This window comes from Phaeobacter sp. CAU 1743 (assembly GCF_039839315.1).
Taxonomy (GTDB): domain Bacteria; phylum Pseudomonadota; class Alphaproteobacteria; order Rhodobacterales; family Rhodobacteraceae; genus Phycobacter; species Phycobacter gallaeciensis_A.
In genome coordinates, this window is record NZ_JBDOQR010000002.1 from 85,360 (window position 1) to 141,469 (window position 56,110).

The window sequence follows — 56,110 nt, forward strand, 5'->3', positions numbered from 1 at the left end:
GGCGCCGCGCAAGGCGCGGCGCCGGGCCCAAGGCCGCAAAGGCTGTCGTGGCACGGCCACGGCAGCCTTCGGGCGCGGGAGGTTCTGTCTTTAAGGGGTCAGATAAAGCTGCGGATGGTCTTTAGCGCGCCGTCCAAGGCTTCACCTTTTTCGTCCTGCAGCGCCGCTTCGCGAAGGCGGGCGACCCATTCGGGACCGTCGTCGCGGGTTTCGACCAGTCGCGCGCCGTCCAGAACCCGGTCGAATTTCGACAGGCCCCGTGTGTGGGTGTCGGAATAGCCCTTGATCAGGCGCCGACAGCGCAGCACTTCCACCGCCATGTCATAACTGCTGGGCAGATAGCCGATCGCGCGGTTCAACCAGTCGTCCAGATGCGCCTGTTCCAGCGCGTGGCGGCGGCTCTTGCGGCGCCAGCCGCGCAGCCCGCCCATCACATAAAGCAGGGCAAAGCCACGGAAGCGGTCGGTGCGGATGCGGCGGCCCTTGTTGAACAGCCGGTCGAGACGTTTCATCCAGACCGGGCTGGCCTCGATCCGGGCGCCAAGCCCCGCAGGCAGCAGCCCGGCGATTTCTTCGGCGCGCGGATGCAGATAGTCGGTCAGGGTCATCAGCTTGTCAGCGCTGCCAACCTGATCCTCGATCCGGTCGAACCGGCTGGCGCGGGTTTTCAGATCCGCCACCCGGATCACATCGTCATAGGCCATGGCATTGGCGATGTATTTCGCGGCCTCGCGCGATAGCACATACCCCCGGTCCGCGCTGTCGCGGCCCAGGATGCCTTCGAGCCGCTCCAGATATTCGGCGCCATAGGCGATGTCCTGAAAATCCACCACCTTGCGCAGGCCCGGTAGCGCCAGTTCCTGCACCGCAGGCGGCAGGGCATCGATCCGGTCCAGCAGCGCGCCATAAGCCCGCAGCTTTCCAGAGGATCCCGCCGGTTTCGGCGCTTCGGCGGGGGTGGAGGCGGCTGCAGCCGGGGCCTCTTTCCCACCCTGGGCCAGATCATATCCGGCGGCAAAGGCACGCAGGCTGGCCTCGACGCCCTTACCTCCCGCGCGGATCGCCTCTTCAAAGGCAGCACGTTTGAACGGCAGGGCGCCGGATCCGGCCAGAGCGCCGAACAGCGACGCGGAGATCACCGAGCCGACACCGACAGCGGCCTGTTCCATATCGGCCATGACCAGCTGCCGCGCCGCGGTTTCGGCGGCGGCGCGCACTTCGGCGGCATCGGCCATGCCGTCGCCCGGCACCATTTTCTCAGAGACTGCCAGCGCCCGGTGGGTCGAGGCGATCAGCGTGGTGCGGTCCGGGGTGACAAAGCCGCGCATGATGGCGCGCCCAGCTTCCATCATTTCGGCGGCGATCATCACGTCGATGTCGCCCTGCGCCGGTGCGAGGGAGAAGACAGGCGTTGCCACCGATGCAGGCGCCATTTCGATGTAATAGATGGTGGCGCCGGTACGCTGCGCCACGCCCGCGACGCTGGTCGCCTGCGCGGAATAGCCTTCGGCGCGGGCCAGGGATTCGATCCAGTTGGTCAGGACGCCGCCGCCCTGTCCGCCCACGGCAAGGATCGCGACCTTGATGACGCCGTCCAGATGGGTGGCGCCTCCGCCAGATGCGATTGGCAGTTCGATGGACATCACGCGGCTCCTTCGCTCAGGTCGGTGGAAAAGGTCAGGCGTCGCGCTGCGCGGCGGTTCTGCAGCCAGGAAATCATCCGGTTGCGCAACCCTGCGGTCCAGCGTTCAAAACCGGTCGGGTTGTGCACCACGCGGGCCTCGTAGAAGGACGGGCAGAGGATCGCAGCATCAGCGACCTCGCCGCAGTTGCCGCAGCCGACGCAGGTCTGGTCGATATGGGCGACAGGATCGTCGCGTAGCGGGTCGTCCAGTTTCTTCAGCGACAGCGAGGGGCAGCCGGACAGACGGATACAGGCGTGATCGCCGGTGCAGATATCTTCATCCACGCCAAAGCGGGGCACCTCGACGCGGGTACCGTCCTTGATCGCGGCATTGCGCTGGGGTTTCTCCCGCCGCTGCCGGTTCAGCATGCATTCCGAGGAGGCCACGATCACCTTGGGCCCGTCGTAATCGGTGGTCAGCGCCTCGCGGATGGTGGCGCGCATCTGGGTGACGTCATAGGTCCGGTCGATCTGCCGGATCCATTTGACGCCAGCACCCTCCAGCGCCTTGGTGATCGGGTTGTTGGTCGCCTTGCTGGGGTTCTTGGCGCGGCTGGATGGGATGTCCTGCCCACCGGTCGCTGCGGAATAGTAGTTGTCGACGATGATCGCGACGCTGTCCGATTTATTGAACACCATGTTGCCGATCGAAGAGCTGAGGCCGTTGTGCCAGAAGCCCCCGTCGCCCAGGATCGAGATCGCGCGTTTCTCGCCGCCGCCGTCAAAGGCCGCGTTGGAGGCCGGACCAAGGCCATAGCCCATGGTCTGCCCGCCGATTTCGAAGGGCGGCAAGGCGGCGAACAGGTGACAGCCGATATCGGCCGAGATTTGATGCTTGCCCAGCTCCTGCTCCACCAGCTTCATTGAGGCAAAGATGGGCCGTTCCGGACAGCCGGTGCAGAACCCCGGCGGGCGGATCGGCACGGTCTGGCTGAGGTCGGGAATTTCTGGCGCCGGTTCGTTTGGGGCCAGAATCTGCCCGGGCAACAGATGCGCGGCATAGGTGCGCAGGAAATCGTCGATGCCGTCCTTCATCACCTGGCCGGTATATTCGCCTGCCTTGGGAAAGGTGCCCTTGCCTTCAAGCTTGGTGCTGCTGCCTGCCTTGTAAAGCATGGCGCCAAGCTGCTGTTCGATGAACTCGGGCTGGCCTTCCTCGATCATCAGGACGGCGTCCTTGTCCTCGCAGAAATCGAGAAGGTCGCTTTGCACCAGCGGGTAGGTCACGTTCATCACGTAAAGCGGCACGTCGGTGTTGCCCGACAGATCCGCAAGGCCAAGGCGTTGCAGGGCGCGGATGACGCTGTTGTACATGCCGCCCAGGCAGATCAACCCGACCTTGCCTTCCTTCGGGCCAAAGCGTTCGTTCAGACCATTGTCGAGGATGTATTTCTCGGCGGCGGGCCAGCGATTGTCGATCTTGTCGTGTTCATGCTGATAGGACATCGGCGGCAGCACCACGCGGGAGAAATCCCGCTGCGGGTTGGCCAGCGCATCGCGCACGGTCAGATCGGGGCGCTGGTTGTCGCGGCATTCAAAGGTGCCAGTCACGTGGCAGGATCGGATCCGCACCATCAGCATCACCGGCGTGTTCGACGCCTCCGACAGGCCAAAGCCATCGCCCACAGATTTCACGATGGAAGGCAGGTTGGGGCGCGGGTCCAAGAGCCAGAACTGCGATTTCATCGCAAAGGCATAAGACCGCTCCTGCATGATCGAGGAGCCTTCGCCGTAATCCTCACCCACCACCACAAGGGCGCCGCCGGTAACGCCCGAGGAGGCGAGGTTGGCCAGCGCATCCGAGGCCACGTTGACCCCGACTGACCCCTTGAAGGTGACCGCGCCGCGGATGGGATAATGGACCGAGGCTGCCAGCATCGCCGCCGCTGCCGCTTCGGAGGCGTTTGCCTCGTAGCGCACGCCAAGTTCGCCGAGCAGGTCCTCGGCATCGGCCAGCACGTCCATCAGGTGCGAGATCGGCGCGCCCTGATAACCGCCGACATAGCCGACTCCGTTTTCCAGCAGGGCCTTTGTGATGGCCAGAATGCCTTCGCCGGTAAAGCTGGTCCCGGCACCTTTGCGCAGGTGCTCTACTTCTGCCTTGAACGACCTTTCGGCCATTGGCGCCTCCTTGGATATCGTTCTGGGGGACCGTCGTGGAAGACGGTCAGGTTAAATCTGGTGTACGCGCACGTTGCGCAGGATGGTTTGCAGGGTGGTCACGAACTGACGCTGCTCTTCGGCGCTGATGCCGGTGAACATCTGGGCATAGGCCTCGGCGATATGCGGCCAGAGCTTTTCCTGCGTCTCTCGGCCCTTGGGGGCCATGAAGATCCGGGTGGCGCGGCTGTCGTCGGGGTCGGGACGGCGGATGATCAGCTCGTCCTGTTCCAGCTTGTCCAGCGACCGGCTCAGCGTGGATTGTTCGACCACCGCATAGACGGCGAGTTCACGGATCAGCAGCCCGTCGAGCACCGACAGTACGGCGAGGGCGCGCATCTTGGCCGTGTTGAGGCCGAGCGCCGCCATCTCTTCGCGCAGGGACGCGTTGTAGCGGCCCATGATGCGGTTCATCAGGTAAGGGGGGAAGTTTTCCAGCCCGATTTCACCCAGACGGGGCAGCGGCGTGTCTGCTTCCTGTTGGTCTGCCGTGGCCGTGGTGGTGTCGTCCGTGCTCATGCGCCCATCCTTTTTGCAAGGTTGTAGCCGGACCCTCCGCCCAGACCGGGTCCGGGGTGGGTCGCGGCCCCAATCAGATGCAGGTCCTTCACTGCGGTGGCGTTATTGACCGATTGCGGGAAGGGGCGCCAGACAAAGAACTGGTCCAGCGTGCAGGATCCGCCATAGGGATCGCCGCCCACCAGGTTCATGTTCAGATCCTGAAGATCGGCAGGGGAATAAGCGCGGCGGGCCAGTTTGATCTTGTCGAAATCCTTGATGTGGCGGGACAGGATCGCCTCGATCCGGTCGGCAAAGGCTTCGCGGGTCGGTTCATCCCACTCGGGTCCGCTGTCGATCTCTTTTGCTGCGTCGCCTTTGATAACGCGGGGGGCGTCGGGGATCTGCAGCCACAGGATTGCCTTGCCATCGGGGCATCGGCTGGGATCCATGCGGTGGGGCTGGCCCACGCAGATCGTGGGCGTTTCCGGCAGCATGCCGCGTTCGGCCTCGTTGGCGGATTTCGAAACGCTGTCGACCCCGTCCGAAAGGTGGATCAGGGCGACGTCTTCCAACCCCTCGCTCAGCCATTCAGGGACGGCATCCAGCGCATAGTGCAGCTGGAAATTGCCACGCCCATGGCGGTAGTTCTTCGCGGCCTCCGGCGCCGTTTCCTGCGGCAGCAGGCGGCCATAGAGTTGCGACGGCGTGACCGAAGCGATGACCGAGGCGCCGCGGATGACCTCTCCGTCGGCGGTTTCGATGCCGGTGGCGCGGCCGTTTTCGGTAAGGATACGCGTCACATCGGTGCCGGTACGGATCTCGCCGCCATTGGCGGTGATCAGCCGTTCAAAGGCTTCGGCGGCAGCCCCGGCGCCACCTTTGACCACCGGCGCCCCGGCGGCCTCCAGGGCAAAGGCGATGACGCGGCCCATCTGGCCGGAATAAGTGCTTTCGGGGGTGAGGCCGCAATGCAGGACCCAGGGTGCCCAAAGCGCCTGAAGGTCTTCGGATCCGTACGAGGCCTCCAGCCAGCCGCGCGCCGGTTGCAGCGCTGCGCCGACCCAGGATTTGAGACCGTTGAGGCCCCGTTTCCACGCCTGTTTTGCCAGCAGTTTGGCGGTGCCAGCAGACCAGAGCGGTCCGCCCAGCAGCGCAAAGAGGAAGTCGGCGTCGGCTTCGATGCCGCCCACGTCGCGGCCATGTTGCGCCCCGTCGCCGGGGCTGAGCGCGTCAAAGGCAGCGATATTGGCGGCGCGGTCCATGGTCAGTACGGTGGCGCGGCCATCGGGGCGCAGGACCGCCGTGGGGCGGTCCGTGTGACAGAACTCAAGCCCATGTTTCGCCAGATCGCCCGCCAGTTCTGCATAGGCGGGCGAGGTGAGGAACAGGACGAAGGTCGCCGCCATCACATCATGGGAATACCCCGGTAGCGTGATCTCATCGGTGCGCAGGCAGCCTCCGATGCGGTCCGAGCGTTCGAGCATCAGAACCGGTTTGCCCTTGCGGGACAACAGCGCGGCGGCGACCAGTGAATTGATCCCGGTGCCGATGATGATGTGAGGGGCGGCGGCCATCTGCTCTTATCCTTTGGGGACCAGCGCCAGCGCGCGGATCGGGCTGCCGGTGCCGCGCTGGATCTTCAGCGGGGCGGCAATCAGGATAGCGCCCTTTGCGGGCAGCTTGTCCAGATTGGCCAGCGAGGCCAAGCCAAAGCGGTTGTTGGCGTGCAGCAGGTTATGCGCCGGGAAAGGCGGGGTCATGCCGCCGGCCATGCCTGCGTCGGTGCCGATGCACTGGCTGCCCCAGCCGACGATGCCCTTGTCGACCAGATACTGGATCACCTCGGCGGTCGGTCCGGGAGTATGCGGGCCGGTTTCGTCAGCGTTAAGGAACTTGGCCTCGTCGTCGGCGTATTGATCCCAGTCGCTGCGCAGGACGACCCATTCACCGGCCTTGATCTCGCCGTGCTCGGCCTCCCAGGCCTTCACGTGGTCGATGGTCAGCAGGAAGTCGGAATCTTCGCCGCACTCCTTGGAGAAGTCGAGCACGTTCACCGGCGCGATCAGGCGCTGCACGTCCAGCGTGTCGGTGTAGCCTTCTTCGAAATCCTTGCCGGTAATCCAGTGATGCGGCGCATCAAAGTGGGTGCCGGTGTGTTCGCCCAGCTTCATCCAGTTCCAGGCAAAGAAGGGGCCGTCTTCGTCGTATTCGCTGATCTTGTGGATTTCGACCTTGGGTGTGTTTTTCGCGAAATCTTCCGGCAGCTGCAGGATCGGAGTGTTCGGCCCCAGAACCCCGGTGCAGTCCACCACTTCGATTTCCCCGGTCAAAAGCTTGGCGCCAAGCCCGTCCAATGCGGTTGTTGCGGTCATTATCGCCTCCCGTGTTGTGCGCGGTCTGAAGGTGCCGCTTTTTGCGATGACAAATCCATGCTAGACATAATTACATGCATTTGCAAATATCAATATGTAAAGGATAAAGGAATCTGCCCATGTCAGCGGCGCCGGACGCAGTCATTATCGGAAGCGGTCACAACTCTTTGGCCTGTGCTGCGCATCTGGCGGCAAAGGGCTGGAGCGTGGCCGTATACGAGCGCGCCGAAACGCCCGGCGGGGCAGTAAAAACCGGAGAATATACGCTTCCGGGCTTTCGCCATGACTGGGCCGCGATGAATATGTCGCTCTTTGCAGGTTCCGCCTTTCATCAGAAATATGCCGAGGAATTGGCCGGGCACGGGCTTGGTTTTGTTCCTGCGGCGGATTGTTTTGCCTCGGTTTTTCCGGATCAGACTTGGTTGGGTATCGGTAATGATGCGGCGGCCAATGTGGCGCGAATCGCAGCTGAAAATGCCACGGATGCAAAAGCCTGGGAGGCGTTGAGCGCCGCGTTTCCAGAGCGTGCTGAAACTTTGTTCGCTTTGCTGGGCAGTCCGATCAATAAACGTGCATTTGCATCTTTAGGCTGGAAGTCCTGGCGCAAGATGGGCGCTGCCGGGCTGATGGATCTGGGGCAATTTCTGGCCTCTTCGCCGCGCAGCTGGCTGGAAGAGACATTCGAATCGTCAAAGGTCCGTGCCCTTCTGGCGGCCTGGGGCATGCATCTGGATTTTGCCCCGGACATCGCGGGCGGTGCGCTGTTTCCTTACTTAGAAGGACAGGTGAACCAGGCGTTTGGCATGGTACTGGGGCAGGGCGGCGCCGATGGCATCATCAAGGCCATGATCGCCATGATCGAGGCGCGCGGCGGATCGGTAACCTGCGGCGCCGAAGTGTCGCGGATGCTGCACGCGGGCGGACGGGCCACGGGAATCGAGCTGTCGGACGGGACACAGGTGCAGGCAAAACGGGCAGTGATCGCCAATGTCGCCCCTGCCGCGATGCTGCGGCTGACCGGCGGCACAGCCGACAAGCGGTATGATCGCGGAATGGAAAAATTCTCTCACGCGCCGGGGACCATGATGATCCATCTGGCGATGGAGGATCTGCCGGACTGGGCGGCCGGGGACGATCTGAAACGCTTTGCCTATGTGCATATGGCACCCGAGCTTGACCAGATGGCGCGCACCTATGCGCAGGCCAAGGCGGGGCTGTTGCCGGATGAGCCAGTGATCGTCTGCGGCCAGCCCACCGCCATCGACCCCAGCCGCGCCCCCGAGGGCAAACACGTGCTGTGGCTGCAGGTGCGCATGGTGCCCGGTCAGATCAAGGGCGATGCCGCCGGACAGATCACCGGCACCGACTGGACAGAGGCAGCGCAGCCAATGGCAGAGCGCGCGCTCGATATCCTTGAAACCTATGCGCCCGGTACAAGGGCAAAGATCCTTGGCCAGCATATCGTGACGCCCACCATGCTGGAGGCCGATAACCCAAACCTTGTGGGCGGGGATCAGGTCTGTGGCAGTCACCAGCTCAACCAGCATTTCATGTTCCGGCCCCTGCGCGGGTTTGCGGATGGCTCCACCCCGATCCGTGATCTGTATCACACCGGGGCGGCTGTCTGGCCCGGAGCGGGAACCGGAGCCGGGGCGGGATACCTCCTCGGGCAAAAACTGGCCGGCACCTAATCACAACAACATGTCGGCCTTCCAACCAACAGGGAAAAGCAAAATGAAATTGACAAGACGCACTTTACTTCAGAGCACCGCCGCCAGCGTGGCGCTTGCCGGGGCCAGCCTGCCCAGCTTTGCCGCCGGGATCGAAGAGCTGGTGATTGCCTATAACGTGAACCTGCCCAGCTGGGATCCGACCGTTGGTCCCTCGGCGGTGAACCCCACCATCCAGGGCATCTACCAATCGGTGTTCGATCTGTTCATCCCGCAGAACCCGGATCTGTCCTTCGGTTCCGGGATCATCAGCGACTATGGCTGGAACGATGACAAGACAAAGGTCTGGATGGATGTGCGCGAAGGCGTCACCTGGCACAATGGCGATCCCCTGACCCCCGAAGACGTGGTTTGGTCGCTGGAACGCGCGGGCAACCCCGAGACCGGCAACCCGATCCAGTTCATCTGGGGCAAGATCGGTAATTTCTCCATCGAGGGGAACCGCGTCACCGCTGACGTGCTGGCCTATGAGCCGACGATCTTCAAATGGATGAGCTTCCTCACTGGCTATATCCTGCCCAAGAAATACTACGAGGAAGTCGGCGCCGATGGCTTTGAGGCCGCGCCTGTGGGCACCGGTCCCTATATGGTCGAAAAGTTCGAGCGCAACGCATTCGTGCGCCTGAAGGCGAACGAGAATTACTGGGGCGGCGCGCCCGAGTTCAAATCCGTCACCATCAAGTTCGTGACCGATGCCGCCAGCCGCGTGGCCGAGGTGGAATCGGGCAACGCCCATGTGACGCTGGAAATGCCCTATGAGGAATTCGACCGCCTGAAGGAAAAATCGGGCATCATGGGCACTGCCGCACCGGTGTCGGATATCGGCATGATCTTCATCAACGATATCGAAGTGATGACCGATCCCAACGTGCGCATGGCCATGGCCCATGCGATCGACAAACAGCTGATCATCGACCGGCTGCTGTCCGGCTATGGCGTGGCGATCGACACGCTGCAGACGCCCGATTACGTGGGCTATGACGAGACGATCAAGGTCGCCTATGATCCGGAAAAGGCCAAGGAACTGCTGGCGGCCTCTGGCTATGGTCCCGACAATCCGGTGAAATTCACCATCCAGACCACCCGCGGGTTCAAGCCGAAGGATTACGAGATCATTCAGGCCATCGTCGGTCTGTGGCGCCGGGTCGGTATCGAGGCCGAGATCGAAGTCTACGAGATCGCCAAACACTATGAGCTGCGCGCGGCGGATACCCTGGCGCCTGCGGCCTTCTACAACTGGGGCAACTCGATTGGTGATCCCACCACTTCGACCGGCTTTGCCATGTTCGGACCCTCGCCGCATTCGGTCTGGGACGGTGAAGATCTGATGCAGAAGATTCTGCCGCTCTGGGGTGAAGCGGACGAGGACAAGCGGATCGCGGGCTGGAAGGACGTGGACCGTTTCATCGCCGACAACGCGCTGGCGATCCCGCTGCTGCAATATGTTCAGCCGATCCTGCACAGCGATCAGGTGAAGGTGGTACCGCATGCATCCGGCGCGCTGTTGCCGCACCTGATGACACGGGCCTGATCCCTCTCTCCCTTGGTTGCGGGGCATCGGTCTGATTGTGCCGGTGCCCCGCGGCCCTTTTTCACGACCTCACAGAACGAAGGTAGACAATGCAGATCCTGCGCAGAATGATCGCGCGGCTGGCGGCCACTATGGTGACGCTGGTTGGTGTGGCGATCATCGTCTTTGTGGTTATCCGCGTGGTGCCGGGCAATCCGATTGCCATGATGCTGCCGCCGGGGGCCACCGATGCGGATATCCAGCGGCTTCAAGAGCTTTACGGATTCGATAAATCGATCCCCGAACAATTCCTGATCTGGGCCTCTGGCGTGCTTCAGGGCGATTTCGGAACCTCGATTTCCCTGCGCCAGCCGGTGTCCGAACTGGTGCTGGGCCGTCTGCCCGCCACGCTGGAACTGTCGGTGATGGCCCTGATCATCGCGGTGATCCTGGGCGGCACCATGGCGCTGACCGCAACGCTTTACCGGGGCACGCGCGTCGAAGGTGCGATCGATGTGGCCGGGGGCATGGCCCTGTCGGTACCCGATTTCCTGTGGGGGCTGGTGCTGATCCTGCTGTTTGGCGTGTTCTGGCCGCTGTTTCATATCTCGGGCCGGGTGTCGCCCTCGCTCGGGTTCGAGTTTCAGTCGAATTTCTATCTCTGGGAAAGTTTCATCCGCCTGCGGTTCGATGTCTGGGCCGATATCGTCGCCCATATGTTCATGCCCGCGCTGGCGCTGGCGATCCCGCTGGCGGCGATCATCTCGCAGCTGCTGAAACAGTCGCTGAAGGAAACCATGCATCTGGACTACGTGACCCTGGCGCGCACCAAGGGCTACGCGGAAACCAGCATCATCACCCGCGAGGCGTTGCCCAATGCGATCCTGCCGACGCTGACCCTGGTTGGCGTGCAGTTCACCTTCCTGATTGGCGGCACGGTCATTGTGGAGCGGCTGTTTTCTTACGAAGGGCTGGGCAACATGGCCATTGATGCGGTGATCAACCGTGATCTGCCACTGATCCAGGGGATCGTGATCCTGTTCGCGCTGATTTTCACCGTGGTCAATCTGGTCGTCGACATGACCTATGCCGCCCTGAACCCGAGGCTCCGCCATGCGTGATACCCGAGCACACACCCGCAAACCGGGCCTGCGCCTGTGGCTGTCCGGGGGCTGGATAAGCCTTTTGGTGATGGCCGCCCTGTTGGCGCCCTGGATCAGCCCGCACGATCCGCTGGCGCAGGATCTGTTCGCCGGACGGATGCCGCCCTTCTGGGAGACGGGCGCCGATCCCAATTATTGGCTGGGCACCGATTCCCTGGGCCGCGATGTCCTCAGCCGCATTTTGCATGGCGCCCGGCTGGCGCTGAGCGTGGCGCTGATTGCCGGGGTACTGACCTGTCTGATCGGGGCCACACTGGGACTGATCGCTGGCTACTATGGCGGCTGGGCCGATCTGGTGATTTCACGCCTTGTGGACATCTGGATGGCCTTCCCGCCGGTTCTGTTCGCGATCCTGCTGATCGCGGTTCTGGGCACTGGCATGACTTCGATCATCATCGCCATCGTGGTGATTGACTGGACCCGTTTTGCCCGGGTGATCCGGGCCGAAGCGATGAGCCAGGGCAAGATGGATTATGTCGCCTCGGCGCAGGTGGTAGGGCGCACACGGTTCGGCACCGCGCTGACGGAAATCCTGCCCAACGTGCTGCCGACTATCGTGGCGTTGCTGACGCTGGAGATGGGTATTGCGATCATCGTCGAGGCGATCCTCAGTTTTGTGAACCTGTCGATCTCCACCGATGCGCCGACCTGGGGCGGGATGATCGCCGAGGGGCGCACCTCGGTCCATCAGGCCTGGTGGGTGCTGGTCTTCCCGCTGGTCGCCCTATTTTTCACCGTTCTCAGCTTCTCGCAGCTTGGCGAGGGTCTGAAGGACCATTTCGATCCGGTGCTGCGATGAGCTTTCTGTCCATTCAAGACCTGACCGTGCGCCTCAGGGGCAATGTGCCGATCTTGCGGCGTGTGTCGCTCGATGTGGCGGCGGGTGAATCCCGCGCCCTTGTTGGCGAAAGCGGCGCAGGTAAATCCATGATCGGCAAGTCGGTGCTGGGCACCCTGCCGCAGGCGCTGGGCATCACCGGCGGGCAGATCATTCTGGAAGGCGAGGATCTGGGCCAGCTGTCGCCGCGGGCGCGCCGCCAGAGGATTGGCGCCAAGGTCGCCCTGATCCCACAGGATCCGCTGACCGCGCTCAACCCTTCGCGACGGGTGGGGCCGCAGATCACCAACCGGCTGGTGGATATCCTTGGCTGGTCGCGCAAGGCCGCCGAGGCCCGCGCGCTGGAGCTGCTGGAAGAGGTCCATATCCCCGATCCCGCCCGCGTCATGCGCGCCTACCCGCACGAACTGTCGGGGGGGATGCGCCAGCGGATCCTCATCGCCTCCGCCTTTGCGGCAGAGCCGAAGCTGATCATCGCGGATGAGCCGACAACCGCGCTGGATGTCACTGTGCAGAAGCAGATCCTGCGGCTGATCTCGGACATGCAGCAACGCCATGGCACCGCGCTGTTGTTCGTGACCCATGATCTGGGCGTGGTCTCCAAGGTCTGCCAGACCATGACCGTGCTCTACTCCGGCAAGGTGGTCGAGGACACCAAGGTGCGCGACTTCTTCGCCAACCCGGGGCATCCCTATTCGGCGGCCTTGTTGGCGGCGACGCCGAAATACACCGATCCGGACGGCAGTCTGACCCCGGTCCCCGATGCGGTGATCCGCGCGGTCGAGGAAGAGGTTGCGGCCTTTGACCGACAAATGGAGGGCACGGCATGAGTGATGTGATCTATGATGTGAAGGATCTGCGGCTCAGCTTTCCTGATATGTCGCGCAAGCCACTGCTGGGTCCTGCGCCGCGGATCGAGATCCTCAAGGGGCTGACCTTCCAGATCCCCAAGGGCGAGGTTTTGGGCATCGTTGGCGGCTCTGGGTCCGGTAAATCCACATTGGGGCGGGCGCTGATCCGGTTGATTGAACCGGACAGTGGTCAGATTTCGTTTGAGGGGACAGACATCACCCATATGTCAGAGGAGGCCCTGCGCCCGCTGCGGCGGCGGTTTCAGATGATCTTTCAGGATCCCCTGTCCTCGCTTAACCCGCGCCGCCGGGTGGGGGGGATCATCGCCGGTCCCTTGCGCCTGCATGGGTTGGAGGGGATCGACGCCCGCGTGAATGAGGCGCTGGATATGGTCGGTCTGCCACGCAGCTTTGCCAGCCGCTATCCGCATGAATTGTCCGGTGGGCAGCGTCAGCGCGTCGGTATCGCCCGCGCCATCGCCCTGCGCCCCGATTTCATCCTCGCGGATGAGATCGTCTCGGGGCTGGATGTCTCCAGCCAGGCGCAGGTGCTGAACCTGCTCGAAGAGCTGGTGCGCGAGCTGGGCCTGACGCTGGCCTTCATCAGCCACGATCTGTCGGTGATCCGCCGCCTGTGCAGCCGCATTCTGGTGCTCTATCAGGGTGAGATCGTTGAAAACGCCGCCACGGCGGACCTGTTCGCTGCGCCGACTGCGCCCTACACGCAAGAGCTCCTGTCTGCGATCCCGCTGCCCGATCCCGATCAAGTTTGGGCGTAACGGGGAGATGATGCTTGCAAGCCTTGTTGGTCAGCTATGCGGACAAAGCTACCTTAACTGAGCCACTTGCAAATTGCCGCTTTTTGGCAATTACTATTCCCTGTAGCCCATAGGAAGATCTGATGAATAAGTACGGACTAGGAGTAGCTGTCGCAGCTGTCGGAGCACTGATAGTTGCGGTGCCAATCGGCCTGAAGTACTCACAGGCGACATTGTTGTTTGGTCTTATTGCCGCAGTTTCAGCACCAGTGGTTATTCATAAAATAGAAGATAAGAACTGGTCTCTAGGCATGCTCATGGGCTTGACACTTTTCGCCAGTTTTCCGTTCAAGAAGCTCTTTCAAATCGACGGTTTCATAAACGAAATACCAGTCACACTCGCCTATGTCGTCGTGCTTTGGGTAATTGGTTTTGGCTGGAAACGCAGTTGGCGATAAGCCCACATTCATGCGCCCACTAGGAGTTCGCGACTTGGGCTCGAAGCGGACCAACGCGATTTGCAAATCTCGTAAAAGAAAAGCCGCCCTCATTCGGACGGCTTTCTCAATTGATAGCGGTCCAGAAATCAGTCGGTGGACCAGCCGCCGACGGCCTTGATTTCCAGGAAATCCTCGATCCCGAAGATACCGCCTTCACGGCCGTTGCCGGACTGCTTCATGCCACCAAAGGGCGCACCGGGAGAACGGGACTGGCCGTTCATTTCCACCATGCCCGAGCGCAGCACGCGGGCCATACGGTTGGCTTTGGCGCCGTCCTGAGTCTGCACGTAGTTGGTCAGACCATAGGGAGTGTCGTTGGCGATCTCGACGGCTTCTTCCTCGGTCTCAAACGGGATGATCGACAGGACCGGTCCAAAGATTTCTTCACGGGCGATGGTCATCTGGTTGTTCACATCGGCAAAGACGGTCGGTTTGACGTAAAAGCCTTTGTTGAAGCCTTCGGGGCGCCCGGTGCCACCGGCGACAAGACGCGCGCCTTCGTCGATGCCCTTCTGGATCAGGTCCTGAATCTTGTTCCACTGGGTTTCATTGACCACGGGGCCGATGTGGCGACCTTCCTCGGACGCCGGGCCGACGGTGACCTTGGCGGCAACTTCGGCAGCGGTGGCCACGGCCTGATCGTAGATGCCTTTCTGAACCAGCATCCGCGAGGGCGCGTTGCAGCTTTGGCCAGTGTTGTTCATCATGTGCAGCACGCCACGCTTGACCGCTTTTTCGTCGGCATCGTCAAAGATCACGTTGGCGCCTTTGCCGCCCAGTTCCAGATGCACCTTCTTCAGGGTGTCGGCGGCCGCCTTGGAGATCGCGGTGCCTGCGCGGGTCGAGCCGGTGAAGGACACCATGTCCACATCCGGGTGCGCCGACAGCTGCGAGCCGACGCCGACGCCATCGCCGTTCACCAAGTTGAAGACACCGGCGGGGAAACCTGCCTCGTCCATCAGCTCGGCAAAGATCATCGCATCCAGCGGGCTTTCCTCGGAAGGCTTCAGAACCATGGTGCAGCCCGCGATGGCCGCGGCGCCCACCTTGAGGGTGATCTGGTTCATCGGCCAGTTCCAGGGCGTGATCAGGGCGGCAACACCGACGGCTTCGTAGATGATGCGGTCGTTCTGGAAGCGGTCGCTCAGGGGGCGTTCAAATTCAAACGCCTTGGCCGCGCGCACAAAATTCTTCAGGTGGAAGATGCCGGCGCCAACCTGCTGGGTGCGGGACATCTCGATCGGGGCGCCCATCTCGGTGGACATCGCCTGCGCCAGATCTTCGCCGCGGGCCTGGTAAACCTCGATCAGCTTTTCCACCAGCGCGATCCGCTCTTCTACCGGGGTCGCCATCCAGCCGGGCAGGGCGGCCTTGGCAGCGGCAACGGCGGCATTGGTATCGGCTTCGGATCCCAGGGAAATCACTGCACAGGGTTCTTCGGTGGAAGGATCGATGACATTGTGATCCTTGGCTGCCGCAGGAGCAACCCATTGGCCATTGATGTAAAAGTCGCGTTTCTCGATCATGTCCAGATCTCCCAAATCAGACGTTTCGCCAGTTTGTACCGGCGCTTTCGCGCGCCACTGTGTCACTGCCTTGACCCTTGGGCAAGACCACATTCACATAATTTGATCAAATTATGTGAGGCGGGTTTTCGCGGATAAACCCAGGGTTTTCCGTTTTGTCGCAGGTGATTGGCACTTTTGTGCTGGTCTTGACGCCGCAGGGGTTTAACCTGCGCTGCGATTGATTACCTTGCGTAGCAAGATACGTATTGAAAACTGAATGTGAACGCAGAGAGGAGACCGTCATGGGTTTGCGCATCAACGATGTGGTTCCGAATTTCACCGCCGAGACCGATCAGGGCACCATCACCTTCCACGACTGGATCGGGGACAGCTGGGCGATCCTGTTTTCCCACCCCAAGGATTTCACCCCGGTCTGCACCACTGAATTTGGTGCCGTGGCGCAGCTGTCCGAGGAATGGGCCAAGCGCAACACCAAGGTGATCGGCGTGTCCGTTGACGGTGTCGAGGACCACAAGAAGTGGAAGGGCGACATTGAAAGCTATGCCAAAACTCCGGCAGGCTTCCCGATCATCGCGGACGAAGGGCTCGCCGTGTCCAAGGCCTTTGACATGCTGCCCGCCGAAGCCTACCTGCCCGATGGCCGCACGCCGGCCGACAGCGCCACCGTGCGCTCGGTCTTCATCATCGGCCCGGACAAGCAGCTGAAACTGTCGATGACATATCCGATGTCGGTGGGTCGCAACTTTGCCGAGATCCTGCGCGCGCTGGACGGTCTGCAGATGACCACCGGCCACGGCGTTGCCACCCCTGCCGACTGGGTGCCGGGTCAGGATGTGATCATTCCGCCGACCGTGTCGAACGAAGACGCCAAGGCCAAGTTCGGTGAGTTCGAAACCATCTTCCCCTACCTGCGCAAGACCAAAGCGCCGGAATAAGTCGGAAGACCATTTTGAAGTTCAGCAAGGGGGCCGTTTGGCCCCTTTGTCATTTCGTTGGCTGTGCCTTTTCGGGGGTGGTGTGAAACACGATAATTAACCCCTCTTGCGGCGTGGGCAGGACAAAGTGCTTCGAGAACTGGTGAAACTGTTCTTCGGTTGCCGAGAACGGATGCTCCCCACTGGCATTTCGCGCACGCAGCCGGGCAAGGCAGACTTCTTCCGGGACATCCAGCACATGCAGTTGATGGTCTGCACTAGTCCTGTCGAGAATGCCGCGCATCCAGGCGCGTTGCTGGATCGTATTTGCGGCGAAATCCAGCACCACGGAAACCCCTGCGTTGAGCAGGTCGATGACATGAGGCGCCACGGTCTCGCGTAGCCGCCCGGTACAACGCAGGTAATCGGCCCCGGTTTCTATCTCGCCGAGGAAGAGAGTGTTCAGCCATTGGTCCTCGGCAATGCGTACGGCCTTGTCTTCGCGCGTCAGGTGATCGGCGAGAGTGGATTTGCCAGAGGCGATCTTGCCGCACAGCATGTGCAGCGTCGGAAGTGTTTGAGACATTTCAGAAACCCTTGAAAGCGCGCGCAGGTTCTATGTGGCGCGCATATGTTGTTCAGCGTTCGACCACCCGGCCCGACTGTCAGGCCGGGACGGTAATTCGCGCGCAGCGCGGCAGGGGGAATGTCTGAACAAGGGGTGTCATGCTGTGTCTCATCGCACAGTCCTGGGTTTAGGTCCAGTCTGCTGGACCCTCAGGCAGTTTGCGGGCGTGCTGCGACCTGAGCCCGGTAAAGCGTGCGCTTGAATTCACGCGCAAGCTTGCTGCCCTGTTTCTTTTTCTGGATGGTCGATCCGCCCAGTGACTCAGTCAGCTCGCTGACGCCATTGGGCAGGATGGTATGAATGGTCTGGCCGTGGATCCAGTGCATCTGCAGGAAGGTATCGACAGGCCGGTCGATGGTGGTGCTGGCGGCAAGAAGGTTCGCCGCCGCGTTGCGCCCCACCACCTGCGCGACGGTCTGAAGGCCGATGACGCGGGGCAGGAACAGCTTGCTGTCGCCCGCTTGGTCGATGATGGCGGCGGGGCTTTCGCGCCGTTTGGCGGGCAGGCGGATGAAGCTGTCCGCATCCGCGTGGGCCTCGACCAGCGACAGGGCCGTCTGCCATGCCTCCGGATCGACCGAGAGATCATCCTCGACGATCAAAGCATACTCCCAGCCCGCATCCACGATCCGCTGCCAGCAGCTACGGTGTGACAGGAAGCAGCCGACCTCTCCTGGTGACAGGGGAAAGGGGTAGCGCGGATCATGCACATCGCCGTGACGCGTCGGATGCACATGGTGACTCACCGCAGTCCGGCCATTCACCGCTTCGGCCACCTCGGCATTCGGCAGTGTATAAAGCAGATGTTCGACATTTGCGCCGCGTTTGCTGTTGCCGGACATGTGGATGATCAGGGTGTGCATGGTCAGATCCATATCGGGGAACGCGCTGAGGGGGAAGGCCGCAGTCCCTTGAACGGCGCTGACAGAAAAGGCCCCGCCGTTGCCAGCGGGGCCTTTCTTGTTCGAAGCGAGGCTGCGGATCAGTCCGCGGCTTCTTCTTTCTTCTCAGGCGCGGCGGGCTCGCCGGTTTCCTGATCGACGACTTTCATCGACAGACGGACCTTGCCGCGGTCGTCAAAGCCCAGCAGCTTGACCCAGACTTCCTGGCCTTCCTTCAGAACGTCCGAAGGATGGTTCAGGCGGCGGTTCTCGATCTGGCTGACGTGCACCAGGCCGTCGCGCTTGCCGAAGAAGTTCACGAAGGCGCCGAAATCGACGATCTTCACGACCTTGCCTTTGTAGATGGCGCCTTCTTCCGGCTCTGCCACGATCGCGTGGATCATGTCATAGGCCTTCTGGATGGCCTCGCCATTGGAAGAGGCGATCTTGATCACGCCGTCGTCGTTGATGTCGACCTTGGCACCAGAGGTTTCCACGATTTCGCGGATGACCTTGCCGCCCGAACCGATCACTTCGCGGATCTTGTCGGTCGGGATGTTCATGGTCTCGATGCGCGGCGCGTGGACGGAGAACGCGTTGGTTTCCGACAGGGCCTTGGACATCTCACCAAGGATGTGCATCCGGCCGTCCTTGGCCTGGGCCAGGGCTTTTTCCATGATCTCGGGCGTGATGCCTGCGACCTTGATGTCCATCTGCAGCGAGGTGATGCCGTTCTCGGTACCCGCAACCTTGAAGTCCATGTCGCCCAGGTGGTCTTCGTCACCCAGGATGTCGGACAGGATTGCGTAGGAGCCGTCGTCTTCGAGGATCAGGCCCATGGCCACACCGGCGACCGGTGCTTTCAGCGGAACGCCTGCGTCCATCATCGACAGCGAACCACCGCAGACCGACGCCATCGAGGAGGAACCGTTCGATTCGGTGATCTCGGAGACGATCCGGATGGTGTAGGGGAAGTCGGTTGCCGCGGGCAGAACCGCCTGCAGCGCACGCCATGCCAGCTTGCCGTGACCGATTTCGCGGCGGCCGGGGCCACCCACGCGGCCAACTTCACCAACCGAGTAGGGCGGGAAGTTATAGTGCAGCAGGAAGTTGGATTTGAAGTTGCCGTGCAGGGCGTCGATGAACTGTTCATCATCGCCGGTGCCCAGCGTGGTCACGACCAGACCCTGGGTTTCACCACGGGTGAACAGGGCAGAACCGTGGGTCCGCGGCAGCAGGCCGGTTTCCGAAACGATTTCGCGGATCTCGTCGGTCTTGCGACCGTCGATACGCTTGCCGGTTTTGACAACGTCACCGCGCAGAATGCCGGCTTCCAGTTTCTTCAGAGCAGAGCCGAGGTTGGAATCTTCCAGCTGCTCTTCGCTCAGCGCTTCCTTGATGGCTTCGCGTGCGGCGGCAACAGCGGCGGTGCGCTCCTGCTTGTCCGAGATCGCAAAGGCGGCGCGCATCTGCTCTTCGCCAGCGGCTTTGACCGCTTCATACAGCTCGGAGTAATCCGGTGCGGCAAAGTCGAACGGCTCTTTGGCGGCTTCTTCGGCCAGCGAGATGATCAGGTCCAGAACCGGCTGGATCTGCTCGTGGGCAAAGTTCACGGCGCCCAGCATTTCTGCTTCGGACAGCTCGTAAGCTTCGGATTCCACCATCATCACGGCGTTCTTGGTGCCGGCAACAACCAGGTCGAGACGCTGATCGGGGTTCAGGCGCAGGTCCTGCATGTCGTCGACGGTCGGGTTCAGAACGTATTCGCCGTCCTCGAAACCAACGCGGCAGCCGGCGATCGGGCCCATGAAGGGGGCGCCGGAAATGGTAAGCGCAGCCGAGGCAGCGATCATTGCGACGATGTCAGGGTCATTGACCAGATCGTGGGACAGCACGGTGCACATCACCAGAACTTCGTTCTTGAAGCCGGGGACGAACAGCGGGCGGATCGGACGGTCGATCAGACGGGCGGTCAGGGTTTCCTTCTCGGTGGGGCGGGCCTCACGCTTGAAGAAGCCGCCGGGCACTTTACCCGCGGCGTAGTATTTTTCCTGGTAGTGCACGGTCAGGGGAAAGAAGTCCTGGCCGGGCTTTTGCTGGCGGGCAAAGGTGACGTTTGCCATAACCGAGGTTTCGCCGAGGGTGGCAATCACAGAGCCATCTGCCTGGCGGGCAACCTTGCCGGTTTCCAGTGTGAGCGTTTCCTCGCCCCACTGCATTGATTTCTTCGTAACGTTGAACATGTCAGCATCCTAAGTGGGAGCACTCCCAGGCGTATCCCGGGTCTCCCGTTGTCATGGCGGCCCCATTGCCGCCGGCCCCCTCCATCTTTCTTTCGAGCGCCGGGGCCATGGCGCAACGTCTCAGATGCCCGGCCCATACATCACTTTGGCCCGGAATGAAAGAAAAACAGCTCGTGGAGACCTACAGGAAGGAGGTTCACGCCTCTGCGGCGCGTTTCAGCATTGCGGCCTCAACAGCGGCAAGGCGTGCAATGGCCTGCCGGTCGGTTCCGCCATCCTGTTTCACCTTCATCCAGATGCTGCGGCAAGAGCGCGGCGACCACGGCAGGGCAGCCTCTTGCATCCAGGCCCGCAGGCTGGGCGGCAAGCGGTCATACTCCGTCATCGCATTTCCGGTACGTTTGCGGATGGGCAGGCCGGTGGCGCCCAGATTGCGGCGTCGCGGGTGTGGCATAGGTGTCCTTCGAAATGCTGCTTCGATATGTAATAACATATCAAGTTGAAGCGGCAAGCTGCCGGTACTTCGGGACCCGGATCGCGCCCTTTCCTTGCCGGTGGGGCCATCGGGCGGTTAGCTTCGCCTGATGAGCAAAGACACGGACGACATTGAAATCAGCGACGCGATGGTCGGCGATATCCTTGCGACCGAGGTGCCGCAATGGGCTGGCCTTCCGCGGAGTCGCATCGAATCGTCTGGGACGGACAATTGCATGCTCCGTATCGGGGAGCAGATGGTTTTGAGGGTTCCGCGCCGGTGGTCGGCAGCTCAGTATCTGGCCAAGGAGTTGGACTGGCTGCCGCGCCTACAAGGTCTGCCGCTTGCGGTTCCGGTGCTGCGGTACCGGGGCTGTCTGCAGGATGATCTGCCCTTTGGCATATTCGACTGGATCGAAGGGGATCTCGCAAACCCCGCAAGGATTGCGGACCCGGTTGCGGCGGCGCAAAGCCTTGCGGATTTTCTGACGGCGCTGCACCGGACCGACACGGAGGGCGCACCCGTTGCGGGGGAGGCCAACAACCGGCGTGGCGTCGCGCTGCAGGAACTGACCCACGTGGTACATCCGGCCATCGGCATCCTCAAAGATGAGATCGACGCAACGCGCGCACGTTGCCTGTGGGACGCGGCCTGCGATGCCGGGTTTCAGGACCGACCCGTCTGGCTGCACGGGGATCTGAAGGCGGACAATCTGATTGCCCGGGATGGTACCTTACGGGGGGTGATCGACTGGGGCCTGTCGGCAGTTGGCGATCCCGCCGTCGATTATGCGGCGGCCTGGACCTGGGTGGACCAGGCGGCCCGCACCGCGTTTCGCGACCGTCTGGAACTGCAGGACCGCGCGTGGGTACGGGCTAGCGGCTGGGCGCTCTATTGTGCGGTCATTGCCCTCAGTTTCTATCGTGGCGGCAAGAATGAGGCGCTGTGCCGACAATCACGGCTGACCCTGTCCCGGCTGGATCTACTGCGCTAGGTGAATGGAGGGGATCGGTTAGCCGGGAAGCCCATCGATGGTTTCCGCAGTCTCAATCGCATCGGTCCAGGCCGCGCGGCTGGCGTAGCAGATGCGGGCCGTGGGCCGGATAGGGATCTCACTGTCCAGCGCACCTGCGGGCACGACCAGCAGGGCGCCATCCATCTGAAGCGTCGGCAGCGCTGATCCGCAGTCGGTGCAAAAGCTTTTGACGTGCTGTGTTTCAGGCAACTGGAAACTCTTGACCCTGTCCCACCCGGTTAGCCATTCAATCTCTGCCTGGGTGGAAAACAGATTGGCCGCATGCGCGGACCCGCTGTCCTTGCGGCAGCGCGCGCAGTGGCACAGGAAGAAGCTTTCGAATGCGCCGCGGATGTGAAACCGGACAGCACCGCACAGACAACTTCCCGAGCAGCTTCCCGAGGTCAGGTGTTCCATATTTCTGCTCTTTCATTGTCTGAGCTGGGAAAGCGCGCTTCACACGCAGTAAAACCCTACATCATGTGTCGGCAGCCGGTAAACGAGGGCTGGTGATGGGCCAACCACATCCCATCCGGTTCCCGCCAATAAAAAACGCCCGCTCCTTTCGGAACGGGCGCATGCATCGAAATGCAAATGTCGCGCTTAGCGGCGGATGCCCAGGCGCTTGATCAGGTCCTGGTAACGGGCCTCATCCTTGCCTTTGGTGTAGTCCAGCAGCTTACGACGCTGAGCAACCATCTTCAGCAGACCACGACGACCGTGGTTGTCTTTCTTGTGGGTCTTGAAGTGCTCGGTCAGGGTGTTGATGCGCGAGGTCAGAATGGCAACCTGGACTTCGGGCGAACCGGTGTCGCCTTCCTTGGTTGCGAATTCTTTCATCAGGCGTGCTTTTTCTTCAGCAGTAATCGACATCGGGGTCTCCTTTGAAAAGGTTAGAGAAATGGCGCAGGCCGGGATGTCGTCCAGCACAGGCCCATGGAGAAGTCCGCCGCGATTCCACGGCAGATGCGGGCGTATAGGCGGTTTTGCGGCAAAAAGCAAAGGAGATTCGCCGGTTCCCGGTTTTTCGCCCTTAGGCGTTCAGGCCCGGCGCCAGCGCGGGAAAGGATCGGGCAGATCCGTCAGCCTCTCCAGCGCATCGACATCGGGAACCGCCATCAGGCAGGCCTCCAGCTGTGCCTTCAGGGATGGCCAGTCGATCCCGCTGCCGATGAATACCAGTTCCTGCCTGCGATCACCGAAGGGGTCCTGCCAATGCGCCTGCAGGTATTCCTGCGCCTGGGCATGAGTGGGCCTGCGTTCTTCGGGAACTGTGGCCCACCATGTCCCCAGCGGCGCAACGCTGGACAGGGCACCGGCAAGCGAGAATTCCGCCACCCAATCGGGGCGGGTGGCAATCCAGAAATGCCCCTTGGCGCGGATCACGCCGGGCAGATCCGCATTCAGAACCCGGTGGATCGCCGCCGGATCAAAGGGCGCGCGGGCGCGAAAGACGAAGGACTGGATGTCATATTCATCGCTTTCGGGCGTGTGATCGGCAAAACCATAGAGTTCCTTGGCCCACATCGGGTGCTCATGCGCGGTTTCAAAATCGAACAGGTGGGTGTCGAGGATATCTTCTGGCGCGACCTCGCTGTGATCGACCTCGATAATGCGGGCATCGGCGTTGAGGCTGCGGATGATCTTGCGCGCGGCATCGGTGCGGACTGGGCCTGCGTCGGACACCTTGTTGAGGATCACCACATCGGCAAATTCCATCTGATCGGTCAGCAGGTGGACAAGGCTGCGTGTGTCCGCTTCGCCCATCGTCTCGCCCCGGTCGCCAAGCTGATCGTGGCTGGAGAAGTCATCCGGCAGGTTCACCGCATCGACCACGGTCACCATGGTATCCAGCCGCGCAACGTCGGACAGGCTGACGCCCGTCTCATCGCGGAAATCAAAGGTCGTCGCCACCGGCAGCGGTTCGGATATGCCGGTCGATTCGATCAGCAGGTAATCGAACCGGCCCGTTTCCGCGAGACGGCGTACCTCGGCCAGAAGATCGTCACGCAGGGTGCAGCAGATGCAGCCGTTGGACAGTTCCACGAGGGTTTCTTCGGTCTTGCTCAGCTCGGGCGTATTGGCGCGGACCAGATCGGCGTCGATGTTCACCTCTGACATATCGTTGACAATCACGGCGACGCGGCGCCCGTCGCGGTTGTTCAGCACCCGGTTCAGCAAGGTGGTTTTGCCCGCACCGAGAAATCCGGACAGCACTGTGACGGGAAGGCGAGAATCCTGCATGGTTTGCTCCAATTGTAATGTTATTACATAGCAATCACGAGAGAAGCAAAGGCGCAACCCTGCAAGCCGTCTGTCCGTGCCGGTTCAGGCAGCAATCTGATCGGTCAGCTGGGCAGCAGGTCGGCGAAGGTCGGATCGTTCACATCGACCAGTTGAATGTCCGAGGCCGATAGCGGCGCGGCACCACTCACGCGCAAGGCCTCGGTGCCGTTCACGCGGATTACCTGCTCGTCCGGGGCATCGGGATCCTGTTCCACGGTGATCTCCGGTTCCGATTCGGCGCCGGGGGACCAGAGAACCATGAGTTGGTCCTCTTCGGGATCATAATCGACCAGTTCGACAGGGGGCTGGTCGCCATCCGGGGCTCCGTCGATATCTCCGGCCATGATCAGATCGGCGCCGCTGCCCGCAGTGACGATATCCCCGGCTCCGGCAACCAATGTGTCATCGCCATCGCCCCCGTTCAGGAAATCGCTGGTGTCATCGTCATCGGCGCCCCAGACCAGATCGTTGCCCCGGCCACCGAACAGCGTGTCGTTCTGGGTGCCACCGCTCAGCGTGTCATTGCCATCGTTGCCATGCAGTGCGTCGCTGCCTTCGCCGCCGCTCAGCACGTCGTGACCCTGGCCACCGTGGGCCACATCCTCGGCGCCGCCGCCGGTCAGGGTGTCATTGCCGAAGTGACCATACAGCGTGTCATCGCCATCCTCGCCAGCAATGTGATCGTCGCCATCTTCACCATGCAGCAGATCACGTCCCCAGCCACCCACAAGCGTGTCATCGCCGTCGCCACCGTGCAGGACGTCATGGCCGCCGTCGCCAGACAGGGAGTCGTCGCCTTCGTTGCCGTCCAGCTGGTCATCGCCATCGCCACCGAACAGAATATCGGCCCAATCGCTGCCGGTCAGCAGTTCGGGTTCATCGGTGCCGGACAGGTTGAGCCCATCCGTGGCACTGTCGGTGCCGTCACCGGTTTCGCCATCGGTGGTCGTCCCGGTGTCGCCGCTGCCACTGGCAGAGCCGTCATCTGTAGCGGTGCTGTCCAGGTCGTCGGGGTTCAGAAATTCGGAAGGCGGCACGATGACGGCTCCGGTGTCCTCACCGGAGCCTTCGCCCGCTGCCTCATCCGAGTCGTCGGTGTCGTTCAGATCGTCGTCACCGCCGCTGAAATCCACAAACATGGCCCCGCCAACAGCCACAAGACCAAAAAGGCCGGCCAACCAGAGCATCGGCCCCACTCCTTACGCAACAAATTTCTATCCCTGAGTATACTCTCGCACAATTAAGGATTTGCCTCCAAACAAACCGGGAACATCGGTTAACGAAATAATACCGGGGTCGGCGCCTTTGGGATCATGCCCAGGGTTGCGGCTGCTGGCTGTACGCGATGTAAAGCGGGTGTTTCGGATGGCCGTGTTTGCTGAGGCCAAGGTGAAACAGAGGCTGTCCGGTGGCCCTTAGCGCATTTTCAATGCGGGAGCCTTGATCGCGGTGGGCGCCATGGGTGCCCCAGGCACAGATGATCTGATCGGCCCACTCCGCGCCGGACAGGATCGCGGCCTCATTCTCGGGCCCCTCGGGATCCTTGGCGGCGCGCATCACCCGCGGGTCAGTGGCGCGGATGGCAAAGATATTGGTGGCCCGGAAGCCGCCAAACCCCAACGTGCGCGCCCGTCTTTCGCAGCGTTCGATGGTCGGGTCGTTCTGCACCTCGGTCGCAGTCGAAGGGTTCAGCATCACGAACATCACCTTTGCCCCCTTTGGATCCCAGACGCGGGTCAGGCTATAGCGATAGATCTCGCAATCCGAATAGACGGCAGTCGAGGGCGCGTCGCCCTTTGTATGGCTGCGGGTGATCATGGGGCAGGGATGCCACGCTGCCCCCAGAGGGGCAAGCGCGGGCGTTACTGGTTGAAGACGCGGCTCGGGTGCAGCTCACCCGCCTTGTAGATGCCGACGGCGACGGCCTTTCCGTCAATCGAGGCCCAGGCTTCATCGCCGTACTCCACATCCGAAGCCAATACCATGCCAGGGTTTCCGTTGCGCAGGCGGGTGGCGCCCTCGGGCGTGCATTTCAGCTCGGGCAGGTCGGCCAGACCTTCCTCCAGCGGGCGCAGATGGCTGTCGAGCTCTGGGGTGCGCTGCATCCGTTCGATCTCTGCCAGCGACAGACCATCGGCGGCGTCAAACGGTCCCGACCAGATGCGGCGCAACTCCTTAACATGGCCATGACAGCCAAGCGCGGCACCCAGATCGCGCGCGATGGAGCGTACATAGCCGCCCTTGCCGCAGGTCATTTCCAGCACCACATGATCGGGATCGGGGCGGTCCACCAGCACCAGTTCCTCGACCCACAGGGGGCGGGCGGCGATCTCGAAATCCTCGTCGCCATCGCGGGCAAGTTTATAGGCACGCTGCCCGTCGATCTTCACGGCCGAGAATTTCGGCGGCACCTGCATGATCTCACCGATGAATTGACCCAGCGCGGCCTTGATTTCCTCGTCGGAAGGGCGCGCGTCGCTCTGGGCGATCACCTCGCCTTCGGCATCGTCGGTGTTGGTCGCCTGCCCCAGCCGCACGGTAAAGGTATAGGCCTTCAGCGCGTCGGTGATATAGGGAACCGTCTTGGTTGCCTCACCCAGGGCCACGGCCAGAACACCCGTCGCCTCGGGGTCGAGCGTGCCCGCATGGCCGGCCTTCTTGGCCTCAAGCGCCCAGCGCACCTTGTTCACGACTGCGGTAGAGGTCAGCCCTGCGGGCTTGTCCACTACCAGCCAGCCGGAAATATCGCGCCCCTTGCGTTTGCGTGCCATGCCTGTTCCTCGATGATGCTGAAAGAGGCGCGCGGGGTAGCGCAGCCAGAACAGCCTGTCAATTGTGCCGGATCTGTTGTGGCGCCATTTCTATGCCCAGTTTATGCTCAGGCGGGCTGCACGGCGGCTATTCGACGACGCCCACCACCGGCCCCATCGAGAACCCGGCATCCGACCGGCCCATCTGGGGTGCGTGCAGGCGCGAAATATTACCGTCAAAGTACAGCGCATTGGGCAGCTTCAGGTAGTCGCGGAACAGGCTGCCGAATTGGTGAAACGTCACCGCATTGCGCGAGATGACAAAGACCGCGCGCTGCCCGTCTGCCGAGGTGCCGACACCGTTGCGCACGTAGTAGGAGGTCGAATCCGGCAGGAACCGTGGGTGCAGCTCTCCGTCGATCACCAGCATCGGCCCCGACTGGGTGGCATCGCGGCAGCTGGTGCCCTGATCGCGGAATTTGAGCGTTTCGATCACATCGGCGCGGTTATCGTTGATGCAGAAGATGCCATTCGGCAGCAGGCCGAAATTGCCGGGGCCCGCATTGGGGACAAGCCGCATTTCCTGCTGGCCATCCTCGACATAAAGCCCGACCGGAGAGCGGTCGGCGTGATACATTCCGGCGTTGGTGGCAAAGGAGAGGGAATTTCCCTCTTTGCCGAGGTCGGCATCGATGGCGGCAAAATGGCCGTAGGGTTTCCCCTCTGCGTTCCGCAGGAACAGCCGCAACTCTTCCTTGCCCGCGTCCACTTCGCAGATGGTGTAGCGGCTGCCATCATAAGAGGCGTCACGGCATTCGACGGCTGCGGCGACCGAGGCCGACAACCCCAGGCAAAAGGCGGCAAGCGCAACTGCCGCCCCCAGGATCAATCGTCGATATCGCGGCGCACCGCGTCCTGGTTCAGCATCCGGCGGGTGTCATCCATCTGATCAAAGGTCTGATCCAGCTGGAACCGCAGATCCGGCGCGTATTTGAGGCCGAGCTTCTTGCCCGCCATGCGGCGCAGCTCACCCTTGTTGCGGGCCAGCAGCTTCAGCACCTCGTCCTGCCCCTTGCCACCGAGCGGCAGCACATAGGCAGTGGCGATCTTCAGGTCGGGTGAAATGCGGACCTCGCCCACCGTGATCGACATGCGGTTGAGTTCGGGGTCATGCACATCACCGCGCGCCAGCACCTCGGACAGGGTGCGGCGGATCAGTTCGCCGACGCGCAGCTGACGTTGAGAGGGGCCGGGGCCATCGTGGAATTTGTTCTTTGCCATATCTTCGATCTATGCCGAAAGCTGCCCTTTGCCAAGACGTGCGCAAGACGGTAGGACAAAACCAGCAAAAGAACGAAGCGCCAGCCAGCGAAAAGGATCGGGCCAATGACTCATAAACCGGGGATCGTGATTACCGGAGCATCCGGGCGTATGGGGCAGATGCTGATCAAGACGGTTCTGGACAGCGACAAGGCGACCCTTGTGGGCGCGGTGGAACGCAGCGGTCACGATTGGGTCGGCCGCGACGTGGGGGAAGCAATGGGCGGCGTGCCTGTGGGTGTCACCGTCACGGATGACGCGCTTGAGGCTTTTTCCAAGGCGCAGGCGGTGATCGATTTCACCGCGCCCGAGGCCACGCTGGAATTTGCCGCCCTTGCTGCGCAGGCCCGCGCCGCGCACGTGATCGGCACCACCGGCATGACGGATGAACAGATCGCCCAGCTGGCGCCCGCCGCGCGTCACGCGGTGATCGTGCGTGCGGGCAACATGTCCCTTGGCGTCAACCTGCTGGTGCAGCTGACCAAGAAGGTCGCCGCCGCGCTGGACGAGGATTTCGATATCGAGGTGATCGAGGCGCACCATCACCACAAGGTCGACGCGCCTTCCGGCACCGCGCTGATGCTGGGCGAAGCCGCCGCCGAAGGGCGCGGGGTCAATCTGGCGGATGTCTCGGACCGGGGCCGCGACGGCATCACCGGTGCGCGTAAACGCGGCGATATCGGCTTCACCGCGATTCGCGGTGGTGACATCGTCGGGGAGCATGACGTGCTGTTCGCCGGTGCCGGAGAGCGCATCGTGTTGCGCCACATGGCCACCGACCGCGCCCTGTTCGCCCGTGGCGCGCTGAAGGCGGCGCTGTGGGGGCAGGATAAATCCCCCGGTGAATACGACATGATCGACGTTCTGGGGCTTTGACACCGGCCTGAACCTGCGGCGCGGTCAGGCCATGGGGTGGCAACATGACAAGGCCGTCGCCGTTATTACCCCTTCACAGTTTTTGAAAATCAGATTGCGAATAAAGGGGCTGGAGAAAACTATGGTTTTTTCATGGAAGTATTTGAGGGTCTTCTACGCATCTTTGTTTGTGTATTGCGGCTTGTTTACAAGTGCCCTGCATGCAGATGAGCAGGTTCGTGTGCGGCTGTTTTCGCCTCCGCCAAATTTGATGAGCTACCTATTTCGCCTTGACGAAACCGAAGTCTTCTCACGGGAGCCGGGGTGGGTCGCGACCGAGGATGTTGACTTGTTTGTAGTCTTTACGTCCGACTTCCAGGATCTGGATTTTGTACCAGAGGTTTTTGCTCCTCCGCTTCAAGTTTTGGCTAGAGATACCGAGAAGTTGACCAGCGGAAACCAGCTCATCACTGGAGTGACTTTGAAGCGAGTTTTCGGGGATGACTGGCCACTTTCGGCTGAAAGCAGTTTGATGTTCCTACAGGTCGAAATCTTGAAGCAGCGGATGAAGCAATCCGTTTCCACGCCTGACATCTCAGGTGACGAACGAGAAAAGCTAGAGGAATGTATGATGGCTACGATGATCTTGGGCGCCTATGATGCGCGCTTCACTGGCGAAGTGAATCTTGCTTTGCCATCTTGCGCCGGATTCATTTTGGCCGATAGGTGATTTCTAATTTTTGAAGAACAAGGAATGAGAGCAAAGGCCTTTTCAGGCGGGTCTGTGAACCTTGACTGATCATGAACAATCGCCAGAAAGCCTGCCGATCCCCGTCAAGAACCTAACACAGCTCTTCAAACCCTTCGGTTGCCTCTGCGATAGAGGCTTCGAACTGTTCGATCATCGGCATGACGATCGGCTCCACGTCCTTTTCCCAGACGGGGCCGTCATAGAAGGCCGCCTTGATCCGCTCGCGCTCCTCCATTGATGGAAATGCTCGCAGCCAATGCACTACGTCGGGATCCTCAAGATCGCGCACCGGGCCAAAGACCAGCATCCCGGCATCGCGCAGGGCCGGGCGGTTCACGGTCTCGAAGAACCGGATAAACTCTTCGCGCTATCCGGTTTTCAACCGGTAACGGCGGATTTCTAAGATCATTTGCAGTCTCCGGCTTTGAGAAACATTCGGGCCAGCCATCAAAAATCGATGGCGATGCCTTTCTTTTCCCAGTCGCCATAGCGGGCGGGGTCGGGGCCGTCGCGCCCGCCAAGCTCGGTCGGGGGTGGTGCCTTGGCAGCTTCGGCCTTGCGGCGCTCTTCGGCTTCGGCCAGGGCGCGCTTGGCTGCGGGGGGCAGGTCTTTTTCTGCGGGGCCTTGCGGCGTGGTCTCGTCGCTCATCGCGGGTTCCTTTATGCTTGGGCCATGATATACGCCCCTGTCCGGCGGGAACAAGCCGCCGCGATGCAACGTCCCTCTGACCCCATGCTGGCCTTGCGCCGCCATAGAAAGCCGAGACCCGATGTCCGACAAAGCCCCCGATGCGCTGCAGGCCCGCAGAACCACGATCTATCTTCTGGATCAGGTGCTGGGCGAAGGGCGGCTTCTGGCTGAGTGTTTTGCGGCGGGCGCCCTTGAAAAGCTGCAGCCGCAGGATCGCGCACGCACCCAGCGGCTGGCTCTGGAAGTGCTGCGCAGCCTAGAGCGCGCTGACCGGATCCTGCAGAAACACCTGAAAAAGAAACCACCGCTGACGGTGATGAACGCGCTGCGCCTTGGCACGGTCGAGCTGTGCTCGGGTGGCGCGGCGCATGGGGTGGTCAATGCCATGGTGACCATCGTGTCGAAACACCGCCGCCATGGTCAGCTTAAGGGCATGGTCAACGCGGTGCTGCGCAAGGTTGCCGATCAGGGGCCTGCGGAATGGGCCAAGCTGCGCATCCCCCGCCTGCCGAACTGGCTGCGCAAACCGCTGGTTCAGGCCTGGGGCGCCGAGGCGGTGCTGGGCATGGAGGCCGCGCATTTTGCAGGCGCGCCGCTGGATATCACCGCCAAACCCGGCGCAGACTTGTCGGCGCTGGGCGGCGATCTCATGCCCACCGGGTCGCGGCGTCTGGCCGATGCCGGTCAGGTCTCGGCGCTGCCGGGGTATGAGGCCGGGGACTGGTGGGTGCAGGATGCAGCCGCCGCGCTGCCCGCGCAGATGCTGGATGTGCAACCCGGCGAACGGGTGCTGGATCTCTGCGCCGCACCGGGCGGAAAGACCATGCAAATGGCCGCAGCCGGGGCGCAGGTGACCGCCGTTGATGCTTCTGCCGGGCGGATGGAGCGTTTGCGCGAAAACCTTGCCCGCACCGGGGTGAGCGCGGATCTGATTGTGGGCGATGCGCTGGAGCAGGCCGGGCAATTCGATGCGGTACTGCTGGATGCGCCCTGTTCGGCCACCGGAACGATCCGGCGCCACCCGGATCTGCCCCATGCCAAGGATGGCAGTGAATTCGGCGGGCTCATCGAATTGCAGGCTCAGATGCTGGCCCATGCCTGGGATCTGGTCAAACCCGGCGGGCGCATGGTGTTCTGCACCTGCTCCCTGTTGCCGGATGAGGGCGAATGCCAGGTCGAAGAGGCGCTTGAGATGTTTCCGGACATGACAGCCGACCGCGAGTGTTTTGACGGTCTGGGCACCGATCCGGCCTGGATCACCGAGGAAGGCGGCTTGCGCCTGCGTCCGGATTACTGGGCGGATCGGGGCAGCATGGATGGGTTTTACATGGCGCTCTTGCGCAAGGCGGGCTGATCTTTAGCCCACCAGAACGCACACTGATTCTGCCCGGCGGGGCAATTCCGCCGGTGCCGCCGGAGGGTGTCGCATTCGTCGGTGACTTGAACCCTTCCCCGGGTTATGCTGCGCCCAAAACGCCAGTGGCGTGAGGCAAAAGAGCATGTCCAGATACGATAGAATGGCGGGGCGCAGCACCCGCCTGCTGAACCGGTTATATGCCTGGCGGGCGCGCAAGCAGCCTGCGGCGACGGGATTCGTATCGCAGCCTGAACCCCGCACCATCGGCAGCTTCGCCCGCGGGCGGCAGCTGGTGGCGGGCAACCTGCTGCTCGCGGGGTATCTGGTCGAATCGACAACCACGGGTCTCTGGGAAGTCACGGCACCGGACGCCGCCTTTGACGCCGAGCGGCACGGTTTTGCCTGGCTCGATGATCTGGCGGCGGTCGGCGATATCAAGGCCCGCGTCAAGGCGCAGAACTGGGTCTGGGGTTGGATCAAGGCGCACGGGCGCGGCTCGGGGCCCGGTTGGTCGCCGGATCTGACGGGACGGCGCGTGATTCGATGGATCAACCATGCGATTTTCCTACTGAACGGCAAGGAACGTGCGGAATCTGAGGCCTTCTTTCGCTCGCTATCGCAACAGACATGGTTCCTGGCCCATCGCTGGCAGGGGGCCACGCCTGGCCTGCCACGCTTCGAGGCGCTGGCGGGGCTGATCTATGCGGGGCTTGCCCTTCAGGGGCAGGAGGCGCTGGCTGATCCCGCCATCCGTGCCCTGAGCGCAGAATGCGACCGGCAGATCGACGCGCAGGGCGGGTTGCCGACCCGCAATCCCGAAGAACTGCTTGAGGTCTTTACCCTTCTGACCTGGACTGCCGCGGCCCTGCACGAAGCTGGGCGCAGCGTGCCAGCGGCGCAGACCGCGGCCATTGAGCGGATTGCACCGACGCTGCGCACCCTGCGCCACAGCGATGGCGGGCTGGCACGGTTCCACGGTGGCGGCCGGGGGCTGGAAGGCTGGCTTGATCATGCGCTGGCGGCCAGCCACGTATCGGCGCGCCCGGTCGAAGGGTTGGCGATGGGCTATGCCCGCTTGTCGGCACGCCGGACCTCGGTGGTGATTGACGCGGCCTTGCCACCGCAGGGGCGGGCCTCGGCTAACGGTCATGCCTCCACCCTTGCCTTTGAACTGACCTCGGGGCGGCGGCCTTTGATCGTCAATTGCGGCTCGGGAGAGACCTTTGGTCTGGAATGGCGCCGCGCCGGGCGGGCCACACCATCGCATTCGACCCTGTGCCTGGAGGGCCATTCCAGCGCCCGGCTGGCACCGCCCAGTCGCGGCACCGGTCAGGAGGAACTGGTTGGCGGCCCCACCGACGTGCAGATTCAGCTGGAGCAGCTCAGCGATGGCAGCCGGTTTCAGGGCGGCCATGACGGATACGCGCGCGAATTCGGTCTGACCCATGCGCGCACGCTGGATCTGGGCTTTGACGGGCGCGCGCTAGCGGGCGAGGACATGCTGGTAGCGCTGGATGAGGCGGCCGAGCGGCGCTGTTCAAAGGCGCTGGACAGCCATGGAGAACGCGGGATCGGCTTTGATATCCGCCTGCATCTGCACCCGGAAGTGGATGCAACCCTTGACTTGGGCGGCGCGGCGGTATCCATGGCGCTCAAGAGCGGCGAAATCTGGGTTTTCCGCCACGACGGCACCTGCGAATTGAAGCTGGAGCCGGGCGTTTACCTGGAAAAGACCCGCTTGAAGCCGCGTGCGTCAAAACAGATCGTTCTATCTGGCCGGGTCATCGACTATGCAACCCGCGTCCGGTGGACGCTCAGCAAGGCACAGGAAACTGCCGAAGCCGTGCGCGACCTGAACCGGGACGACCCCGAGATTTTTGATTGAGCCTGCAAAGGACCGCCCTGCCATGACCGATCTTCACCCCGTACGCCGTGCGCTGCTTTCCGTATCCGACAAGTCCGGTCTGATTGACCTTGGCAAATCGCTGGCCGAGCGTGGCGTCGAGCTGCTGTCCACCGGCGGCACCGCCAAGGCGCTGCGCGATGCGGGGCTGGACGTGAAAGACGTCTCGGACGTCACCGGTTTCCCGGAAATGATGGACGGTCGCGTGAAGACCCTGCACCCGATGGTGCATGGCGGGTTGCTGGCGCTGCGTGACAACGACGCCCATGTGGCGGCGATGAACGAACACGGCATTGGCGCCATCGATCTTCTGGTGGTGAACCTCTACCCGTTCGAGGCGGCACTGGCCCGTGGTGCGGATTACGATGAGATGATCGAGAATATCGACATCGGTGGTCCGGCGATGATCCGCGCGGCCTCCAAGAACCACCTGTTCGTCAACGTGGTGACCGACGTCGAAGACTATGACGCCCTGCTGGCCGAGCTGGACGCGAACGACGGTCAGACCTCTTATGTTTTCCGCCAGCGTCTGGCGCAGATCGCCTATGCTCGCACTGCGGCCTATGACGCTGCTGTCTCCAACTGGATGGCAGGTGCGCTGGAGCTGGAAGCACCGCGTCGCCGCGCCTTTGCCGGTGAGCTGAAGCAGACCCTGCGCTATGGCGAAAACAGCCACCAGAAAGCAGCCTTTTACACCGATGGCTCGAACCGTCCGGGTGTTGCCACCGCCGTGCAGCTGCAGGGCAAGGAACTGTCCTACAACAACATCAACGACACCGATGCGGCCTATGAGCTGGTGGCCGAGTTCGATCCGGCTGAAACCGCTGCCGTTGCCATCATCAAGCACGCCAACCCCTGCGGTGTGGCGCGTGGAGCTACCCTGGCCGAGGCTTACCAGAAGGCATTCGATTGCGACCGCACCTCTGCCTTTGGTGGCATTGTGGCGCTGAACCAGCCGCTGGACGCCGAAACCGCCGCCAAGATCACCGAGATCTTCACCGAGGTGGTAATCGCGCCGGGTGCCTCGGATGGGGCGAAAGAGATCTTTGCCGCCAAGAAGAATCTGCGCCTCTTGCTGACAGACGCGCTGCCCGATCCGCGCAAGGCGATCACCGCCTACAAGCAGGTCTCTGGCGGTGTTCTGGTGCAGGACAAGGACGTGGGATACATCGGCATGGACGATCTGAAGGTCGTCACCGAAAAGGCCCCGACGGATGAGCAAATGCAGGACCTGCTGTTCGCCTGGAAGGTGGCCAAGCACGTGAAATCCAACGCCATCGTTTATGTCAAAGGCAGCGCCACCGTGGGTGTCGGCGCCGGCCAGATGAGCCGCCTGGACAGCGCCAATGTGGCCGCCGCCAAGGCGCAGCGCATGGCGGATGAACTGGGTCTGGACGCAAGCCTGGCCAAAGGTTCTGCCGTGGCCTCCGATGCCTTCTTCCCTTTCCCCGACGGCCTCTTGGAGGCTGCGGCTGCTGGCGCCACCTGCGTGATCCAGCCGGGCGGTTCGATGCGGGACGATGAGGTGATCAAGGCGGCCAATGACGCCGGGCTTGCCATGGTCTTTACCGGCATGCGCCACTTCCGTCACTGATCAGCGGGAACCAAGCGGAAAATGGCAGTGCGTATGATGTTCTGGGGCGCGTTCTGGGCCTTTCTTCTGGATCAGGCCAGCAAATATCTGGTGATTCACTGGATGGGCCTGTCCCAGCGCCAGAGCATCGACGTGCTGCCGCCGCTGTTGAATTTCCGCTATGGCGAGAACACCGGCATTAACTTTGGCCTGTTCGATGGCGGCGAGGATACGGCGCGCTGGGGGTTGATCGGCCTCTCGCTGCTGATCTGTGCCGTGCTGGCCATCTGGATTCGCCGCTCGCATCGCCGCGCGCGCTGGATGGCGTTGGCGGCGGGGCTGGTGATCGGCGGCGCGCTGGGCAATGTCGCGGATCGGCTACTCTATGGCTATGTGCTGGATTTCCTCAACATGTCCTGCTGCGGAATCAACAATCCCTTCGTGTTCAATATCGCCGATGTGTTCATCTTTGCCGGTGCCATCGGGCTGATCCTGTTCGACCGGAGCGCAAAAAAGCCCGCGTGACCTCGGGTGCAATATGCGTTAAAAGCGCAGGGAAACTGGCAGGAGTAACTGGGAATGCGGATCCCTTTCGGCATGATTGTTCTGGTAGGCGCGGTGGCCGTCGCGGGCTGCTCGCAAAAAGGTCTGCGTGATATTCGCAAGACCGGGACCGGGCCGGATGAATTCCTTGTGCTACCGAACAAGCCGCTGAACGAGCCCGCAGATTACAGCAGTCTGCCGGAACCAACACCGGGCGCAGGCAATATCGCTGATCCGACGCCTCAAGCCGACGCGGTCGCGGCGCTGGGCGGCAAGCCCTCTGCGCTGGTTCCCGGACAGGGTGTATCCTCCTCGGATCTGGCACTGGTCAGTGCCTCCAGCCGCTATGGCGTGTCGCCAACGGTGCGTCAGGAGCTGGCCGAGGAAGACGCCAAGTTCCTGAAGAAAAAGCGTATCACCGGGCGGATCCGCCTGTTCCCTGTCGACCGCTATGAGCAGATCTACGCCAAGCAGACGCTGGACCCGTTCGAGACAACCGAACAGTTCCGCCGCGCGGGTGTGGCAACCCCTTCTGCGCCGCCGCCAAGCGGAGAGTGAGCGGCGCCTCTGCTGCGCAGCTTGACTGGATGGCCGTCCGCCGGGCGGGTTAGCACGTTCACAATTTTGACAATTCGCTATCGTGACAGGGCGCCTTGTCTCCCTGCGACCTTGGCTTAGGTTGCGGTTCGTCAAGACATCCCCAATATGGGTAGGACTATGCCGGGTGCGCTGGTGGCTGTCTTTGCACAGCCCGACAGGCCCCGGATGTGACGGACAGAGGCAGCATGTCTTTGGAGAAATCTATTGGAGGACGCCGCATGATCCGACGGATCGCACTGGCCGCCATCGCTGTAACCGCCGTTCTTGCCGCGCCGCTGCGCGCTGCAGAACCGGCTGAGGACATGGTGACGGCCTTTACCCTTGAAAATGGCATGGACGTGGTGGTGATCGAGGATCACCGCGCGCCAGTGGTTCAGCATATGGTCTGGTACCGCGCCGGATCCGCGGATGAGCCGCCGGGTCAGTCCGGGGTCGCGCATTTTCTGGAGCACCTTCTGTTCAAGGGCACCGACAAGATGGAGCCGGGAGAGCTCTCGGCGACGGTGGCAGCCAATGGCGGCCGGGATAATGCCTTCACCAGCTATGACTACACCGCCTATTTTCAGCGCATCGCGGCGGACCGGCTTGAACTGATGATGCAGATGGAAAGCGACCGTATGGTCAATCTGCGCCTCAGCGAGGAGGAGATCGTCACCGAGCGTGAGGTGATCCTGGAAGAGCGCAACCAGCGCACCGACAGCGATCCGCGGTCCCTGTTCCGCGAACAGCTGAGTGCGGCGCAGTATCTGAACCACCGCTATGGTCAGCCGGTGATCGGCTGGCGCCATGAAATGGAGACGCTGGACAGGGAGGACGCACTGTCCTTTTACGGAACCTATTATGCGCCCAACAATGCCATTCTGGTGGTTTCGGGCGATGTGGAACCCGAAGAGGTCCGACAGCTGGCCGAAAAATACTACGGTGTGATCCCGGCGAACCCCGACCTGCCGGAACGGTTCCGCAGCCAGGAACCACCGCAGACGGCAGAGCGGCGCATGGTCTATCGTGATCCACGCGTGGCACAGCCCTATGTGCAGCGCTCTTATCTGGCGCCGGAACGCAACAGCGGCGCGCAGGAAAAGGCGGCGGCACTTTATCTGCTGGCTGAACTGCTGGGGGGCGGCAATACCTCCTATCTGGCCAATGCGCTGCAATTCGATCAGCAGCTGGCGGTCTATACCGGTGCCTTCTATTCGGGGGTGTCGCTGGACAAGACCAGTTTTTCCTTCCTTGTCGTCCCGGCCGAGGGTGTTGGGATGCAGGAGGCTGAGGATGCGCTTGACGCAACCTTTGCGCGCTTCCTTGAAGAGGGTGTCGACCCCGATCAGCTGGAGCGGATCAAACTGCAACTGCGCGCGGCGGAAATCTATGCGCGCGACAATGTGGATGGGATCGCCAATCGTTATGGTCAGGCGCTGACCTCCGGGTTGACGGTGGAGGACGTGCAGGAGTGGCCCCATATCCTGCAATCGGTCACCGCGGATGAAATCATCGCCGTCGCCCGTGAAGTGCTGCAGCCCGAGGCGTCGGTCACTGGCTGGATGGTGCGCGCAGATGAGGAGGTCACCCAATGACGGGATTTGCCATGATACGTGTCGGGCTGGTCGCCTGTTTTGCCCTTCTGATCTCTGTGCTGCCGGTCAGCGCCGAGATCCGCATCAAGGAAGTCACCTCGCCCGGGGGCATCACCGCTTGGCTGGTCGAGGATCATACGATTCCCTTCACCGCGCTTGAGCTACGGTTTCGCGGTGGCACTTCGCTGGATGCCCCGGGCAAGCGTGGCGCCATCAACCTGATGACGGGCCTTCTGGAAGAAGGCTCCGGCGAGATGCCGGCGCAGGACTATGCCCGTGCGGTCGAAAGCCTTGCGGCCAGTTTCTCTTATGACGCGGATAAGGAGGCGGTGTCGGTCTCTGCCCGCTTCCTGACCGAGAACCGGGACAAGGCCATCGACTTGCTACACCAGACTCTGGTGACGCCACGGTTTGATCAGGACGCTCTGGACCGGGTTCGGGCGCAGGTTCTGTCCGGCCTGCGGTCGGACGCTGAGAACCCCAATGACATCGCCGGGCGTGCCTTTTCCAAGATGGCCTTTGGCGATCACCCCTATGGTTCGGACGGCTCGGGCACCATCGATACCGTATCCACCCTGACGCGGCAGGACATGTTCGATGCACATGATGCGGTCTTTGCCCGCGACAGGCTGTTTGTCAGCGCCGTGGGGGATATCGACGAGGCCGCGCTGGGCACCTTGCTCGACACGCTTCTGGGTGATCTGCCAGAGACTGGCGCACCGCAGCCGGGTCCGGCAGCGGTCACGATCGAGGGCGGAACCACCGTGATCGATTATGACACGCCGCAATCCGTTGCGCTGTTCGGGCATGTGGGGATCGACCGGGAAGATCCGCGGTTCTTTGCGGCCTATATCATGAACCAGATCCTGGGCGGCGGTTCCTTCGAAAGCCGCCTGATGACCGAAGTGCGCGAAAAGCGCGGCCTGACCTACGGGGTTTATTCCTATCTCCTGCCGCGTGATCTGGGCTCTGTGTACATGGGCTCGCTCGCCTCGGCCAATTCCAAGATGGCCGAAGCGGTTGCGGTGATCCGAGAAGAATGGAGCCGTCTGGCAATGGAAGGCGTTACCGAGAAGGAATTGCAGGATGCCAAGACCTATCTGACCGGGGCCTATCCGTTGCGTTTTGATGGCAACGGCCGCATTGCCTCGATCCTGGTGGGGATGCAGCTGGACGGCATGCCGATTGACTACGTGCGCACCCGCAATGACAAGATCAACGCGGTCACTCTGGAAGAGATCAACCGTGTCGCCTCGGAAGTGCTGCAACCGGACAATCTGCATTTCGTGGTTGTGGGGCGGCCGGATGGATTGAAAACCGGCGGCTGAGCCTTGCACTTTCCCTGAAATGACAACGGGCCGGAGAGAGATCTCCGGCCCGTTTTGTTTCGGCATGCTATCCGGCGTTATTCGCCGTAGGGCACCCAGATGTTCTTGATCTCTGTCGCCGCCTCCAGGAACCGGCGGCTGTGGTCCGTGTCCCAATCCAGCGCGGTGCCATTGTTGACCCATGTGCGTTTGAGATTGCTGGCGGACGCCTTTTCGATCTCTGCCGACAGATCGGTGGAGGAAAAGCTCCAGACCGCATCGACGTTCATATGCGATGCCAGCGGCCCTGCCAGATCGACATGACTACCGGTCAGGATATTGACCACACCTGCGGGCACATCCGAGGTGTCCAGCACCTGATAGAAATCAGTTGCCGCCAGCGGGAAGGGCTCGGAGGCGGTCAGCACCACCCGGTTGCCCATGGCGATGGCGGGCGCCATCACCGAGACCAGACCCAGAAGTGGCGCCTCATCCGCGCAGAGCGCGCCGATCACGCCAACGGGTTCCTTCATCGCCAGCGCCACGCCGCGGATCGGTACGCCATGCACCTGACCGTCGTATTTGTCGGCCCAGGCCGCTGCGGTGAACAGGCGCTGGATTGAGGCTTCGACCTCCTTGGTGCCGCTGCGCCGCCCGGTCATGTGGTCGATGCGAAGGGCGAATTCCTCGGCCCGGGCCGAGAGATTCTCGCCGATATAATAAAGGATCTGCGCGCGCAGATGGCCGGTGGTCTTGGCCCAGCCCTTGGCCCCGGCGGCGGCCTCGACCGCGTTGCGCACATCCTTGCGGCTGCCAAGGCCGACATAGCCGAGAATGGCGCCCGATTTGTCATGCACCGGGCGGGAATATCCGCTGTCGGGGCGGGCCTGCTTGCCGCCGATATACATCTTGGCGGTGCGGTCGATGGGATCGGCGCCGCTGCCCTGACCGGTGAAGCCTTTGACCTGCGCCAGCGCCTTGGGTTTGCCGCGGGGTTTGGTATAGGCCGACAGCCCTTCCCAGCCTCCTTCGCGGCCAAAGCCGCTTTCGCGCACGCCGCCAAACCCGGCAGCGGCATCGAACATATTGGTGCCATTCACCCAGACCACGCCGCAGGCCAGTTTCGGCGCGATATCAAGGGCGAGGTTGACGTTCTCGCTCCAGACACTTGCGGCAAGCCCGTAATGGGTGTTGTTGGCCAGCTCGACCGCCTCGGCCGGGGTGCGGAAGGTGCAGGAGACCAGCACAGGGCCAAAGATTTCTTCCTGCATCAGCCGGTCGGCGGGGGTCAGCCCCTCGATCAGAGTTGGGCGGAAGAAACAGCCTTCCTCGGGCATGTCCACCTGCGCCTGATAGGTTGCGCCTGCGTCATTTGCGGCGACCAGATCGGTGATCGTTTTCAATTGCACCGGGTCCACCACGGCGCCCACGTCGATGCATTTGTCCAGCGGATCGCCAAGGCGCAGCTTGTCCATGCGGGCGCGCAGTTTGGCGTGGAACCTCTCCGCGATGCTTTCCTGCACCAACAGGCGCGAACCGGCGCAGCAGACCTGCCCCTGGTTGAACCAGATCGCATCCACCAGCCCTTCGACAGCTGAGTCGATGTCGGCATCATCGAAAACGATGTAGGGCGACTTCCCACCCAGTTCGAGTGTCAGCGCTTTGCCGCTGCCTGCGGTGGCTTCGCGGATGCGTCGGCCCACCGCGGTCGAGCCGGTAAAGGCGATCTTGTCCACATCCGAGGCCACGATCATCTCGCCCACGGCGCCGTCGCCGGTGACGATGTTCACAACGCCCTTCGGCAGACCCGCCTGACGGCAGATGTCTGCAAACAGCAGCGCGGTGAGAGAAGTATACTCCGCCGGTTTCAACACCACCGTGTTGCCCATGGCGATGGCAGGCGCCACTTTCCACGCGAGCATCAATAGTGGGAAGTTCCACGGGATGATCTGACCGCAGACCCCAAGGGCGGCGCGGTCCGGCAGTTCGCTTTCCATCAATTGGGCCATGCCCGCGTGATAGTAGAAATGCCGCTGCGCCAGCGGGATATCGATGTCCCGGCTTTCGCGGATCGGTTTGCCGTTGTCCATGGTTTCAAGCACGGCAAACAGGCGGCTGTGTTTTTGGAGCAGGCGCGCGATTGCATAAAGGTATCTGGCGCGGCCGGGCCCGCCCAGTTTCTCCCACTTGGGCTGGGCGCTGCGGGAGGCGGCGACGGCGGTGTCCACGTCGGTCTGCGTCGCCTGGGTCAGGGTCGCAAGCACCTCTCCGGTGGCGGGGTTCTGGCTGTTGAAGCCATCACCGGGCGCGGTGAAGGCGCCATTGATGAAATGGCCGAACCGGTCGCCCTGATCGACAAGCCAAGCCAGTGCCTCGGCGGCACTTTCGGGAGCGGGTCCATAACTCATGGTATCAAAGATCTCTTTCACGGTCATTTCAGCACTCCTCAGCCCATCGCGTGGCGGTAGCCCGCAGAATAGGCGCCGGTGACATGGTGTTCGAGCTGGCGTTCGATATCGCCCAGCAGTGAAGAGGCGCCAAAGCGGAACAGGTCGGGCTGCAGCCAGCGGTCACCCAACTCCTCCTTGATCAGCGACAGGTAGACCAGCGCGTCCTTGGCCTTGGAAATACCGCCGGCGGGTTTATAGCCGACGCGGTAACCGGTGCGTTCGTGATAGTCGCGGATGGCGCGGATCATCACAAGGCTGACCGGCAGGGTGGCATTGACGCTTTCTTTGCCGGTAGAGGTCTTGATGAAATCGGCGCCCGCCATCATGCAGATCATCGAGGCGCGCGCGACGTTGCGCAAGGATCCCAGTTCACCGGTGGCGAGGATCGCCTTTACATGGGCATCGCCGCAAGCGGCGCGGAAGGCTTTCATCTCATCATAAAGCGCCTGCCAGTTGCCACTCAGAACGTGGCGGCGCGAGATCACGATATCGATCTCATGGGCGCCCGCCTTGACGCTTTCCTCGATCTCGGCAACGCGCAGATGGAAGGGCGACAGCCCAGCCGGAAACCCGGTGGAGACCGCTGCGACCGGAATGCTGGTGCCCTTGAGCGCGGCAACCGCCGGGGCGATCATGTCGTGGTAGACGCAAACGGCGCCGGTGGTGATATCCGGGGTGCCAAGCGCCTGTAGAATGTCCGCGCGCACGGGCTGGCGCGCCTTGGCGCACAGGCGGCGCACCCGCCCCGCGGTATCATCGCCGGAAAGCGTGGTCAGGTCGATGCAGGTGATCGCCTTCAGCAGCCACGCAGCCTGATAGTCTTTCTTGACGCTACGGCATCCGGGCAGCGTCGCACAACGCCGCTCAATCGCCGAAGTATTGGCCTGCAGGCTAAGCGCCCAGTCCAGATCCAGCTCCATGCCGGGATTGCGCGGCTCACCGACCTGCGGCAGCTGCGCGTCGCCCGCGGCATTGGCCTGATTGCTTTGCGCGGAGATGTGGCTTTCCATTGCGGGGATCCTCACCAAAGTTCTGCGCGAAAGTCGCACGGGTGCGGCATCTTGGCAAGCAAGCCGCCTGCTTTCCGTGCAGTAAATTGACCGTTTGGAAAAACCGGCTCCCTTTGTTGAGAATAATTCGCATTTACATTGACAGTTTTGAGAATCGTTCTCATATTGCCTTCAACACCGGCCTGAAAACCGGCATGAAGGAGAACGAGGATGAGAGTTTCGCTCAATGGCCTGATGCGGCTTGCGCTGTTGCTGGTACTGCCGCTGACACTGGCCTTTGCGGCGGGTCGCGCCGTGGCCGAGGCACCGCTGAAGATCGTAGCCACCACGGGCATGATCGCGGATGCCGCGCGTCAGGTCGGCGGTGATGCGGTTGAGGTGCGCGCCCTGATGGGGCCGGGGGTCGATCCCCACGCCTACCGGCAGACGCGGTCGGATATCGTGGCGATGACCCGGGCGGATCTGGTACTGTATCACGGTCTTTACCTTGAGGCGCAGATGGAAAGCTTCCTGCACGATCTGTCCCGCAAGCGGAATGTGGTCGCGGTGGCCGAAGGTCTGCCAAAGGATCTCTTGCGGGCCCATGACGATTACGAGAACAAGTTTGATCCGCATGTCTGGATGACGCCGAACCTGTGGAAACGGGTGGTGATGGATATCGCCGCGGTGCTGAGCGAAGCCCGCCCGGCCGAGGCGCAAACCTTTGCGGCCAATGCTCAGGCACATCTGGCGGATCTGGACCGGTTGATCGCCTACGCGAGCAAAACGCTGGAAACCGTGCCGGAAAACAACCGGGTGCTGGTCACCGCACATGATGCCTTTGGCTATTTTGGCCGCGATTTCGGCTTCGAGGTGCTGGGCATTCAAGGCATCTCGACCCAATCCGAAGCGGGTCTGAACCGGATCGGTGAACTGGTCGATCTGCTGGTTGATCGTCAGATCTCGGCGGTCTTTGTCGAAAGCTCGGTCTCGGACCGTTCCATGCGCGCCCTGATCGAAGGTGCGGCGGCGCAGGGCCACGAGGTGCAGATCGGGGGTGAGCTGTTCTCGGACGCGATGGGCGCCGACGGCAGCTATGAGGGCACCTATCTAGGCATGCTGGACCACAATGTGACCACCATCGCCGGGGCGCTGGGCGCAGATGTGCCAGAGCGCGGCATGGATGGCAAACTGTCGGCGGGGCTTTGATCATGACACAGACAGTTGAACTGGTGCGCGATACCGAGGCAGACATCGTATCGACTTCCCCGGAAAACAGCCCGCTGGCCATTCGCGGCCTCACCGTTACCTACGGAGAGAAACCCGCTGTATTCAGTGTCGACATGACGGTCGAGCCGGGCAAGATGACGGCCATCATCGGACCCAACGGGGCGGGTAAATCGACCCTTCTGAAATCCGCACTTGGGATCGTGCCGCCGGTGTCCGGCCGGGTGCAGGTCTTTGGCCGCCCATTGGAGGCAATGCGCGCCCGCATCGCCTATGTGCCGCAGCGCGCCAGCATCGACTGGGACTTCCCGACCCGTGTCATCGACGTTGTGATGATGGGGCTCTATCGTGAACTGGGGTTGCTGGGCCGGATCCGGGGTCATCACCGGACCGTGGCGCGCGATTGTCTGGATCGGGTCGGCATGGGCGATTTCGCCGACCGCCAGATCGGCCAGCTTTCGGGCGGCCAGCAGCAGCGGGTGTTCCTGGCCCGCGCACTGGCGCAGGATGCGGACCTGTACCTGCTGGACGAACCCTTTGCCGGGGTGGATGCGGCGACAGAAAAGGCCATCATCACCGTCCTGAAATCCCTGCGTGCTGCGGGTAAGACGGTTGTGGTGGTGCACCACGATCTGGCCACCGTCGCGGAATATTTCGACAATGTCTTTCTGATCAACACCCGAAAGGTTGCCGAAGGCCCGGTCGCTGAGGCCTTTACCGCGGAAACCCTGCAGGCCGCCTATGGCGGGCGCCTCGCGACGGCGCAGATCGATCAGCTGGCGGCGGCAAAGGTCTGATCCCATGTTGATGGACGCGCTTTTCCTGCAATTGGGCTACAACGCCACGTTGGTCTCCCTTGGGGCGGCCCTTTTGGGCGGCGCAGCGGGTATCACCGGCACCTTCCTGTTTCTACGCAAACGGGCGCTGGTCAGCGATGCGGTCAGCCATGCAACCCTGCCCGGTGTTGCCATTGCCTTTTTGGTGATGGTGTTCCTGGGCGGTGACGGGCGCAACCTGGCCGGGCTGCTGCTGGGGTCTGCCGTGTCGGCGGCGCTGGGCCTTTGGTGCATGAACTGGCTGACCCGCAACACCCGTCTGGCCGAGGATGCTGCCATCGGCGCGGTCCTGTCTGTATTCTTCGGGTTGGGGATCGTGCTGTTGACGGTGATCCAGACGCTGGGCGTTGGACGGCAGGCGGGGCTTGAAGGCTTCCTTCTGGGATCGACCGCCGGCATGCTGTTCAGCGATGCGATGATCATCGCCGCAGGCAGTGCAGCGGCCCTGCTGGTGATCCTCCTGACGCGGCGACCGATGATGATGGTGGCCTTCGACCCCGAATATGCCGCTGCGCGCGGCCTGCCGGTGCACCGCATCGACCTTTTGATGATGGGGCTCGTCATGGCTGTGACCGTGGTGGGGTTAAAGATCGTCGGCCTGATCCTGATCGTCGCCCTGCTGATCATCCCCGCCGTCACCGCGCGTTTCTGGACCGAGCGGTCGGACCGTGTCGTGGTCTACGCGGGGCTGGCGGGCGGTGCCTCTGCCTATGTCGGCGCGGCGATTTCCGCCTCGGCACCCAACCTGCCGACCGGGCCGATCATCGTGCTGGTCAGTTTTGTGCTCTTTGCCCTGTCCTTGCTCTTTGCGCCCGGGCGCGGCGTGCTGGCAGCGGTGCTGCGCCACCAGCGGTTCCAGCGCCGGGTGCATCTGCGGCAGGGATTGCTGGCGCTGGCACAGGGGCAACCGATCTACGAACCGCTGACCCTGCGGCTGTTGCGCCGCGCTGGATTGGTGCGCGCTGACGGAGTGGCCACCGACAAGGGACGCGCCCGCGCCGCCAAGGCCCTGCGCGACGAAAAACGCTGGGAACTGGTGCGCAGTGATCTGGCACATGAGGCAGCTGCCGCGCTTTATGACGGGCTGCGCGAGATCGAGACCGTGCTGACCCGCGATCAGATCAGCGAAATCGACCGCCGTATCGGCGGCCCGCAGGAGGTTCCCGCAGGATGATGGGCTCTGAATTCGTTCCCCTTTCGCTGACGCCGCTGCTGATCGGTACATTTGCCGCCGTGGCCTGCGCGCTGCCGGGCAATTTCCTGCTGCTGCGCCGACAGGCCCTGATCGGGGATGCCATCAGCCATGTGGTGTTGCCGGGCATCGTGGTGGCCTTCCTGCTGACCGGAGCGATTGCGGCCGGGCCGATGCTGCTGGGCGCGGCGGGTGCAGCCGTCACCGCTGTCATCCTGATCGAGGCGGTGCGCCGTCTGGGCCGGATTGAGCCGGGCGCGGCCATGGGGGTGATCTTCACCACCATGTTTGCCGCCGGTGTGCTGCTGCTGGAACAGACCGATACCTCCACCGTGCATCTGGACGTGGAACATGCGCTTTATGGTAACCTCGAAAGTCTGATCTGGCTGGATGCTACCGGCTGGTCCTCTCTCTGGGATGCCGAGGCGCTGCGCTATCTGCCGCCGGAGTTGCCGCGCATGGGGCTGACACTGCTGGGCGTGGTGGCCTTCATCGCGCTGTTCTGGCGGGCGCTGAAAATCTCGACCTTCGACGAAGGCTTCGCCCGCACGCTGGGGATCCGCACCAATCTGCTGGGACTGGCGCTGGTGGTCACCGCTGCGGTGGCGGCGGTCGCGGCCTTTGATGCGGTGGGCTCGATCATCGTCATCGCCATGTTCATCTGTCCGCCCGCGGCCGCGCGGATGATGACCAACCGGCTGGAGGCGCAGGTCGGCTGGAGCGTCGTCTTTGCGGTGCTGTCGGCGGTGCTTGGCTATGTTCTGGCGGGCTATGGGCCGCTGTGGCTGGGCGGTACGGATGCGGTCAGCGCGGCGGGCATGATCGCTGCCGTCTCGGGCATGATCCTGGCGGTGACGGCCCGGTTCGGCCCTTGCCGCCGCCGCGCGGGGGCGCCTGCCGGAGGGTAATCCGCCGCTGCCTCGCGCGCTTTGCGGGTGGCAGAATCGAAGGGCTCCATGCTAAATTTTGCGGTATGAGCAGCCCAGACCCCCAAATCCGCGACAATTCCCGCCCCGTCATCCGGCAGCTGGAGGACAGCGCCATCAACCGGATCGCGGCGGGTGAGGTGATTGAACGCCCCGCTTCGGCCGTGAAGGAACTGGTGGAGAACGCCATCGACGCAGGCGCCACGCGGATCACGGTGGAGATTGCCGATGGCGGCAAGACCCTGATCCGGGTCACCGATGATGGCTGCGGCATGACGCCCGATGATCTGCCGCTGGCCTTGTCGCGCCATGCTACCTCGAAAATCGACGGATCGGACCTGCTCAACATTCACACATTCGGGTTCCGGGGCGAGGCGCTGCCCAGCCTGGGTGCTGTGGGACGCCTGACCATCACCAGCCGCGCCGCAGGCAATGATGCGGCGCAGATCCGCGTTGCTGGCGGTGGCATGGAGCCGGTGAAACCCGCCGCCCTGCGCGCGGGCACCGTGGTCGAGCTGCGCGATCTGTTCTACGCCACCCCGGCGCGGCTGAAATTCATGCGCACAGACCGGGCCGAGGCGCAGGCGATCGGCGATGTGATCAAGCGCCTTGCCATGGCCGAACCCTCTGTTGGCTTCACCCTGCGGGATGTGTCCGGCGGCGGCGAGGGACGCGTCACCTTCCGGGCCGATCCCCTCTCCGGCGATTTGTTCGATGCGCTGCATGGGCGGCTTGGCTCGGTTCTGGGGCGGGAGTTTGCCGAAAACGCGCTGAAGATCGACGCCACCCGCGAAGGTTTGCGGCTTTATGGCTACGCGGCGCTGCCAACCTATTCCCGCGGCGCGGCGGTGGCGCAGTTCCTCTTCGTGAACACGCGCCCGGTGAAGGACAAGATGCTGACCGGCGCCCTGCGCGCGGCCTATTTCGATTTCCTGAGCCGGGATCGCCATCCGGTGGCGGCGCTGTTTATCGATTGCGATCCGACCCTGGTCGATGTGAACGTGCACCCCGCCAAATCCGAGGTCCGCTTCCGCGATCCCGGGCTTGCCCGAGGGTTGATCGTCTCGGCCCTGCGGCACGCACTGGCCGAGGCCGGGCATCGCGCCTCCACCACCGTGGCTGGGGCGACGCTGGGCGCCATGCGCCCCGAACAGGCCACCCCGCAGTCGGCGCCACATGTCTACCAGATGGACCGCCCGTCGATGGGCGCCCGCACGGCGGCCTATAGCGCGCAGCGACCGGATTACGTGCCGGTGCCGCCCTATCAGCCCTCTCCGCCGCCGCAGAGCCAAGGCTTTGCCGAGATGCGCAGCGCCTTCAGCGGTCAGACCATCGAAGAGCCCGTGCAGCCCGCGGAACCGGGCATGCAGGAGGCGCAGGCCGAGGCCCTGCCATTGGGCGCAGCGCGCGGCCAAGTGCACGAGAATTACATAATCGCCCAGACCGCCGATGGCATGGTGATCGTCGATCAGCACGCCGCCCACGAGCGGCTTGTCTATGAAAAGCTGAAGCGGCAGATGGGTGAAAACGGCGTCGCGGCGCAGGCGCTGCTGATCCCGGAAATCGTCGAACTCTCCGACAATGACTGCGCGCGCCTGCTGGCGGTGGCGGATGAGCTGAGTAAATTCGGTCTTGGCATCGAGGCCTTTGGTGGCAACGCCGTGGCGGTGCGGGAAACCCCTGCAATCCTCGGCGAGGTCAACGCCGAGGCCATGGTGAAGGACATCTTGGACGAGCTGGACGATCAGGGCGAAAGCCAGCTGGTGCAGGCGCGGCTGGAGGCGATCCTGAGCCGGGTGGCCTGCCATGGTTCGATCCGTTCCGGGCGGCGCATGCGCGGCGAAGAGATGAATGCCCTGCTTAGGGAAATGGAGGCGACGCCCCATTCCGGCCAGTGCAACCATGGCCGTCCTACCTATGTGGAACTGAAACTGGCCGATATCGAACGTCTTTTCGGACGCACGTGATGGACAGCATGGAGGAGGCCATAGCAGCCATGGATCAGGTCGGGCCGCTGGCCCTGATGGCGGGCGGCTTTGCGGCGCTGCTGATCCTGCTGCTGTTCCTCTCCATGCGCGCCTCGGCCCGCGCGGCTTCGGCGGTGGCACCTCTGGCGCAGCAGATGGAATATCTGGGCCAGTCTGTGCAGCAGCTGCGCGGCGGTTTGCAGCATGTGTCGGACATGCAGGCCAATGCGCAGGTGCAGATGGTGCAGACGGTCGAGGCACGGCTGACGGATGTGCAGCAGCATATGAACGATAGGCTGGCCGACAATGCCCTGCGGCAGGCCCGCGCCATGGCCGAGATGCAGGAACGCATGCAGGAAAGCCTGCACGGCAGCGCCAAACGCACGGTGACCTCTCTGACGCAGTTGCAGGAGCGGCTGGCGACCATCGACAAGGCGCAGGACAATATCACCAAACTGTCGGGCGATGTGCTGAGCCTGCAGGATATCCTGTCGAACAAGCAGACCCGGGGCGCCTTTGGTGAGATCCAGCTGAACGACATCGTCTCAAAGGCACTGCCTGCGGATGCCTATACGCTGCAGGCGACGCTCAGCAACGGCAAGCGTGCCGATTGTCTGGTGCATCTGCCGAACCCGCCGGGGCCGATCGTGATCGACAGCAAATTCCCGCTGGAACCCTATGAGGCGTTGCGCCGAGCCGAAACCCAGGATGAGCTGGCCTATGCGGCGCGGCAGATGAAAACGGCCTTGCGGGCGCATATCCGGGCAATATCCGAGAAGTACATCATTGAGGGCGAAACCGCCGATGGTGCGATCCTGTTCCTGCCTTCCGAAGCGGTCTATGCCGAGCTGCACGCCAATTTCACTGGCGTGGTCCGCGAAGGGTTTGCGGCGAAGGTCTGGATCGTCTCGCCCACCACCTGCATGGCGACGCTGAACACCATGCGCGCGATCCTGAAGGACGCTCGCATGCGCGAACAGGCGGGGGCCATCCGCAGTGAGCTGGGCCTCTTGCACCGCGATGTGGAACGGCTGGGCGAGCGCGTCGGCAATCTGGATCGGCATTTTGCGCAAGCGGCCAAGGACGTCGCCGAGATCAAGATCAGCGCAGATAAGGCCGGGCGCCGGGCGCAGCGGCTCGACAACTTCGACTTTGAAGAGATCGACCAGGGGGCGGATCCAACCGGGACCGTGGTCCCGCTGGAGCATCCAGAGAGATGAGGGGCAGCGCAGCGGACCGGGAGTTGTGGCGACAGGCTGAGGTGGAGGCCGAGCGCGTCGTCTCAGTTCTGCGGATCGGGGTGTCGCTGGGGCTGTTGCTGATCTTCTTTCTCACCGTCTGGGACAATGTTGAAACCGTGGAAAGCTACCTGCGTCGGCAATGGCTCTTTGCACTGGCAACCATGTTTTCCTACCTGCTGCTAGGACTGTTCACCCTATGGCGCGCGCGCCGGGGGATGTTTCGCGGCTGGATGATCTGGACCGGCGTGACCTTGGACTGCGCCTTCCTTCTGGTGAATGCCTGGGTGGGGCTTGAGAATACATCCCTGCCGGGGGGCGTGACCTTCCTGCTGCCACCGATCTGGCTGGTACCGGGGGTGCTGGCCTTTGCGGTTCTGCGGTTCAACCCGTATCTGCAAGCTTATACGGTGCTTCTGATCGTCACGGGCCTGTCACTGATGGTCTTCTGGCAGCCCGAACAGGTGCCGGTGCAGGCAGCGGAGCGGGCACTGTTCCTGTTGTCCTTGCCTCCTAATATCATCCGCATTTCCATGATTGCCTTGGCCGGCATTGTTCTTGTCGTGGCCGCCTACCGGATGCGTGGGCTTTTGCACCGCTCGATCACCGAGGCGCAGGCGCGCACCAATCTGACCCGCTACCTGCCCGCCCAACTGGCCGGGCGCCTGGCGGGCGGCGGGCTGGAGGAGTTGCGACAGGGGCAGCGGCAGCAGATGGCGGTCCTGTTCATCGACATCCGCAGGTTCACTAGCTGGTCCGAGGGGCGCGATCCGCAGGAGGTCAGCGCCTATATCACCGAATTCCGCCGCCGGGTGCAGCGGGCTGCGGCGTGCAGCAACGGCTTGATCGACAAATACATCGGCGATGCCGCGATGATCCTGTTCGAAGGTGAGGACGGGGCGCAGCGAGCGCTCGATTGCGCCGGGGCGCTGGATGAAGAACTGCAGCGCTGGACGGCCTTGCGCCTGGAGGCGGGGGAAGGGCCTGTCGAGGCGGGGATCGGCCTGCACTGGGGCGAGGTCTTCTCCGGCGTGGTCGGCAATGCCGAGCGTTTGGAATACAGCGTCTTTGGCGATACAGTGAATATCGCGGCGCGGCTGGAGCAGCTGACACGGCAGGCAGATGCCCGGATCATCGCCTCTGCCGCCCTGTTTGACGCAGCTGGAGCAGAGCCCGCGCGCGACGGCTGGATTGCCCTGCCACCGGTGCATCTGCGCGGGCGCAGCAGCGGGCTCGACATCTTCGGATGGGGGCAAGGCGGCTTTGCCCCAGATCAAAGACCCGGAGAGGACACTGCTGTCTGATACCGGTAGAACCGCGAACAGCAGGAGACGAACGATGTTGGAGATTTCCGCCCGCAAGGTCGCCCAGGTGGCGATGATGGCCCGAGAGCTGGACCGGGCCGAAGGGGAGTTGCGCGCCTTTATCGACCGGATGAGCGTCGATGAGCAGGCCGAACTGACCGCGATCATGTGGATCGGTCGCGGCAGTTTCGAGGCGGAAGAGCTGTCAGAGGCGCTTGCGACGGCTCGCAGCGAAGCCACCACCCCGACCGCTGATTACCTTATCGGAACGCCGCATCTGGCCGACAATATCGAGGCCGGGCTGGAGGCCATCGGTGTGGATGTCGGGGATATCGAAGACGACGTGATCGGTCGCTGAAGGGCGCCTCACAAAAAAAGACCCGCCTGAGCGGGTCTTTTGTGTTGGCAGAGCTGTTTGGTTCAGCCTGCGTGGTCGATGATTTCCAGATGCTGGGCCAGCTTGCCGATCTCGCCCATCCATTTTTCGATCAGCTTGGGATCGCTGGGGGCAGCGTGAACGCCGGCCGGGATCTGCCGGTTCATCACCGCCTCAATGGCAAAGCTGACGGGATAGGACACGAGGCGCGCCATGGCAGTGCTGCGCTCATCGCCCCAGGCATCCATGACATAGGTCTTGTGCCAGACGACCTTGCCGTCCTTTTCCGCCTTCAGGCTGACGCAGAGAACAACCCGGTCCGCTTCGCCTTCGTCATAGGCGTTTTCGTCCCAGAACTGGTCGGACATCTCTTTCAGGCGGGCATCGCCTGCTTCGCCTTCCAGGGTCTCGACCTCCTTGAAGACATCGGCCCAGGCCTCGGACCAGCCGTTGAGCCGCAGGGTGCCGCGCACGAATTCCTTCACCGGCCAGGCCTCTTCGAACTCGTATTGCGCCATGAAGGGCAGCGAGTCGCGGTTCGGGTAGACCTCAAAGCTTTCCGGGATGGGCAGCGGCGCGTCATAGCTGCTGATCGCATCCCATGGCCGGTCCACGCGCAGCTCGGAATAATCCCGCACCGACCGCGAGGGTGAACGCAGCGCCTTCAGCACGCCAAGCGGCGACCAGCTGAATTTATAGCGGAACGGGTTCGGGGTCTTCGGAATGCCACCGCAGTAAGAGATAAAGCTGATGTGGTTCTCGGCATCATAGGCGTCCGATGCCTTGTAATCCTGCACAAGCGCGTGGGCCATCAGGTGGTCGATGCCGGGATCAAGGCCGACCTCGTTCACCAGGGCCACGCCTGCTTCGCGCGCCTTGTCATCCAGCGCGCGCATTTCCGGCGCAATGTAGGAGGAGGACACGAAATGGGCGCCTTTGGAGATCGCCAGTTCGGCCAGCTCCACGTGCCAGTCGCCGGGCAGCATTGAGACGACAACGTCCTCCGGGCTCAGCATCTGGGCCAGGTTGGCGATGGAAAAGGCGTGAATGTTGGTGGTCAGATCGCCCACCGCTTCGCGCGCCTTTTCGGGGGTGCGGTTCCACACCGCAACGTCATGGCCCGCCTCCAGAAGGCGGCGCAGGCCGGGGATGGCCGACAGGCCGGTTCCGCACCAGTGGATGGTCATGAGTGGTACTCCCTTATTTGTATTTCAGTTTGGCCAGAACGATGCTGATCACGATCAGCAAGGCACAGAAGTTGGCCAGGATCAAAGGCATGTCGCCCACCATAAGCCCGTAGATGAGCCAGAGCGAGACGGTGAGAAGGAACATCAGGTTGGCCGCCAGCGACAGGCCCGAGGTGTCCCGCGTGCTCCAGGCGCGCCAAGCCTGGGGGATCCAGCAGATCGTGCCCATCGTGCCGGCCAGATATCCGATGTAAAGTTCCATCAGTTGCCCATGTTTTCGTCAAAGGTTGCTTTGGCCCGGCCCCAGACACCGCTGCCGAGATCGCCCAGCGTCAGAAGCGAGGGCAAAAGCTGCTCGGCGTAATCGACCGAGCTTTCGGCGGGCAGCATCGAGGGCAGGTTGTCGATGGCCATCACGTCCAGAACCGGGTCCTTGGCCACGCGCAGGGCAGGGGCATCCCAGGTGGTGGCGCGGTCATAGACCGGCACCGGGTTGTAATCGCTGTCCGGATCGCAAGCGACATCGCCGATGGCGGTCAGCTTGCGCGGCTCGGTCAGGGCAGATTGCGGTACAAACACAGGCGTGCCGGGGCGCGCAAAGATGCAGTTGAGGAACAGATCGTGCTCCAGGATTTCCGGGAAGGGGCCGCCATTGGCGGTTTCCGCCATGTCCCATTTGGTAACGATGACGCCCATGGTCTCCAGCAGATCCGTCGCACCAGTGCCAACACGCCCGAGGGCTCCAATCACGATGGCGGTGGGGCGGGGGGCTTTCAGCGCGAACAGCTCGGAGGACAGATCGGCAATCAGCGAATCCTTGTCTTTGAAGACACCAACCGGGCCACAGATTTCGCCGCGCTGCTGGGCGGCCCAGCATTTCAACGTCACCGCCGCGCCTGCATAGCCGGCCCAATAGCCAAAGGCCGCAACCCGTCGGCCGCTTTCGTCCACCAGATATTCCAGGTCATAAAGCGTGCCGCCACCCTGGCGGAACCGCTCCAGCAATGCCTTGCCCGAGTGCTGACCCTTGAAGGCATGGCCGAACATGATGTGGCGGTGCGGCAAAGGCGTGCCGTCCTCGGGAAGTTCTTTCAGGCCAAAGATGATTGCCTCTGCCGGGGCCGTGGGCCAGCTGTTTTCGGCGGCGATATCGCAACCCGCATCCACATAGCCCTGCAAGGAGATCGCCCGGACCGAGCTTTTCTCGACCGTGACCTTGATGCCTGCATCGATCAGCGCCTTGGCGCCTTCGGGGGTCAGCCCGACCCGTTCTTCATTCGGGCGCTGCTCGGCCCGTACCCAGAGATGAGTCATTCTCTTGTCGTCCTTCACTCAAATATCAAAGCATGCCCTTGGCGCGGACTGCGCGCACCGAGGGGCGCTGATCCATGGTGGCCATGAAATCCCGGATCTTGGGATAATCCGCAACCGAAACCCCGTCCCCTTCGAGCCAGCTGCACACCACAAACAGATAGCAATCGGCGATACTGATCTCATCACCCAGCACAAAGGGCCCTTTAAGGCCGTTTTCGCTGATGTAGGCGGCAGAGGCGGCCATGGTTTCTGGCACTTTCGCTGTCATGTCCTCAAACGAGGATTGCTGACTGGCCCAACGGCTGCCGCGCATCTTGTGGGCATGGTTCACGTGCATGGTCGAGGCAAGGTAGTACATCACCTCGCGCATGCGGGCCTTCAGAACCGGGTCTTCGGGGCGCAGACCTGCGTCGGGAGCAAGATCGGCGATATAGTCCAGCAGAGCGCCGGTTTCGGTCAGGATGCCGCCCTCGACCGCCAGCGCAGGCACGCGGCCCTTGGGATTGATCTGCCCATAGGCGGGTTTTGTCTGCTCGGCGCTGGCAAAATCCACCTTGACCGCCTCATAGGCGATACCGGCTTCCTCAAGCGCGATGGCCACTGCAATCGAGATCGTGCCGGGAGCATAATAAAGCTGCATCTGTTTCGTCCTTCAATTCTGTCACGGGCGGTCTGCCCCATGGTCAAATCGTGGTCAAACCCGCGGTCAAAGATGGGTCTGTGCAAAATGGCGGTCGGGTGTTTCCAGATGGGGTACCGCGTTGAACAGTACCGGCGACCAGTGCCCGCCAATGGGGAACAGACGGTGCATCGAGGTATTCATGATCGCGAGCGCCATCCGGGCCATGCCGGTGATTTCGAGCATCATCGCCTGACGCATCGCCATGGAGATCAGCCCGCCCGAGGTCACCACCAATGCCGGACCTTCTCCCGCCGCGATTTCGGACAGGGCCGCTTGTGTGCGGGTTTCAAAATCGCTCCAGCTTTCGGGGGCATCATCGATTTCGCCTTCTGCCCAGGCGGCCAGCACCTGCGGCAGGTGGGCAATGAAGCCTTCGCGTTCCTGCGGGATGGCCAGCGCGTGCTGTTTCTCCATCGCCTGGGCGAGGGTGAAATACTCCATCTCGTTGAGACGGGGATCCTGCACCACCTCTTCGGTATATCCCATGCCCGCAGCGGTTTCGATGTGCCGGGTCAGGGTGCCGCAATAGATACGGGGATGGCTGGCGCCGCTGGCGCGCAGATGCTCACCCAGCCAGGCCGCCTGCTGATGGCCCAGATCGCTGAGCCGGTCATAGCTGTGCTCGTCGCGGGCCTCGGTGTTTGCCTGCCCGTGGCGGATCAGCGTGATATGAGACATCGCTTCCGTTCCTCTGATCTTTGGCCTGACTCTTAGGTGAGCAGCCCGCGACATGGAAGGAAGGTTTCAGGGATGGCGTGAAATTTACCGGGTGCCGATTTGGCACGCGTGAAAAAAATGCAGGAACGACGTTCCGGAAAAGGTTAACAAAATGTGGACATAACGCAAATGATGGAAGATGTAGGTTAACACCCGTTGGAACTGACGGGCCGTACACAAGACCGTGACCAAGGGAGAACCCGGAATGAAGATCAACCCCCAGAGATTCTTGGCGGATCTGCATACGCTGCGCTCGTTCGGGGCCTCCGGGGTCGGGAAAGGTGTGGTTCGTCCGGCCTATACCGCGGTGGAAATCGCCGCGCGCCGCTGGCTGGCGAGCCGCATGCAGGAAGCGGGGCTTGAGGTTCGGTTTGACCGGCTTGGCAATCTTTTTGGCATTGCCGGGGAGAAATCCCTGCTGATCGGTTCGCACAGCGACAGCCA

At 62.5% G+C, this 56,110-nt stretch carries 54 protein-coding genes (1 of these 54 cut by a window edge); 27 read left to right on the forward strand and 27 right to left on the reverse strand.

What is annotated here, in order from left to right:
• Positions 1–98 precede the first annotated feature (98 nt).
• The 5 genes from AAFO90_RS01255 to AAFO90_RS01275 are packed head-to-tail and all read right to left on the reverse strand — an operon-like array spanning position 99 to position 6,717.
• Positions 99–1,643, reverse strand: a complete 1,545-nt coding sequence (locus AAFO90_RS01255; protein WP_347508246.1) for an indolepyruvate oxidoreductase subunit beta family protein — start codon at positions 1,641–1,643, stop codon at positions 99–101.
• Entirely contained in the window at positions 1,643–3,805 is a 2,163-nt protein-coding gene (locus AAFO90_RS01260) for an indolepyruvate ferredoxin oxidoreductase subunit alpha (RefSeq protein ID WP_274838131.1), read from the reverse strand. Before AAFO90_RS01260 ends, AAFO90_RS01255 begins: the two co-directional genes overlap by 1 nt.
• Before the next feature lie 51 nt (positions 3,806–3,856).
• Positions 3,857–4,363, reverse strand: coding sequence for a MarR family transcriptional regulator (locus AAFO90_RS01265; RefSeq protein ID WP_274829864.1), 507 nt, complete (start codon positions 4,361–4,363; stop codon positions 3,857–3,859).
• On the reverse strand, positions 4,360–5,919 hold the full coding sequence (locus tag AAFO90_RS01270) for an NAD(P)/FAD-dependent oxidoreductase (protein WP_347508247.1): 1,560 nt from the start codon (positions 5,917–5,919) through the stop codon (positions 4,360–4,362). The genes AAFO90_RS01265 and AAFO90_RS01270 overlap by 4 nt, the downstream gene beginning before the upstream one ends.
• A gap of 6 nt (positions 5,920–5,925) precedes the next feature.
• Entirely contained in the window at positions 5,926–6,717 is a 792-nt protein-coding gene (locus AAFO90_RS01275) for a cyclase family protein (RefSeq protein ID WP_065271831.1), read from the reverse strand.
• 119 nt (positions 6,718–6,836) lie between these two features.
• Here AAFO90_RS01275 and AAFO90_RS01280 point away from each other — a divergent pair, with 119 nt between their 5' ends.
• The 7 genes from AAFO90_RS01280 (at position 6,837) to AAFO90_RS01310 (ending at position 14,025) form a co-directional block, all read left to right on the forward strand.
• A complete protein-coding gene (locus AAFO90_RS01280) occupies positions 6,837–8,408 on the forward strand; it encodes an NAD(P)/FAD-dependent oxidoreductase (RefSeq protein ID WP_347508248.1) in 1,572 nt (523 codons plus the stop codon).
• Positions 8,409–8,451: 43 nt separating this feature from the next.
• Positions 8,452–9,978, forward strand: a complete 1,527-nt coding sequence (locus AAFO90_RS01285; RefSeq protein ID WP_347508249.1) for an ABC transporter substrate-binding protein — start codon at positions 8,452–8,454, stop codon at positions 9,976–9,978.
• An 89-nt stretch (positions 9,979–10,067) separates the two neighbouring features.
• A complete protein-coding gene (locus AAFO90_RS01290; protein ID WP_347508250.1) occupies positions 10,068–11,078 on the forward strand; it encodes an ABC transporter permease in 1,011 nt (336 codons plus the stop codon).
• Positions 11,071–11,919 (forward strand): ABC transporter permease, encoded by an 849-nt coding sequence (locus AAFO90_RS01295; RefSeq protein WP_347508251.1) that lies wholly within the window; start codon positions 11,071–11,073, stop codon positions 11,917–11,919. Before AAFO90_RS01290 ends, AAFO90_RS01295 begins: the two co-directional genes overlap by 8 nt.
• Positions 11,916–12,788 (forward strand): ABC transporter ATP-binding protein, encoded by an 873-nt coding sequence (locus AAFO90_RS01300; protein ID WP_274833061.1) that lies wholly within the window; start codon positions 11,916–11,918, stop codon positions 12,786–12,788. Before AAFO90_RS01295 ends, AAFO90_RS01300 begins: the two co-directional genes overlap by 4 nt.
• The gene (locus AAFO90_RS01305; protein ID WP_274833060.1) at positions 12,785–13,588 is read left to right on the forward strand and encodes an ATP-binding cassette domain-containing protein; all 804 of its coding nucleotides are present in this window, start codon (positions 12,785–12,787) and stop codon (positions 13,586–13,588) included. Before AAFO90_RS01300 ends, AAFO90_RS01305 begins: the two co-directional genes overlap by 4 nt.
• 122 nt (positions 13,589–13,710) lie before the next feature.
• Complete coding sequence (locus tag AAFO90_RS01310) at positions 13,711–14,025, forward strand: hypothetical protein (RefSeq protein WP_347508252.1); 315 nt, start codon at positions 13,711–13,713, stop codon at positions 14,023–14,025.
• 128 nt (positions 14,026–14,153) lie between these two features.
• On the opposite strand, the gene AAFO90_RS01315 is transcribed toward AAFO90_RS01310, so the two are convergent.
• Positions 14,154–15,593, reverse strand: coding sequence for an aldehyde dehydrogenase family protein (locus AAFO90_RS01315; RefSeq protein WP_274829856.1), 1,440 nt, complete (start codon positions 15,591–15,593; stop codon positions 14,154–14,156).
• 284 nt (positions 15,594–15,877) lie between these two features.
• On the opposite strand from AAFO90_RS01315, the gene AAFO90_RS01320 reads away from it, so the two are divergent.
• On the forward strand, positions 15,878–16,531 hold the full coding sequence (locus AAFO90_RS01320) for a peroxiredoxin (RefSeq protein ID WP_065271823.1): 654 nt from the start codon (positions 15,878–15,880) through the stop codon (positions 16,529–16,531).
• A gap of 49 nt (positions 16,532–16,580) precedes the next feature.
• On the opposite strand, the gene AAFO90_RS01325 is transcribed toward AAFO90_RS01320, so the two are convergent.
• The 4 genes from AAFO90_RS01325 to AAFO90_RS01340 form a co-directional block, all read right to left on the reverse strand.
• The gene (locus AAFO90_RS01325; RefSeq protein ID WP_347508253.1) at positions 16,581–17,096 is read right to left on the reverse strand and encodes an ATP-binding protein; all 516 of its coding nucleotides are present in this window, start codon (positions 17,094–17,096) and stop codon (positions 16,581–16,583) included.
• Positions 17,097–17,287: 191 nt separating this feature from the next.
• Positions 17,288–18,001 (reverse strand): glycosyltransferase family 25 protein, encoded by a 714-nt coding sequence (locus AAFO90_RS01330; protein ID WP_347508254.1) that lies wholly within the window; start codon positions 17,999–18,001, stop codon positions 17,288–17,290.
• A gap of 119 nt (positions 18,002–18,120) precedes the next feature.
• Positions 18,121–20,262 (reverse strand): polyribonucleotide nucleotidyltransferase, encoded by a 2,142-nt coding sequence (gene pnp, locus AAFO90_RS01335; protein WP_274833058.1) that lies wholly within the window; start codon positions 20,260–20,262, stop codon positions 18,121–18,123.
• Positions 20,263–20,458: 196 nt separating this feature from the next.
• The gene (locus tag AAFO90_RS01340) at positions 20,459–20,716 is read right to left on the reverse strand and encodes a DUF6525 family protein (RefSeq protein ID WP_065271820.1); all 258 of its coding nucleotides are present in this window, start codon (positions 20,714–20,716) and stop codon (positions 20,459–20,461) included.
• A gap of 130 nt (positions 20,717–20,846) precedes the next feature.
• Here AAFO90_RS01340 and AAFO90_RS01345 point away from each other — a divergent pair, with 130 nt between their 5' ends.
• Positions 20,847–21,731 carry an aminoglycoside phosphotransferase family protein gene (locus AAFO90_RS01345; RefSeq protein WP_347508255.1) on the forward strand — a complete coding sequence of 295 codons (885 nt, stop codon included), beginning with the start codon at positions 20,847–20,849 and terminating at the stop codon, positions 21,729–21,731.
• An 18-nt stretch (positions 21,732–21,749) separates the two neighbouring features.
• Here the strand turns inward: AAFO90_RS01345 and AAFO90_RS01350 are convergent, their stop codons facing one another.
• The 8 genes from AAFO90_RS01350 to rbfA form a co-directional block, all read right to left on the reverse strand.
• Positions 21,750–22,169, reverse strand: coding sequence for a GFA family protein (locus AAFO90_RS01350; protein ID WP_347508256.1), 420 nt, complete (start codon positions 22,167–22,169; stop codon positions 21,750–21,752).
• Positions 22,170–22,355: 186 nt separating this feature from the next.
• Complete coding sequence (gene rpsO, locus AAFO90_RS01355; protein ID WP_019295116.1) at positions 22,356–22,625, reverse strand: 30S ribosomal protein S15; 270 nt, start codon at positions 22,623–22,625, stop codon at positions 22,356–22,358.
• Between the two features lie 168 nt (positions 22,626–22,793).
• Positions 22,794–23,996 (reverse strand): GTP-binding protein, encoded by a 1,203-nt coding sequence (locus AAFO90_RS01360; protein ID WP_347508257.1) that lies wholly within the window; start codon positions 23,994–23,996, stop codon positions 22,794–22,796.
• Positions 23,997–24,100: 104 nt separating this feature from the next.
• Positions 24,101–25,225, reverse strand: coding sequence for a calcium-binding protein (locus tag AAFO90_RS01365; protein WP_347508258.1), 1,125 nt, complete (start codon positions 25,223–25,225; stop codon positions 24,101–24,103).
• A gap of 124 nt (positions 25,226–25,349) precedes the next feature.
• Positions 25,350–25,856: a DUF1643 domain-containing protein gene (locus AAFO90_RS01370; protein ID WP_347508259.1), complete on the reverse strand. Its 507-nt coding sequence runs from the start codon at positions 25,854–25,856 to the stop codon at positions 25,350–25,352.
• A gap of 44 nt (positions 25,857–25,900) precedes the next feature.
• Positions 25,901–26,809 (reverse strand): tRNA pseudouridine(55) synthase TruB, encoded by a 909-nt coding sequence (gene truB, locus AAFO90_RS01375; protein WP_347508260.1) that lies wholly within the window; start codon positions 26,807–26,809, stop codon positions 25,901–25,903.
• Between the two features lie 127 nt (positions 26,810–26,936).
• Complete coding sequence (locus AAFO90_RS01380; RefSeq protein ID WP_347508261.1) at positions 26,937–27,677, reverse strand: phosphodiester glycosidase family protein; 741 nt, start codon at positions 27,675–27,677, stop codon at positions 26,937–26,939.
• Entirely contained in the window at positions 27,674–28,069 is a 396-nt protein-coding gene (rbfA, locus tag AAFO90_RS01385) for a 30S ribosome-binding factor RbfA (RefSeq protein ID WP_065271812.1), read from the reverse strand. Before rbfA ends, AAFO90_RS01380 begins: the two co-directional genes overlap by 4 nt.
• Before the next feature lie 105 nt (positions 28,070–28,174).
• Between rbfA and dapB the strand changes: the two genes are divergently transcribed.
• A complete protein-coding gene (dapB, locus tag AAFO90_RS01390) occupies positions 28,175–28,984 on the forward strand; it encodes a 4-hydroxy-tetrahydrodipicolinate reductase (RefSeq protein WP_347508262.1) in 810 nt (269 codons plus the stop codon).
• Between the two features lie 31 nt (positions 28,985–29,015).
• Entirely contained in the window at positions 29,016–29,693 is a 678-nt protein-coding gene (locus AAFO90_RS01395; protein WP_347508263.1) for a hypothetical protein, read from the forward strand.
• 112 nt (positions 29,694–29,805) lie between these two features.
• Here the strand turns inward: AAFO90_RS01395 and AAFO90_RS01400 are convergent, their stop codons facing one another.
• Positions 29,806–30,051 (reverse strand): hypothetical protein, encoded by a 246-nt coding sequence (locus tag AAFO90_RS01400; protein ID WP_347508264.1) that lies wholly within the window; start codon positions 30,049–30,051, stop codon positions 29,806–29,808.
• A gap of 110 nt (positions 30,052–30,161) precedes the next feature.
• Entirely contained in the window at positions 30,162–30,362 is a 201-nt protein-coding gene (locus tag AAFO90_RS01405) for a DUF1674 domain-containing protein (protein ID WP_347508265.1), read from the reverse strand.
• A 121-nt stretch (positions 30,363–30,483) separates the two neighbouring features.
• Between AAFO90_RS01405 and AAFO90_RS01410 the strand changes: the two genes are divergently transcribed.
• The 7 genes from AAFO90_RS01410 to AAFO90_RS01440 all read left to right on the forward strand — a co-directional run bounded on the left by AAFO90_RS01410 (position 30,484) and on the right by AAFO90_RS01440 (position 39,282).
• The gene (locus AAFO90_RS01410) at positions 30,484–31,758 is read left to right on the forward strand and encodes an RsmB/NOP family class I SAM-dependent RNA methyltransferase (RefSeq protein ID WP_347508266.1); all 1,275 of its coding nucleotides are present in this window, start codon (positions 30,484–30,486) and stop codon (positions 31,756–31,758) included.
• A 145-nt stretch (positions 31,759–31,903) separates the two neighbouring features.
• The gene (locus tag AAFO90_RS01415) at positions 31,904–33,646 is read left to right on the forward strand and encodes a heparinase II/III family protein (RefSeq protein ID WP_274829843.1); all 1,743 of its coding nucleotides are present in this window, start codon (positions 31,904–31,906) and stop codon (positions 33,644–33,646) included.
• A gap of 22 nt (positions 33,647–33,668) precedes the next feature.
• Positions 33,669–35,258, forward strand: a complete 1,590-nt coding sequence (gene purH, locus AAFO90_RS01420) for a bifunctional phosphoribosylaminoimidazolecarboxamide formyltransferase/IMP cyclohydrolase (RefSeq protein ID WP_347508267.1) — start codon at positions 33,669–33,671, stop codon at positions 35,256–35,258.
• A gap of 21 nt (positions 35,259–35,279) precedes the next feature.
• Positions 35,280–35,762 (forward strand): signal peptidase II, encoded by a 483-nt coding sequence (gene lspA, locus AAFO90_RS01425; RefSeq protein ID WP_347508268.1) that lies wholly within the window; start codon positions 35,280–35,282, stop codon positions 35,760–35,762.
• Between the two features lie 54 nt (positions 35,763–35,816).
• Complete coding sequence (locus AAFO90_RS01430) at positions 35,817–36,338, forward strand: DUF3035 domain-containing protein (protein WP_065271805.1); 522 nt, start codon at positions 35,817–35,819, stop codon at positions 36,336–36,338.
• 260 nt (positions 36,339–36,598) lie between these two features.
• Positions 36,599–37,954, forward strand: a complete 1,356-nt coding sequence (locus AAFO90_RS01435) for a pitrilysin family protein (protein WP_274838140.1) — start codon at positions 36,599–36,601, stop codon at positions 37,952–37,954.
• A gap of 11 nt (positions 37,955–37,965) precedes the next feature.
• A complete protein-coding gene (locus AAFO90_RS01440; RefSeq protein ID WP_347508290.1) occupies positions 37,966–39,282 on the forward strand; it encodes a pitrilysin family protein in 1,317 nt (438 codons plus the stop codon).
• Between the two features lie 77 nt (positions 39,283–39,359).
• On the opposite strand, the gene AAFO90_RS01445 is transcribed toward AAFO90_RS01440, so the two are convergent.
• The gene (locus tag AAFO90_RS01445) at positions 39,360–41,696 is read right to left on the reverse strand and encodes an aldehyde dehydrogenase family protein (RefSeq protein ID WP_347508269.1); all 2,337 of its coding nucleotides are present in this window, start codon (positions 41,694–41,696) and stop codon (positions 39,360–39,362) included.
• 11 nt (positions 41,697–41,707) lie between these two features.
• On the reverse strand, positions 41,708–42,721 hold the full coding sequence (gene deoC / locus AAFO90_RS01450; RefSeq protein WP_347508270.1) for a deoxyribose-phosphate aldolase: 1,014 nt from the start codon (positions 42,719–42,721) through the stop codon (positions 41,708–41,710).
• A gap of 234 nt (positions 42,722–42,955) precedes the next feature.
• Between deoC and AAFO90_RS01455 the strand changes: the two genes are divergently transcribed.
• The 8 genes from AAFO90_RS01455 (at position 42,956) to AAFO90_RS01490 (ending at position 51,748) form a co-directional block, all read left to right on the forward strand.
• On the forward strand, positions 42,956–43,909 hold the full coding sequence (locus AAFO90_RS01455; RefSeq protein ID WP_274838167.1) for a zinc ABC transporter substrate-binding protein: 954 nt from the start codon (positions 42,956–42,958) through the stop codon (positions 43,907–43,909).
• A gap of 2 nt (positions 43,910–43,911) precedes the next feature.
• A complete protein-coding gene (locus tag AAFO90_RS01460; protein ID WP_274867981.1) occupies positions 43,912–44,724 on the forward strand; it encodes a metal ABC transporter ATP-binding protein in 813 nt (270 codons plus the stop codon).
• A 4-nt stretch (positions 44,725–44,728) separates the two neighbouring features.
• Entirely contained in the window at positions 44,729–45,937 is a 1,209-nt protein-coding gene (locus tag AAFO90_RS01465) for a metal ABC transporter permease (RefSeq protein ID WP_347508271.1), read from the forward strand.
• Complete coding sequence (locus AAFO90_RS01470) at positions 45,934–46,863, forward strand: metal ABC transporter permease (RefSeq protein WP_274829836.1); 930 nt, start codon at positions 45,934–45,936, stop codon at positions 46,861–46,863. Before AAFO90_RS01465 ends, AAFO90_RS01470 begins: the two co-directional genes overlap by 4 nt.
• A gap of 65 nt (positions 46,864–46,928) precedes the next feature.
• The gene (gene mutL / locus AAFO90_RS01475) at positions 46,929–48,848 is read left to right on the forward strand and encodes a DNA mismatch repair endonuclease MutL (RefSeq protein WP_347508272.1); all 1,920 of its coding nucleotides are present in this window, start codon (positions 46,929–46,931) and stop codon (positions 48,846–48,848) included.
• Positions 48,848–50,068 (forward strand): DNA recombination protein RmuC, encoded by a 1,221-nt coding sequence (gene rmuC, locus AAFO90_RS01480; protein WP_347508273.1) that lies wholly within the window; start codon positions 48,848–48,850, stop codon positions 50,066–50,068. Before mutL ends, rmuC begins: the two co-directional genes overlap by 1 nt.
• Entirely contained in the window at positions 50,065–51,390 is a 1,326-nt protein-coding gene (locus AAFO90_RS01485; RefSeq protein ID WP_347508274.1) for an adenylate/guanylate cyclase domain-containing protein, read from the forward strand. The genes rmuC and AAFO90_RS01485 overlap by 4 nt, the downstream gene beginning before the upstream one ends.
• 34 nt (positions 51,391–51,424) lie before the next feature.
• On the forward strand, positions 51,425–51,748 hold the full coding sequence (locus AAFO90_RS01490) for a DUF3775 domain-containing protein (protein WP_065271795.1): 324 nt from the start codon (positions 51,425–51,427) through the stop codon (positions 51,746–51,748).
• Between the two features lie 62 nt (positions 51,749–51,810).
• Here the strand turns inward: AAFO90_RS01490 and AAFO90_RS01495 are convergent, their stop codons facing one another.
• From AAFO90_RS01495 to AAFO90_RS01515, 5 genes are all read right to left on the reverse strand, one after another.
• The gene (locus tag AAFO90_RS01495) at positions 51,811–52,953 is read right to left on the reverse strand and encodes a saccharopine dehydrogenase family protein (protein WP_347508275.1); all 1,143 of its coding nucleotides are present in this window, start codon (positions 52,951–52,953) and stop codon (positions 51,811–51,813) included.
• 13 nt (positions 52,954–52,966) lie between these two features.
• On the reverse strand, positions 52,967–53,215 hold the full coding sequence (locus AAFO90_RS01500) for a SemiSWEET transporter (RefSeq protein WP_065271793.1): 249 nt from the start codon (positions 53,213–53,215) through the stop codon (positions 52,967–52,969).
• Positions 53,215–54,267 (reverse strand): saccharopine dehydrogenase, encoded by a 1,053-nt coding sequence (locus tag AAFO90_RS01505; protein WP_347508276.1) that lies wholly within the window; start codon positions 54,265–54,267, stop codon positions 53,215–53,217. Before AAFO90_RS01505 ends, AAFO90_RS01500 begins: the two co-directional genes overlap by 1 nt.
• Before the next feature lie 25 nt (positions 54,268–54,292).
• Positions 54,293–54,907: a glutathione S-transferase family protein gene (locus tag AAFO90_RS01510; protein ID WP_274829831.1), complete on the reverse strand. Its 615-nt coding sequence runs from the start codon at positions 54,905–54,907 to the stop codon at positions 54,293–54,295.
• Between the two features lie 66 nt (positions 54,908–54,973).
• A complete protein-coding gene (locus tag AAFO90_RS01515) occupies positions 54,974–55,627 on the reverse strand; it encodes a histidine phosphatase family protein (RefSeq protein WP_347508277.1) in 654 nt (217 codons plus the stop codon).
• Positions 55,628–55,871: 244 nt separating this feature from the next.
• On the opposite strand from AAFO90_RS01515, the gene AAFO90_RS01520 reads away from it, so the two are divergent.
• Positions 55,872–56,110, forward strand: partial view of a hydantoinase/carbamoylase family amidase gene (locus AAFO90_RS01520; RefSeq protein ID WP_347508278.1) — the 5' portion only. 955 nt of this gene lie beyond the right edge of the window; 239 of the gene's 1,194 nt are visible here — the first part of the coding sequence; its start codon is at positions 55,872–55,874; the stop codon falls past the right edge of the window.

Excerpts from the sequence above, each read along its gene's own strand:
- AAFO90_RS01255 (WP_347508246.1), bottom strand. The coding sequence starts at position 1,643 with ATGTCCATCGAACTGCCAATCGCATCTGGCGGAGGCGCCACCCATCTG.
- AAFO90_RS01260 (WP_274838131.1), bottom strand. The coding sequence starts at position 3,805 with ATGGCCGAAAGGTCGTTCAAGGCAGAAGTAGAGCACCTGCGCAAAGGT.
- AAFO90_RS01265 (WP_274829864.1), bottom strand. The coding sequence starts at position 4,363 with ATGAGCACGGACGACACCACCACGGCCACGGCAGACCAACAGGAAGCA.
- AAFO90_RS01270 (WP_347508247.1), bottom strand. The coding sequence starts at position 5,919 with ATGGCCGCCGCCCCTCACATCATCATCGGCACCGGGATCAATTCACTG.
- AAFO90_RS01275 (WP_065271831.1), bottom strand. The coding sequence starts at position 6,717 with ATGACCGCAACAACCGCATTGGACGGGCTTGGCGCCAAGCTTTTGACC.
- AAFO90_RS01280 (WP_347508248.1), top strand. The coding sequence starts at position 6,837 with ATGTCAGCGGCGCCGGACGCAGTCATTATCGGAAGCGGTCACAACTCT.
- AAFO90_RS01285 (WP_347508249.1), top strand. The coding sequence starts at position 8,452 with ATGAAATTGACAAGACGCACTTTACTTCAGAGCACCGCCGCCAGCGTG.
- AAFO90_RS01290 (WP_347508250.1), top strand. The coding sequence starts at position 10,068 with ATGCAGATCCTGCGCAGAATGATCGCGCGGCTGGCGGCCACTATGGTG.
- AAFO90_RS01295 (WP_347508251.1), top strand. The coding sequence starts at position 11,071 with ATGCGTGATACCCGAGCACACACCCGCAAACCGGGCCTGCGCCTGTGG.
- AAFO90_RS01300 (WP_274833061.1), top strand. The coding sequence starts at position 11,916 with ATGAGCTTTCTGTCCATTCAAGACCTGACCGTGCGCCTCAGGGGCAAT.
- AAFO90_RS01305 (WP_274833060.1), top strand. The coding sequence starts at position 12,785 with ATGAGTGATGTGATCTATGATGTGAAGGATCTGCGGCTCAGCTTTCCT.
- AAFO90_RS01310 (WP_347508252.1), top strand. The coding sequence starts at position 13,711 with ATGAATAAGTACGGACTAGGAGTAGCTGTCGCAGCTGTCGGAGCACTG.
- AAFO90_RS01315 (WP_274829856.1), bottom strand. The coding sequence starts at position 15,593 with ATGATCGAGAAACGCGACTTTTACATCAATGGCCAATGGGTTGCTCCT.
- AAFO90_RS01320 (WP_065271823.1), top strand. The coding sequence starts at position 15,878 with ATGGGTTTGCGCATCAACGATGTGGTTCCGAATTTCACCGCCGAGACC.
- AAFO90_RS01325 (WP_347508253.1), bottom strand. The coding sequence starts at position 17,096 with ATGTCTCAAACACTTCCGACGCTGCACATGCTGTGCGGCAAGATCGCC.
- AAFO90_RS01330 (WP_347508254.1), bottom strand. The coding sequence starts at position 18,001 with ATGCACACCCTGATCATCCACATGTCCGGCAACAGCAAACGCGGCGCA.
- pnp (WP_274833058.1), bottom strand. The coding sequence starts at position 20,262 with ATGTTCAACGTTACGAAGAAATCAATGCAGTGGGGCGAGGAAACGCTC.
- AAFO90_RS01340 (WP_065271820.1), bottom strand. The coding sequence starts at position 20,716 with ATGCCACACCCGCGACGCCGCAATCTGGGCGCCACCGGCCTGCCCATC.
- AAFO90_RS01345 (WP_347508255.1), top strand. The coding sequence starts at position 20,847 with ATGAGCAAAGACACGGACGACATTGAAATCAGCGACGCGATGGTCGGC.
- AAFO90_RS01350 (WP_347508256.1), bottom strand. The coding sequence starts at position 22,169 with ATGGAACACCTGACCTCGGGAAGCTGCTCGGGAAGTTGTCTGTGCGGT.
- rpsO (WP_019295116.1), bottom strand. The coding sequence starts at position 22,625 with ATGTCGATTACTGCTGAAGAAAAAGCACGCCTGATGAAAGAATTCGCA.
- AAFO90_RS01360 (WP_347508257.1), bottom strand. The coding sequence starts at position 23,996 with ATGCAGGATTCTCGCCTTCCCGTCACAGTGCTGTCCGGATTTCTCGGT.
- AAFO90_RS01365 (WP_347508258.1), bottom strand. The coding sequence starts at position 25,225 with ATGCTCTGGTTGGCCGGCCTTTTTGGTCTTGTGGCTGTTGGCGGGGCC.
- AAFO90_RS01370 (WP_347508259.1), bottom strand. The coding sequence starts at position 25,856 with ATGATCACCCGCAGCCATACAAAGGGCGACGCGCCCTCGACTGCCGTC.
- truB (WP_347508260.1), bottom strand. The coding sequence starts at position 26,809 with ATGGCACGCAAACGCAAGGGGCGCGATATTTCCGGCTGGCTGGTAGTG.
- rbfA (WP_065271812.1), bottom strand. The coding sequence starts at position 28,069 with ATGGCAAAGAACAAATTCCACGATGGCCCCGGCCCCTCTCAACGTCAG.
- dapB (WP_347508262.1), top strand. The coding sequence starts at position 28,175 with ATGACTCATAAACCGGGGATCGTGATTACCGGAGCATCCGGGCGTATG.
- AAFO90_RS01395 (WP_347508263.1), top strand. The coding sequence starts at position 29,016 with ATGGGGTGGCAACATGACAAGGCCGTCGCCGTTATTACCCCTTCACAG.
- AAFO90_RS01405 (WP_347508265.1), bottom strand. The coding sequence starts at position 30,362 with ATGAGCGACGAGACCACGCCGCAAGGCCCCGCAGAAAAAGACCTGCCC.
- AAFO90_RS01410 (WP_347508266.1), top strand. The coding sequence starts at position 30,484 with ATGTCCGACAAAGCCCCCGATGCGCTGCAGGCCCGCAGAACCACGATC.
- AAFO90_RS01415 (WP_274829843.1), top strand. The coding sequence starts at position 31,904 with ATGTCCAGATACGATAGAATGGCGGGGCGCAGCACCCGCCTGCTGAAC.
- purH (WP_347508267.1), top strand. The coding sequence starts at position 33,669 with ATGACCGATCTTCACCCCGTACGCCGTGCGCTGCTTTCCGTATCCGAC.
- lspA (WP_347508268.1), top strand. The coding sequence starts at position 35,280 with ATGGCAGTGCGTATGATGTTCTGGGGCGCGTTCTGGGCCTTTCTTCTG.
- AAFO90_RS01430 (WP_065271805.1), top strand. The coding sequence starts at position 35,817 with ATGCGGATCCCTTTCGGCATGATTGTTCTGGTAGGCGCGGTGGCCGTC.
- AAFO90_RS01435 (WP_274838140.1), top strand. The coding sequence starts at position 36,599 with ATGATCCGACGGATCGCACTGGCCGCCATCGCTGTAACCGCCGTTCTT.
- AAFO90_RS01440 (WP_347508290.1), top strand. The coding sequence starts at position 37,966 with ATGATACGTGTCGGGCTGGTCGCCTGTTTTGCCCTTCTGATCTCTGTG.
- AAFO90_RS01445 (WP_347508269.1), bottom strand. The coding sequence starts at position 41,696 with ATGACCGTGAAAGAGATCTTTGATACCATGAGTTATGGACCCGCTCCC.
- deoC (WP_347508270.1), bottom strand. The coding sequence starts at position 42,721 with ATGGAAAGCCACATCTCCGCGCAAAGCAATCAGGCCAATGCCGCGGGC.
- AAFO90_RS01455 (WP_274838167.1), top strand. The coding sequence starts at position 42,956 with ATGCGGCTTGCGCTGTTGCTGGTACTGCCGCTGACACTGGCCTTTGCG.
- AAFO90_RS01460 (WP_274867981.1), top strand. The coding sequence starts at position 43,912 with ATGACACAGACAGTTGAACTGGTGCGCGATACCGAGGCAGACATCGTA.
- AAFO90_RS01465 (WP_347508271.1), top strand. The coding sequence starts at position 44,729 with ATGTTGATGGACGCGCTTTTCCTGCAATTGGGCTACAACGCCACGTTG.
- AAFO90_RS01470 (WP_274829836.1), top strand. The coding sequence starts at position 45,934 with ATGATGGGCTCTGAATTCGTTCCCCTTTCGCTGACGCCGCTGCTGATC.
- mutL (WP_347508272.1), top strand. The coding sequence starts at position 46,929 with ATGAGCAGCCCAGACCCCCAAATCCGCGACAATTCCCGCCCCGTCATC.
- rmuC (WP_347508273.1), top strand. The coding sequence starts at position 48,848 with ATGGACAGCATGGAGGAGGCCATAGCAGCCATGGATCAGGTCGGGCCG.
- AAFO90_RS01485 (WP_347508274.1), top strand. The coding sequence starts at position 50,065 with ATGAGGGGCAGCGCAGCGGACCGGGAGTTGTGGCGACAGGCTGAGGTG.
- AAFO90_RS01490 (WP_065271795.1), top strand. The coding sequence starts at position 51,425 with ATGTTGGAGATTTCCGCCCGCAAGGTCGCCCAGGTGGCGATGATGGCC.
- AAFO90_RS01495 (WP_347508275.1), bottom strand. The coding sequence starts at position 52,953 with ATGACCATCCACTGGTGCGGAACCGGCCTGTCGGCCATCCCCGGCCTG.
- AAFO90_RS01500 (WP_065271793.1), bottom strand. The coding sequence starts at position 53,215 with ATGGAACTTTACATCGGATATCTGGCCGGCACGATGGGCACGATCTGC.
- AAFO90_RS01505 (WP_347508276.1), bottom strand. The coding sequence starts at position 54,267 with ATGACTCATCTCTGGGTACGGGCCGAGCAGCGCCCGAATGAAGAACGG.
- AAFO90_RS01510 (WP_274829831.1), bottom strand. The coding sequence starts at position 54,907 with ATGCAGCTTTATTATGCTCCCGGCACGATCTCGATTGCAGTGGCCATC.
- AAFO90_RS01515 (WP_347508277.1), bottom strand. The coding sequence starts at position 55,627 with ATGTCTCATATCACGCTGATCCGCCACGGGCAGGCAAACACCGAGGCC.